Source organism: Actinomycetota bacterium, from assembly GCA_041658625.1.
Classification (GTDB): domain Bacteria; phylum Actinomycetota; class JAHEXW01; order JAHEXW01; family JAHEXW01; genus JBAZZW01.
Genome location: JBAZZW010000001.1, coordinates 744,562 through 802,232 on the forward strand (window position 1 = coordinate 744,562; position 57,671 = coordinate 802,232).

62 protein-coding genes, 1 pseudogene and 2 riboswitches (2 of these 65 only partly in view) are annotated in these 57,671 nt (G+C 52.6%); of the genes and pseudogenes, 53 read left to right on the plus strand and 10 right to left on the minus strand.

The genetic code is table 11. The features are described from left to right. The 3 genes in view from WC891_03770 to WC891_03780 are tightly spaced (each overlapping or abutting the next) and all read left to right on the plus strand, a layout consistent with a single transcriptional unit that may run on beyond the window. Window positions 1-811: the 3' portion of a DUF4349 domain-containing protein gene (locus WC891_03770; protein MFA5867068.1), read on the plus strand. Its footprint begins 77 nt before the window's first position; only the last 811 of its 888 coding nucleotides appear in the window; the start codon falls outside the window, past its left edge; its stop codon occupies window positions 809-811. After that, the gene (locus tag WC891_03775; protein MFA5867069.1) at window positions 812-1,993 is read left to right on the plus strand and encodes a glycosyltransferase; all 1,182 of its coding nucleotides are present in this window, start codon (window positions 812-814) and stop codon (window positions 1,991-1,993) included. After that, window positions 1,986-2,966, plus strand: a complete 981-nt coding sequence (locus WC891_03780; protein MFA5867070.1) for an NAD-dependent epimerase/dehydratase family protein — start codon at window positions 1,986-1,988, stop codon at window positions 2,964-2,966. The genes WC891_03775 and WC891_03780 overlap by 8 nt, the downstream gene beginning before the upstream one ends. Here the strand turns inward: WC891_03780 and WC891_03785 are convergent. From WC891_03785 to WC891_03805, 5 genes are read right to left on the minus strand one after another with little or no spacing between them, the layout of a single operon-like run. Next, complete coding sequence (locus WC891_03785) at window positions 2,935-3,516, minus strand: HAD-IIIA family hydrolase (protein ID MFA5867071.1); 582 nt, start codon at window positions 3,514-3,516, stop codon at window positions 2,935-2,937. The genes WC891_03780 and WC891_03785 overlap by 32 nt on opposite strands. Window positions 3,517-3,531: 15 nt before the next feature. Beyond that, the gene (locus WC891_03790) at window positions 3,532-4,128 is read right to left on the minus strand and encodes a D-sedoheptulose 7-phosphate isomerase (protein ID MFA5867072.1); all 597 of its coding nucleotides are present in this window, start codon (window positions 4,126-4,128) and stop codon (window positions 3,532-3,534) included. After that, on the minus strand, window positions 4,125-5,132 hold the full coding sequence (locus WC891_03795) for a GHMP kinase (protein MFA5867073.1): 1,008 nt from the start codon (window positions 5,130-5,132) through the stop codon (window positions 4,125-4,127). The genes WC891_03790 and WC891_03795 overlap by 4 nt, the downstream gene beginning before the upstream one ends. Next, window positions 5,129-5,845, minus strand: coding sequence for a nucleotidyltransferase family protein (locus WC891_03800; protein ID MFA5867074.1), 717 nt, complete (start codon window positions 5,843-5,845; stop codon window positions 5,129-5,131). Before WC891_03800 ends, WC891_03795 begins: the two co-directional genes overlap by 4 nt. Then, a complete protein-coding gene (locus WC891_03805) occupies window positions 5,827-6,543 on the minus strand; it encodes a hypothetical protein (protein MFA5867075.1) in 717 nt (238 codons plus the stop codon). The genes WC891_03800 and WC891_03805 overlap by 19 nt, the downstream gene beginning before the upstream one ends. 156 nt (window positions 6,544-6,699) lie before the next feature. Between WC891_03805 and WC891_03810 the strand changes: the two genes are divergently transcribed. Both WC891_03810 and WC891_03815 read left to right on the plus strand, forming a co-directional pair. Then, window positions 6,700-7,773: a glycosyltransferase family 4 protein gene (locus tag WC891_03810; GenBank protein MFA5867076.1), complete on the plus strand. Its 1,074-nt coding sequence runs from the start codon at window positions 6,700-6,702 to the stop codon at window positions 7,771-7,773. A gap of 40 nt (window positions 7,774-7,813) precedes the next feature. Continuing rightward, window positions 7,814-8,596, plus strand: a complete 783-nt coding sequence (locus tag WC891_03815) for a class I SAM-dependent methyltransferase (protein MFA5867077.1) — start codon at window positions 7,814-7,816, stop codon at window positions 8,594-8,596. A 30-nt stretch (window positions 8,597-8,626) separates the two neighbouring features. Here WC891_03815 and WC891_03820 read toward each other — a convergent pair whose 3' ends face one another. Next, window positions 8,627-9,985 (minus strand): bifunctional diguanylate cyclase/phosphodiesterase, encoded by a 1,359-nt coding sequence (locus WC891_03820; protein MFA5867078.1) that lies wholly within the window; start codon window positions 9,983-9,985, stop codon window positions 8,627-8,629. A 114-nt stretch (window positions 9,986-10,099) separates the two neighbouring features. Here WC891_03820 and ychF point away from each other — a divergent pair, with 114 nt between their 5' ends. The 30 genes from ychF (at window position 10,100) to WC891_03970 (ending at window position 37,302) form a co-directional block, all read left to right on the plus strand. Then, window positions 10,100-11,191 carry a redox-regulated ATPase YchF gene (gene ychF / locus WC891_03825; GenBank protein MFA5867079.1) on the plus strand — a complete coding sequence of 364 codons (1,092 nt, stop codon included), beginning with the start codon at window positions 10,100-10,102 and terminating at the stop codon, window positions 11,189-11,191. Window positions 11,192-11,605: 414 nt separating this feature from the next. Then, complete coding sequence (rpsF, locus tag WC891_03830; GenBank protein MFA5867080.1) at window positions 11,606-11,893, plus strand: 30S ribosomal protein S6; 288 nt, start codon at window positions 11,606-11,608, stop codon at window positions 11,891-11,893. A gap of 5 nt (window positions 11,894-11,898) precedes the next feature. Then, window positions 11,899-12,306, plus strand: coding sequence for a single-stranded DNA-binding protein (gene ssb / locus WC891_03835; protein ID MFA5867081.1), 408 nt, complete (start codon window positions 11,899-11,901; stop codon window positions 12,304-12,306). Window positions 12,307-12,324: 18 nt separating this feature from the next. After that, on the plus strand, window positions 12,325-12,600 hold the full coding sequence (rpsR, locus tag WC891_03840; protein MFA5867082.1) for a 30S ribosomal protein S18: 276 nt from the start codon (window positions 12,325-12,327) through the stop codon (window positions 12,598-12,600). 6 nt (window positions 12,601-12,606) lie between these two features. Next, window positions 12,607-14,034: an aspartate aminotransferase family protein gene (locus WC891_03845; protein ID MFA5867083.1), complete on the plus strand. Its 1,428-nt coding sequence runs from the start codon at window positions 12,607-12,609 to the stop codon at window positions 14,032-14,034. An 89-nt stretch (window positions 14,035-14,123) separates the two neighbouring features. Continuing rightward, window positions 14,124-14,789, plus strand: a complete 666-nt coding sequence (rplI, locus tag WC891_03850; GenBank protein MFA5867084.1) for a 50S ribosomal protein L9 — start codon at window positions 14,124-14,126, stop codon at window positions 14,787-14,789. A gap of 27 nt (window positions 14,790-14,816) precedes the next feature. Next, on the plus strand, window positions 14,817-16,193 hold the full coding sequence (gene dnaB / locus WC891_03855) for a replicative DNA helicase (GenBank protein ID MFA5867085.1): 1,377 nt from the start codon (window positions 14,817-14,819) through the stop codon (window positions 16,191-16,193). A gap of 24 nt (window positions 16,194-16,217) precedes the next feature. Then, window positions 16,218-17,069 carry an aminotransferase class IV gene (locus tag WC891_03860; GenBank protein ID MFA5867086.1) on the plus strand — a complete coding sequence of 284 codons (852 nt, stop codon included), beginning with the start codon at window positions 16,218-16,220 and terminating at the stop codon, window positions 17,067-17,069. A gap of 85 nt (window positions 17,070-17,154) precedes the next feature. Next, window positions 17,155-17,445: a glutaredoxin family protein gene (locus tag WC891_03865; protein ID MFA5867087.1), complete on the plus strand. Its 291-nt coding sequence runs from the start codon at window positions 17,155-17,157 to the stop codon at window positions 17,443-17,445. Continuing rightward, the gene (locus WC891_03870) at window positions 17,446-17,991 is read left to right on the plus strand and encodes a ferredoxin-thioredoxin reductase catalytic domain-containing protein (GenBank protein MFA5867088.1); all 546 of its coding nucleotides are present in this window, start codon (window positions 17,446-17,448) and stop codon (window positions 17,989-17,991) included. It abuts the gene before it with no gap. Between the two features lie 227 nt (window positions 17,992-18,218). Continuing rightward, window positions 18,219-19,955 (plus strand): pyruvate/oxaloacetate carboxyltransferase, encoded by a 1,737-nt coding sequence (locus WC891_03875; protein MFA5867089.1) that lies wholly within the window; start codon window positions 18,219-18,221, stop codon window positions 19,953-19,955. 1 nt (window position 19,956) lies between these two features. Continuing rightward, on the plus strand, window positions 19,957-21,438 hold the full coding sequence (locus WC891_03880; protein ID MFA5867090.1) for an acetyl-CoA carboxylase biotin carboxylase subunit: 1,482 nt from the start codon (window positions 19,957-19,959) through the stop codon (window positions 21,436-21,438). A gap of 4 nt (window positions 21,439-21,442) precedes the next feature. After that, the gene (locus tag WC891_03885) at window positions 21,443-22,795 is read left to right on the plus strand and encodes an FAD-binding protein (GenBank protein ID MFA5867091.1); all 1,353 of its coding nucleotides are present in this window, start codon (window positions 21,443-21,445) and stop codon (window positions 22,793-22,795) included. A gap of 9 nt (window positions 22,796-22,804) precedes the next feature. Next, window positions 22,805-24,076, plus strand: coding sequence for an adenylosuccinate synthase (locus tag WC891_03890; protein ID MFA5867092.1), 1,272 nt, complete (start codon window positions 22,805-22,807; stop codon window positions 24,074-24,076). A gap of 114 nt (window positions 24,077-24,190) precedes the next feature. Next, window positions 24,191-25,459: a phosphoribosylamine--glycine ligase gene (purD, locus tag WC891_03895; GenBank protein MFA5867093.1), complete on the plus strand. Its 1,269-nt coding sequence runs from the start codon at window positions 24,191-24,193 to the stop codon at window positions 25,457-25,459. Window positions 25,460-25,574: 115 nt separating this feature from the next. Then, the gene (locus tag WC891_03900) at window positions 25,575-25,922 is read left to right on the plus strand and encodes an endonuclease domain-containing protein (GenBank protein ID MFA5867094.1); all 348 of its coding nucleotides are present in this window, start codon (window positions 25,575-25,577) and stop codon (window positions 25,920-25,922) included. A 25-nt stretch (window positions 25,923-25,947) separates the two neighbouring features. Then, window positions 25,948-26,430, plus strand: a complete 483-nt coding sequence (gene purE, locus WC891_03905) for a 5-(carboxyamino)imidazole ribonucleotide mutase (GenBank protein MFA5867095.1) — start codon at window positions 25,948-25,950, stop codon at window positions 26,428-26,430. 3 nt (window positions 26,431-26,433) lie between these two features. Next, entirely contained in the window at window positions 26,434-27,729 is a 1,296-nt protein-coding gene (purB, locus tag WC891_03910) for an adenylosuccinate lyase (protein MFA5867096.1), read from the plus strand. Between the two features lie 121 nt (window positions 27,730-27,850). After that, window positions 27,851-28,198, plus strand: a complete 348-nt coding sequence (locus tag WC891_03915) for an endonuclease domain-containing protein (GenBank protein MFA5867097.1) — start codon at window positions 27,851-27,853, stop codon at window positions 28,196-28,198. A gap of 42 nt (window positions 28,199-28,240) precedes the next feature. Next, the gene (gene purC / locus WC891_03920; GenBank protein MFA5867098.1) at window positions 28,241-28,966 is read left to right on the plus strand and encodes a phosphoribosylaminoimidazolesuccinocarboxamide synthase; all 726 of its coding nucleotides are present in this window, start codon (window positions 28,241-28,243) and stop codon (window positions 28,964-28,966) included. Beyond that, complete coding sequence (purS, locus tag WC891_03925) at window positions 28,963-29,214, plus strand: phosphoribosylformylglycinamidine synthase subunit PurS (GenBank protein ID MFA5867099.1); 252 nt, start codon at window positions 28,963-28,965, stop codon at window positions 29,212-29,214. The genes purC and purS overlap by 4 nt, the downstream gene beginning before the upstream one ends. Next, window positions 29,215-29,910 (plus strand): phosphoribosylformylglycinamidine synthase subunit PurQ, encoded by a 696-nt coding sequence (purQ, locus tag WC891_03930; protein ID MFA5867100.1) that lies wholly within the window; start codon window positions 29,215-29,217, stop codon window positions 29,908-29,910. Between the two features lie 40 nt (window positions 29,911-29,950). Beyond that, complete coding sequence (gene purL / locus WC891_03935; protein ID MFA5867101.1) at window positions 29,951-32,149, plus strand: phosphoribosylformylglycinamidine synthase subunit PurL; 2,199 nt, start codon at window positions 29,951-29,953, stop codon at window positions 32,147-32,149. Continuing rightward, on the plus strand, window positions 32,134-33,579 hold the full coding sequence (purF, locus tag WC891_03940) for an amidophosphoribosyltransferase (GenBank protein ID MFA5867102.1): 1,446 nt from the start codon (window positions 32,134-32,136) through the stop codon (window positions 33,577-33,579). Before purL ends, purF begins: the two co-directional genes overlap by 16 nt. A 299-nt stretch (window positions 33,580-33,878) precedes the next feature. Further along, a complete protein-coding gene (locus WC891_03945; GenBank protein ID MFA5867103.1) occupies window positions 33,879-34,253 on the plus strand; it encodes a hypothetical protein in 375 nt (124 codons plus the stop codon). A 48-nt stretch (window positions 34,254-34,301) separates the two neighbouring features. Then, window positions 34,302-34,440: riboswitch (molybdenum cofactor riboswitch) on the plus strand. Between the two features lie 92 nt (window positions 34,441-34,532). Further along, window positions 34,533-35,399 (plus strand): substrate-binding domain-containing protein, encoded by an 867-nt coding sequence (locus WC891_03950; protein ID MFA5867104.1) that lies wholly within the window; start codon window positions 34,533-34,535, stop codon window positions 35,397-35,399. A gap of 128 nt (window positions 35,400-35,527) precedes the next feature. Further along, a complete protein-coding gene (locus WC891_03955; protein ID MFA5867105.1) occupies window positions 35,528-35,734 on the plus strand; it encodes a TOBE domain-containing protein in 207 nt (68 codons plus the stop codon). A gap of 157 nt (window positions 35,735-35,891) precedes the next feature. After that, window positions 35,892-36,578 carry a molybdopterin-dependent oxidoreductase gene (locus WC891_03960; protein MFA5867106.1) on the plus strand — a complete coding sequence of 229 codons (687 nt, stop codon included), beginning with the start codon at window positions 35,892-35,894 and terminating at the stop codon, window positions 36,576-36,578. A 111-nt stretch (window positions 36,579-36,689) separates the two neighbouring features. Beyond that, a complete protein-coding gene (locus tag WC891_03965; GenBank protein ID MFA5867107.1) occupies window positions 36,690-36,896 on the plus strand; it encodes a type II toxin-antitoxin system VapB family antitoxin in 207 nt (68 codons plus the stop codon). Continuing rightward, window positions 36,883-37,302 (plus strand): PIN domain nuclease, encoded by a 420-nt coding sequence (locus tag WC891_03970; protein ID MFA5867108.1) that lies wholly within the window; start codon window positions 36,883-36,885, stop codon window positions 37,300-37,302. The genes WC891_03965 and WC891_03970 overlap by 14 nt, the downstream gene beginning before the upstream one ends. A gap of 1 nt (window position 37,303) precedes the next feature. Here the strand turns inward: WC891_03970 and WC891_03975 are convergent, their stop codons facing one another. Then, window positions 37,304-37,696, minus strand: coding sequence for a hypothetical protein (locus tag WC891_03975; GenBank protein ID MFA5867109.1), 393 nt, complete (start codon window positions 37,694-37,696; stop codon window positions 37,304-37,306). A 25-nt stretch (window positions 37,697-37,721) separates the two neighbouring features. Next, entirely contained in the window at window positions 37,722-38,153 is a 432-nt protein-coding gene (locus WC891_03980) for a phosphate-starvation-inducible PsiE family protein (protein ID MFA5867110.1), read from the minus strand. A 69-nt stretch (window positions 38,154-38,222) separates the two neighbouring features. Next, window positions 38,223-38,366: riboswitch (adenosylcobalamin (AdoCbl) riboswitch) on the plus strand. Window positions 38,367-38,493: 127 nt separating this feature from the next. On the opposite strand from WC891_03980, the gene WC891_03985 reads away from it, so the two are divergent. The 8 genes from WC891_03985 to WC891_04020 all read left to right on the plus strand — a co-directional run bounded on the left by WC891_03985 (window position 38,494) and on the right by WC891_04020 (window position 45,797). Further along, the gene (locus WC891_03985) at window positions 38,494-39,777 is read left to right on the plus strand and encodes a prenyltransferase/squalene oxidase repeat-containing protein (GenBank protein MFA5867111.1); all 1,284 of its coding nucleotides are present in this window, start codon (window positions 38,494-38,496) and stop codon (window positions 39,775-39,777) included. Next, the gene (locus WC891_03990; GenBank protein ID MFA5867112.1) at window positions 39,774-40,550 is read left to right on the plus strand and encodes a hypothetical protein; all 777 of its coding nucleotides are present in this window, start codon (window positions 39,774-39,776) and stop codon (window positions 40,548-40,550) included. The genes WC891_03985 and WC891_03990 overlap by 4 nt, the downstream gene beginning before the upstream one ends. Window positions 40,551-40,868: 318 nt before the next feature. After that, window positions 40,869-41,276 (plus strand): peptide-methionine (R)-S-oxide reductase MsrB, encoded by a 408-nt coding sequence (gene msrB / locus WC891_03995; protein ID MFA5867113.1) that lies wholly within the window; start codon window positions 40,869-40,871, stop codon window positions 41,274-41,276. A gap of 500 nt (window positions 41,277-41,776) precedes the next feature. Then, window positions 41,777-42,895 (plus strand): Fic family protein, encoded by a 1,119-nt coding sequence (locus WC891_04000; GenBank protein ID MFA5867114.1) that lies wholly within the window; start codon window positions 41,777-41,779, stop codon window positions 42,893-42,895. After that, window positions 42,892-44,304: a PIG-L family deacetylase gene (locus tag WC891_04005; GenBank protein MFA5867115.1), complete on the plus strand. Its 1,413-nt coding sequence runs from the start codon at window positions 42,892-42,894 to the stop codon at window positions 44,302-44,304. The genes WC891_04000 and WC891_04005 overlap by 4 nt, the downstream gene beginning before the upstream one ends. Before the next feature lie 279 nt (window positions 44,305-44,583). Next, window positions 44,584-44,829: an AbrB/MazE/SpoVT family DNA-binding domain-containing protein gene (locus WC891_04010; GenBank protein MFA5867116.1), complete on the plus strand. Its 246-nt coding sequence runs from the start codon at window positions 44,584-44,586 to the stop codon at window positions 44,827-44,829. Next, on the plus strand, window positions 44,826-45,329 hold the full coding sequence (locus WC891_04015; protein ID MFA5867117.1) for a type II toxin-antitoxin system VapC family toxin: 504 nt from the start codon (window positions 44,826-44,828) through the stop codon (window positions 45,327-45,329). Before WC891_04010 ends, WC891_04015 begins: the two co-directional genes overlap by 4 nt. A 159-nt stretch (window positions 45,330-45,488) precedes the next feature. Then, window positions 45,489-45,797, plus strand: coding sequence for an RNA-binding protein (locus WC891_04020; protein ID MFA5867118.1), 309 nt, complete (start codon window positions 45,489-45,491; stop codon window positions 45,795-45,797). A gap of 302 nt (window positions 45,798-46,099) precedes the next feature. Here WC891_04020 and WC891_04025 read toward each other — a convergent pair whose 3' ends face one another. Continuing rightward, complete coding sequence (locus WC891_04025; GenBank protein ID MFA5867119.1) at window positions 46,100-47,245, minus strand: Fic family protein; 1,146 nt, start codon at window positions 47,243-47,245, stop codon at window positions 46,100-46,102. A 329-nt stretch (window positions 47,246-47,574) separates the two neighbouring features. On the opposite strand from WC891_04025, the gene WC891_04030 reads away from it, so the two are divergent. From WC891_04030 to WC891_04075, 10 genes and pseudogenes are all read left to right on the plus strand, one after another. Further along, window positions 47,575-48,105 carry an ORF6N domain-containing protein gene (locus tag WC891_04030; protein MFA5867120.1) on the plus strand — a complete coding sequence of 177 codons (531 nt, stop codon included), beginning with the start codon at window positions 47,575-47,577 and terminating at the stop codon, window positions 48,103-48,105. 626 nt (window positions 48,106-48,731) lie between these two features. Continuing rightward, window positions 48,732-48,878, plus strand: a pseudogene (locus tag WC891_04035) (ORF6N domain-containing protein). Window positions 48,879-49,311: 433 nt separating this feature from the next. Then, entirely contained in the window at window positions 49,312-49,521 is a 210-nt protein-coding gene (locus WC891_04040) for a DUF5678 domain-containing protein (GenBank protein ID MFA5867121.1), read from the plus strand. 164 nt (window positions 49,522-49,685) lie between these two features. Next, window positions 49,686-49,967 (plus strand): hypothetical protein, encoded by a 282-nt coding sequence (locus WC891_04045; protein MFA5867122.1) that lies wholly within the window; start codon window positions 49,686-49,688, stop codon window positions 49,965-49,967. A gap of 294 nt (window positions 49,968-50,261) precedes the next feature. Further along, a complete protein-coding gene (locus WC891_04050; protein MFA5867123.1) occupies window positions 50,262-50,402 on the plus strand; it encodes a hypothetical protein in 141 nt (46 codons plus the stop codon). 299 nt (window positions 50,403-50,701) lie between these two features. Then, a complete protein-coding gene (locus WC891_04055) occupies window positions 50,702-52,813 on the plus strand; it encodes a DEAD/DEAH box helicase family protein (protein MFA5867124.1) in 2,112 nt (703 codons plus the stop codon). Between the two features lie 9 nt (window positions 52,814-52,822). Further along, window positions 52,823-53,020, plus strand: coding sequence for a hypothetical protein (locus WC891_04060; GenBank protein MFA5867125.1), 198 nt, complete (start codon window positions 52,823-52,825; stop codon window positions 53,018-53,020). Further along, the gene (locus WC891_04065) at window positions 53,010-55,007 is read left to right on the plus strand and encodes an AAA family ATPase (protein MFA5867126.1); all 1,998 of its coding nucleotides are present in this window, start codon (window positions 53,010-53,012) and stop codon (window positions 55,005-55,007) included. Before WC891_04060 ends, WC891_04065 begins: the two co-directional genes overlap by 11 nt. 4 nt (window positions 55,008-55,011) lie before the next feature. Continuing rightward, window positions 55,012-55,422 carry a hypothetical protein gene (locus WC891_04070; GenBank protein ID MFA5867127.1) on the plus strand — a complete coding sequence of 137 codons (411 nt, stop codon included), beginning with the start codon at window positions 55,012-55,014 and terminating at the stop codon, window positions 55,420-55,422. Further along, complete coding sequence (locus WC891_04075; protein ID MFA5867128.1) at window positions 55,370-56,755, plus strand: Fe-S oxidoreductase; 1,386 nt, start codon at window positions 55,370-55,372, stop codon at window positions 56,753-56,755. Before WC891_04070 ends, WC891_04075 begins: the two co-directional genes overlap by 53 nt. A gap of 444 nt (window positions 56,756-57,199) precedes the next feature. Here WC891_04075 and WC891_04080 read toward each other — a convergent pair whose 3' ends face one another. Then, window positions 57,200-57,671 carry the 3' portion of a transposase gene (locus WC891_04080; protein MFA5867129.1) on the minus strand. 398 nt of this gene lie beyond the right edge of the window, so 472 of the gene's 870 nt are visible here — the last part of the coding sequence; the start codon falls outside the window, past its right edge — the gene reads right to left on this strand; its stop codon occupies window positions 57,200-57,202.

Below are 57,671 nucleotides of genomic sequence, written 5' to 3' on the forward strand. Positions count from 1 at the left end.
CGTAGCTAATAACAAAGCTAGCACGCCCAGCAAATCGGTTTCGACGGGCGCGGCGACTCAAGAAGCCGCCGTTTCAGCGGCCAAAGACACGGCCGGCCAGACCGGTCAGGGAACGATTCCAAACACGCCGAAGCTTATCAAGACAGCCGACGCGACCATCGAGGTTGGCAAGGGCGAATTCGAGAAGAAGTACGAGGCGGTCAAAAGGATCGCGGGGCAATTCGACGGTCACGTGACTAACGCTAATGCGACTCGCGAGAAAGGCGTTATGACCAGCGGTACGGTGACCATGCGCGTCCCCGCCAAGGAGTTTGACAACGCTATCGCCGCCATCAAGAAAACCGGTACGGTGGATAGTCTCAACATTAAATCCGACGACGTATCCGAGGAATACGTCGACTTGGAAAGCCGCCTTAAGAACTATCAAGCCCAGGAAGCCCAGCTTCTGGCGATCATGGCCAAAGCGCAAACCGTAGACGAGACGCTTAAGGTTCAAGAGCAGCTAACCGCGGTTCAGGGCGAGATCGAAGTTATCAAGGGTCGCATGCAATACCTTGATAACCGCGTGGATTTCTCGACGATAACAGTTACCGTTCAGGAACCGGGTGCGGTCGTACCGCCCAGCGACGAGTGGGGCTTCATGGACGCGCTGCGGACTGCCGGTAAGGCGTTTTTGTGGACCATAAACGGGCTTATTATAATAATCGGCGCCACGCTGCCTATCATAATTCTGATCGCGCTGAGCGTACTCTGCCTCCGCTGGCTGATCCGCCTCAGGCGCCGGAAAAACAACCCGCCGGTCAGCAAATAGGTGAAGGTTGTCATTGTTTGTCCCGGCTGGCCGGGCAAGGTAAATAAGTGGCACGGTATTTTCGTAAAGGAACAAGCTCTTAATCTGGTCGACCAAGGCATGGATGTTTCCGTCGTCACGGCCCGAATCTTCCGCGAAGACCCTGTCTTCGTACAGGAAGGACCCCTTAAAGTCTACCGTTTCAGGTTTCCGACGGAACAAAAGATACTGGCCGAGTACGAATATATCCCGGTTATCAGGATGTGTTTCTATGTCGCGTCCGCCATCCTGAAGGTTTGGCGTGTCGCCCGCCGCGACCGCGTCGATCTCATCCACGCCCATTGGGCGATTCCGACCGGCTTCCCTTCGGTCATAGCGGGGATGCTGGTGCGGCGTCCGGTCGTGTTGACAGCACACGACAAAGACATTTCCACAATGGCGGACGCGAACCGCGCAGTAAGGATGCTGATACATTACACTTTGCGTAGAGTAAGCCGTATTATCGCCGTAACCGAAACCGTCCGGCAAGAGATCATAAAGAGGTTCCCCGACGTTGATACGGACAAGATAGATGTAATCCCGCTGGGCATAGACCACGATCTTTTTATCCCGATGCCGCGCCGGGAAGCGCGCCAAGCGCTGGACTTGCCGCAAGACAAGAAAATATTGCTCTTCGTCGGGGGCTTGTTGGAAATAAAGGGCATCATGGTTTTGATGGAAGCGGCGCCTCATATTTTGCCGAATCATCCTGAGGCCAGGCTGATAATCATCGGCGACGGACCGCTTAGGGGAGAAATAGAAGCCATCATCAAGCAGCACAAGCTAGAAAAACAAATATCGCTATTAGGGCCGAAACCTCATGAGGAGCTGCCGCAATGGATGGCCGCCGCCGACGCGTTTGTTTTACCCCACCTTCCTAGCCAGGGTCTGGGCATGGTCAGCGCCGAAGCTTTGGCGATGCGATTGCCCGTCATCGTTTCGAATGTGGCCGGTTTCCCGGAAGTCATAACGGACGGTTATAATGGTTTGTTGATTGAGACAGGAAGAACGGAGGCGGTTGTCGAGGCGGTGGAAAAGATTCTAACAGACAAGAAGCTGCTCGACGACATGCAAAAAAACGCGAAACTCGACCCGGTCTATGATCTAAAAGTAACTGCGGAAAGAGTAAAAGCGCTATATGGAAAGGTGCTAGGAAGTGGCTAAACAGGACACACAACGCGATTACCGGGACAAGACCGTCATTATCACGGGCGGAGCGGGCTTTATCGGCTCCAACCTGACAGACGCCCTCGTCGGACACGGCGCCAAGGTCACCGTTTTTGACAGTTTCGTCAACGGCAAGATGGAAAACCTTAGCGAATCGTTGGACGGTTGCGAGATTATCACCGGCGACGTTCGCGACGCGGAACTCGTCGCGTCACTCTCAGATCTATCCCCTGACTTTATATTCGATCTGGCGGCGACACCGCTTCTCGTTTCGTTTGAAGACCCGTATTATGACCTAACGGTTAACGCCGGCGGTTTCATCAACATCCTTAGTCTAGCTAGAAAATCAGGCGCCAAAATCGTGCGGGCATCAACGGGCAGCGTTTACGGCAACCCGGAGTACCTGCCAATGGACGAGGCTCATCCGCTTTTGCCTATCTCTCCCTACGCCGTCAGCAAGTTGGCGGGAGAGCATTATGCGAATATCTATAAGGAGACCTATGGTGTCGAGGTCTGTTGTCTGCGGTACTTCAACGTCTATGGGCCCCGTCAAGCGATGACGGAAGAAATGGGTGTCGTCCCGATTTTCATCTCTCGTCTACTCAGCGGCCAGCCGCTTAATATTTATGGCAGCGGCCAACAGAGCCGTGATTTCTTACACGTAAGCGATGTGGTAGCAGGAACCTTGGCTGCCGGCTTATCGACCAACACGCTCGGAAAAGTTTTTAATATCGGTGGTCTTAAGCGCGAGGTCAAGATAATTGAACTTGCTAACATCCTTGGAGAGTTGCTAAACGTAAAGCCAAAAATGGTTTTTCGTGACGCTAAACCAGGAGACATTGCGCGACTAGTCGCCAAAAGCGATTACGCGAACCGGGTTTTCGGCTACCTTGCGCGTGTTGAGCTGGAGGACGGCTTGCGCGAATATATTGAATGGTTTAAGTCGCGCGAAGTTTCCGCTCGTCCGTAATCCAACTAGCGGCCGCCAGCAGATCATCAGCTACATAGTCAGGCCTCTTGTCGGCCGGCAGGCCGGCCAGCTCCTCTAGCCCGTACCCCGTCTTAACAAGAACCGTCCCGCAGCCGGCGTTCTTTCCCGCGATAATGTCGGCGGCCTTGTCTCCGACCGAGAACGAACCGGCCAGATTAAGATCTAAATCCTTGGCGGCCCGCCTTAAGAGCCCCGCTTCGGGCTTGCGGCAATCGCAGACTGTCCCGCGTCCACCGCCGCCGAACTCCGGATGATGAGGGCAATAGTAGTATCCGTCGACGCGCGCCCCGAAGGCCGCGAGTTTTTCGCTTAGAACTTCATGTATCTTGGCAAGCTCTCTTTCATCTATGTAGCCGCGGGCGATGACGGACTGGTTAGTCGCGACGAGAACCTTGAATCCGGCCTTGTTTAACATGACAATGGCTTCGGAAGCGCCGGGGATAAGTTGAACCTGAGAGGGTTTTGTTAGATGCCCGACATCTTCGATTATGGTTCCGTCGCGGTCGAGAAAAACGGCGCGGTTAGTCATTTGGAACGCGGTCGCTCATTTATCGGAACCGAATATCTCTTCCTCAACCAGGTGGCAGACGATATGTCCGACCGTGATGTGCGCTTCCTGGATGCGCGCGGTGTCCGCTGAGGGGACGACAAAACAAATGTCAGCCAGGTCGGTAAGTTCCCGGCCCCCCTCGCCCGTAAGGCAAACGATGCCGGCGTCGTGTTCCTTGGCGGCCACGATGCCCTTGAGGATATTCGGTGAGGCTCCGCTGGTGCTGATGGCGACAACCACGTCTCCGGGCTTGGCCCATAGTTCGACCTGGCGGGCAAAAACGTTCTCAAACCCGGAGTCGTTGCCGATGGCCGTTAGGATGGAGGTGTCGGTCGTCAACGCCACGGCCGGCAAGCCAGCCCTGTCGAACCGGAACCGGTTAACAAACTCGGCCGCGAGGTGCTGGGAATCCGCCGCGCTGCCGCCGTTGCCAAACAACAACACCTTCCCGCCTTCCCGCAACGCCGACGCTATCATGTCGGCGATACCTGCGATGACAGACATTTGGCCGTCAATCATGCTCTGCTGTATCCCGATGCCTTCCTCGAGAATCCTCCGGATGGTCGTTTCCTTGTTTTTTACGTCGCTCATGGCACCCGCCAGGTTTGTAGGCCGCTATGCTCAAAACTGAAATCGATAATCTGTCCGCCCAACGATTCAAGCTTCCGTGCGATCAAGTGTTTCTTGTCAAAAGGACAGTAAATCAACAGATAGCCGCCGCCGCCGGCGCCTAATAGCTTTCCGCCCAACGCGCCTTCCTTGCGAGCGGCGTCGTACAACCCGGCGATCTCATCGTTCGCTATGTCTTTGTCCAGCCTCTGTTTCTCTTCCCACGCTACGTGCAGATATTCGCCGAATTCATCCAAAGAGCCGGTCAAGAGGGCGTTTTTCATGGTAATCGTATGTTCCTTTATCTTATCCAGCGCGTCTACGACGGATGGCTGCCGCTCCACGTAGGCGTCTATCTGGCGGCCAAGGATGCCGGCGGAGCGCCTGGTATGCCCGGTGTAACACAGAAGGAGGCGGTAATTAAGTTCGTTCAACACATCCTGACTGATACGCAAGGGATTGACCACAACCGACGACCCGTTGAACTCGATAAAATTGAACCCGCCGAAGGTCGCCGCGTACTGGTCCTGCATGCCGCCCAGGATTCCCAGGTCCAACCGCTCAATTTCATACGCCAGCTGGGCGATCTCATAGTTGTTCAAACCGAGTTTCTGCCAGTGCTTGAACAAACCGATCAAACACACCATGAGCGTCGAAGACGAACCAAGGCCCGAACCGGGCGGGGCGTCACTATGCAAAAAAAGCTTTAAACCTTCCTTAATACCGAAATGTCTGATGATGGATTTGATGAGATCCAGGTTGCCGTCGTAGATCAGGTCGTCGTGGGTATGATACTTAACGACGACGTCATAATCGAGCGAGGTTATTTCGATGCCCGTATCGGGTCCGGATTGCAGCGTCGCGTAGGCGTATTTGTCGATGGTCGCCGACAGGACCACGCCGCCCTTTTCCGCCGGGTAGGGCGGAACATCCGTGCCGCCGCCGCAGAAACTGATCCTTAGCGGCGCCTTGCTTCTAACGATCATAAGCCTTCCTTCACTAGTTCCTCAAGCGCCTTGGCGTAATCGCCGGGCGTGCCGATGTCGATAAAATATCCATCAGTCTGGTACCCGAAGACCTTTCCGCCGTTTTCTATGATCCGTGGTAAGACCTCTCTCTCGAAAGAAACTTGCTTACCTGCCGGGATAAGGGCCAGAACCTTCGGTTCGATCACGTAGACGCCCCCGTTGATTATAGTATTCCTCGCTCGGCCCGTTCCACATTTCTCGGCAAATCGGGTGATTCTACAGTCGTCGTCCATTTCTATTGTGCCATATCGCGAGCAATCATCCACCCTCGTTAAAGCGACAGTTACGTCGGCTCTTTTTTGTCGATGAAAGGCAAGTATGGCCCGGTAACTCAAGGCCAAATATGTGTCCCCGTTGAGCAGCAGAAAGGTATCGTCGATCAAATTTGCAGCCAGTTTGATCGCCCCGCCGGTTCCCATCGGTTTATCCTCCACAGAATAGCTGATATTGAGCCCTGAACCGACACTATCGCCGAAATACGCGGTGATAGTGTCGCTTAGATACCCGACGCAGAGGATGATATCGGTAAAACCGTCGCGTCGAAGCGACGTCAGAAGATATTCCAGGAACGGCTTGCCGTTAACTGGCGCCATGGTTTTGGAAACGTCGCTTATCGCGGGCCGGAGCCTCGTCCCGAAACCCCCGGCCAGGACTAAGGCTTTGTGGCGCATTCGATCCACGCTCTGCCGATGCCGATTACCAGGGCTTCTTCACCGGGGGCAAGGTCGTCGGCCGGAGCAACGTTGACCTTGTCCCAGTCTGCTTCTTCCCACCGGTTGTCCGCCGAGATTCTTCTCAAATAATATTGCTCTGAAAACTTGAGCGAGCCTTGCGCGATCAATGAGTCAAGGTACTGATTCTGACCGAGCGGCACGGTAACAAACATTTTTCCGTCCGGCGTCAGACACTCCTGCAGGTTCGTGATAGCCCGCAAAAGTTTTGGCGGATCCTTCGGCTCTTCGTCCCAACCGATATGTTCAAAGGTCGAAACGCTGACGATAAGATCGTAAAGCTCCTGAGGTTTGAAATCGGCCGCGTCTTCGTTGATAACCCCGTCGACAAGTTCGTATTTATCCAGGACGTCATGGTCGCAGGAGACATAATATGACAGAACGTTGCCGACCTCGAGAATCCTTTTATTCTTATGTTGTTCGACCACCTCAATAGCGAGAGGGACTTCTACCGCCCTCTCATTTCCCCAGGTCGCGCTGTACATATGGTATAGGTAGCTGTAATCTTTGCCCCTGAAGCGGAAGGTCCTGTTCCTTCGGAAAGTCCGCCAGTAGAACTGAAGAAAAGGGTTGACGATCAGGATGTTCAAGGCCGTTTTAACGGTATTGATAAACCCCGTTTTCCGAATCAGAGCCATGAACCGTCGCCAGGGACGGTTCTTTATATCCGACAAATATTGCTGGTTGTGTGCCAATTTGGCGCCCCTATTGTGTTGTATAATAGGCGTTGCGCGGACTCAAAACAAGTTGAGCCAGCTGCTTATTTGTTAATAAATATTAACATGCGAGGATTATTGAAGACACTTATTGTCACCGGAGACGCTCATAAGGGAATGGCGCACGGCATAAGTCTGCTGGCGAACGCCTTGCTTGAGGAATGCGATGTGGCTGTGCTGACGCCCAAGGGAGCGATTGTCGATTATCTGGACCCAAGGGTGGAAGTGGTCATCTCCGACCAGCCGACCAGCATGTTCAGTTTGAAAGTACTGAAATTCTACCAAGTGGTCAGGTTGGTTAAAAAAGTAAATCCGGATGTCATACACATCCAGTCCGCTCACCCCTGGCCTACCCTGGCGATGCCCTTTCTGCGGCGCTATCCTATCGTGGTAACGATTCACGATCCTGAAATCGACCCGGGCGCCAAGCTGCGCGGCGTTATTCAAAAGAGCTCGGATTATTTGACCAGGATTGCGGATAGGATAATCGTTTTCGGGGAAAATCTTAAGAAAATGCTGGGTGAGCGCAGTGTGGACGAAGCCAAAATCAGGGTCATACCGCATGGAGACTACGCGTTTTTCTGTCAATGGCAAGACGATAGCATCGCCCGGGAAGAGGCGATACTTTTTTTCGGCCGTATAATCGGCCGCAAAGGCTTGGAATATCTGCTGGACGCGGCGCCGCAGATCTTTAAACGGTTCCCCCGGCTGAAGATCATCATCGCGGGCGAAGGCGACATGGAAGCATACAAAGATAAACTTTCGCCGGCGGAAAACTTCGAGGTCTTCAACGATTATATTCCCGACGAGCAGGTCGCGGAGCTTTTTCAACGGTCCAAGCTGGTTGTTCTTCCATATACCCAGGCTTCGCAAAGCGGTATCGTGCATATTGCCTTCGCCTTCGGCGTACCCGTGGTCGCGACCGATTTGGGAAGTATTCCGGAGGTTGTACGGCCGGGAGAGACCGGTCTGTTGGTGCCTCCCCGGGACGCTCCGGCGATCGCCGAAGCCGTCATTGAACTCCTGGAGGACGAGGACAAACGACAAACCATGAGCGTGGAAGCTTTGCGGAAAATGGAGCAGGACTGCTCGTGGGACGACATCGCGAGGAAGACTTTTGATGTTTATAAAGAGATAATGGCTACAGTCTAAGCCGGAAAAAGTTGCGAAAAGGAGCCAGGAATTGGGCAACGTGAAATTGAAATATGATGGTGAGCGACCGGTGTTCGAAAAAGAAGCAGACGGGCTGCACGGTATCTTTACCCGGCATAAGGCCCGGTACAAATTCATCGTCGAACAGTTAACAGCCAACGGCAGTTGGGGCAAAGTGCTTGATACGGGTTGCGGCACAGGCCACGGTTCGCACATCCTGGCAGAAGCCGGCTGTAGCGTTATCGGAGTAGATATTGCACCGGACGCGATCGAGTATGCTCTAAACCATCGGGAACGCGACGACATAGAATTCCTGGTCATGAATTGTGAGAAACTGGATTTTCCGGAAGAGAGTTTCGATGGCGTCGCCTCAGTCGAGGTCCTGGAGCATGTACCCGACTACGAGTCCTATGTAAAAGAGATAAGCCGGGTTCTAAAGAAAGGCGGCCGGTTTGTTTTGACGACGCCGAATGTTGACTACCCCGGTGCGTTCGGCATTACGACCAGTCACTACCACGTCAAGGAATTCACCTACGACGACCTGATGGAAACCTTGCAACCTCATTTTTCCAAAGTCGAGATTTACGGGGAGAGTGTCAGCGATCCCGCGGTGATTAAATGGGAGAAAGATTTTAATAACGTCCGCGGCAAGCTGCCGGGCCGGTTCAAGTTGATCATGCGCAGGGTGATGCCTCAGTTTCTTTCCAGCTTCATCCGTAGACGATTGGTCGGACCGGAGCCCAAGCTGGCCGTAGAGGATGTCGTCTACTCTCCGGAAGACGCCACGCTGAAAATGCAATTCGCGGTGGTCTGCACGAAATAGCCGCTGTGAAAAAAGAAAGAACTAGAGTTTCTACTTAATTTCAGGATATCCGGCGGCGGGCTTGGCAAAAAGATAACCCTGCGCGAAGTTAATGCCGAGTTTCTTCAGAGCGTCCAACTCTTCAGTCGTTTCGACAGCTTCGGCTATGACTTCCGCCCCGGCTTTTTCGGCAAACTTCTTGATGGTTGCGGCGAGTTCCCGTTTTACGTCGTCCTTATCAATATTCCTTACGATATGGCCGTTTATTTTGACATAGTCCGGCCGCGTATGGGCGATTAACTCCAATCCCATGTAATAGCCGCTGCCGGCGTCGTCGACGCAGAGACCTAAACCGTTGTCTTGCACGGCCGTCAACGCCTGTTGGAATGTTGCCGGATCGTAGGTCATGTAGTTCTCGCTGAGGTCGAACATGACGTTCTTTGTTTCAATCCCGTACACGCCCCTCTTTAGTCGCTCGACCATGTTGGGAAAATCCGGGTCGCTAATGGCCAAGGGGTGCAGATTGATGAACATCTTTCCCGGCGGCATGTCCTTGGCTTCCCGCAAGGCTAGTTCCCGGCAGACTCTATCCAACCGGCTCGCCAGGTCGCCTTCGATAGCCAGCTTAAAAAGGTATTCCGGGTGCTCGAGGTCACCCGGTCCGCGGCTTAGCGCTTCGTAGCCGATCACCCGGTTCGCCTTGATGTCAACGATCGGCTGAAACACGACGGTTATCGTCTCGTCCTCCAACGCCGCGCGCAGGAGGTCTATTTCGACTTCTTTCTTATCCATTTCCCGTTCGGCGGCGTGGGACCTTGCGGTTTCCAGCGCTTCGGCGAGGATAAGGTCAACCGGCCGGCCCGGTATGGATTCTATCAGAGCCACGCCCGAAAGTAAGTGAATCTTCCTGTAGATACTCTGATCGACCGTGGAGCGTAGTTTGTCGCGCAGACTCCGCACGAGACGGTTGCGAATGGTCAGCAAATCCTCGTAGGCGATCGTTTGGTTCTTTCGCGGAGGAGACATGATTATCGCGTATTCGTTTCCGTTGCGCATAACCGCCGTAATCGTGTCATCGGCTCTGATCACTTTACCCTTGAAGGTTTGGAGAATGCTCGCGATGTGGTTCATAAGATGCTCGAAAGCGGCGTAGTTCAAAGAGTCCTGAAGCCTCGGGGTTTTTTCCAGCTCAACATGGATCAACCCGACCTGGGTGTGAGAGGCGAGTGTTTTTTCGATTTCCGAGATAACCAGCGAAACCGTCGGCAGTCCCGTTACGCCGTCATGCAAGAGCAGCCGCATCTTATCGTTCTCGACGCTCATAACGCGAACATTAACCCAGTTCATGAGCAGGCTTTTGCTGTTCTCACGGTGTTTCTCAGCGGGTGATTCTTTGGGTGGTTTGGCCAAGATCGTCTCCCTACAATGAATGTAACGCTATATTTTTGGCCTGAAACAAACTAAAAGTCAAACCATTCCGCGAGATATTTATTCTGCTAACATAGAAGTCATGAGGAGAGAAGAATGCAGGTAGGAATCGTAGGACTTCCCAACGCGGGCAAATCAACGCTATTTAACGCTTTGACCAAGGCGGGGGCGCAATCCGCCGCCTATGCCTTTACGACAATAGAACCCAATATCGGCATGGTCGACGTGCCGGATCCTCGCTTGTATAAGATCGCGGAGCTTGAAGGGTCGGCTAAGATCACGCCCGCGTCGGTCAAATTCCTGGATATCGCCGGATTGGTGCGCGGGGCCAGTAAAGGCGAGGGGCTGGGGAACCAGTTTCTGCACAATATCCGGGAAACGGACGCCATCGCGCATATCGTAAGATGTTTTGACGACCAGAATGTATGCCATGTCGAGGGCCGCGTGGCGCCGGGTGAGGATATCGATATCATTAACCTGGAGCTAATGATGGCTGACCTGGCGACGGTCGAGAAGCGTTTGGCGGCGGCGGCGAAAACACTGCGGGCCGGGGATAAAGACGCGGCGCGCGAGGTCGCGACGCTTGAGAAAGCTCGGGACCACCTGGATAAGGGATTGACCTTGCGCAGCCATGATTTTGACGACAAGGAGACGGCTTATCTAAAGTCTCTGAGCCTGCTTACGCTGAAGCCTGTTATTTATGTCGCCAACATCGGCGAGAACGCGATTGGCGAAGATGGCAACCCTTATGTTAAAGAGGTTGAGGAGAAAGCGGCGGAGGAGAAAGCAGTGGTCGTTGTACTGCCCGCCGAGCTTGAAGAAGAGATGAGTCAGTTGGCCGACGAGGAAGCGGCCGAGTTCATGCGGGACATGGGCATCGAGGAATCGCCGCTGGACGCGTTTATTCACGCCTCATATAAGTTGCTGAAGCTGATCACCTTCTTTACGGGCGGCCCTACGGAGGCGCGCGCCTGGACGGTCGTCAAAGGGACCAAGGCGCCCGAGGCCGCCGGGAAGATCCACACCGACATGGAGCGCGGGTTTATCAGGGCGGAGATTGTCAGCTTCGAGGACCTGGAAAAGTTCGGCTCGTTCAACGCCGTCAAAGAAAGCGGAAACCTGCGGCTTGAAGGCAAAGAGTACGTAATCCGCAACGGCGACGTCGTCTACTTCCGCTTCGCCGTCTAGAAGCATAAAATAGACTCGCATGCAGCTCGCGGCCTACCATCGTTAGTGCTTTGGGGTGCTTTGGGGTCAGGCCCCAAAACCAGAGCTTCGATAAGGGGCCTGACCCCATGTTCTGACCCCGTGTTTCAAGTCGCCTCGCCGAGCAAACAATGCTCTCCGCTCGAACAGCGATTTGTCTGCATGCTCGACCTTATTGTTAAAGCATTCCTCTCCCCCGCGGGGAGAGATAGGTGAGGGGGCCATCCATCATTGCGGGGAGCGTGGCGAATCGGCAATCTAATCAGGGTTGTCGCATCGCTCCTTGGGGATGGAAAGGAAAGGTGCCCTTATAGTTGTGTCATTGGGCGACTGTCGTTATAATTAGAAAGTTATTCACCATTACGTTCGCGTCGTAAGACGCAGGAGGTCGTACGTTTGAAGGACTATGAAGCGATGGTCATACTCGATCCGGACATGGAAGACGAGAAGATTGAGGCTTCCGTCAGCAAGATCGAGGGCTTGATCAAGAAGAACGGCGGGGAGATCGAGAAGGTCGACCGCTGGGGCAAACGCAAGCTTGCCTACCCGATTAAGAAACGGCCCATGGGCTACTACGCCGTCCTCTACTTTAAAGGTAAGGAAGACGGCATCAAGGAAATGGATCGCGTCATGCGTATCTCGGACGATGTTATCCGCCACATGATCGTCGCCAAGGAAGTTTAGGTAACATGGCCGACATCAACCGCGTTGTACTAACCGGTCGCTTAACCAGGGACGTTGAACTGAGAACCATACCCAGCGGCACATCCGTCGGGCAGTTCGGCCTGGCGGTAAACCGGCGTCGTAAAAACGACGCCGGGGAATGGGTTGAGGAAGCGAATTTCTTCAACATCGTTGTCTGGGGACGGCAGGGCGAGAATTGCGCCAACTACATTCACAAGGGAAGCCCTGTAGCAGTGGAAGGCCGGTTGCAGAGCCGCAGCTGGGAAACGGAAGACGGACAGAAACGGAGCGTCGTCGAGGTCGTCGCCGATAATGTCCAGTTCCTGGGGTCTCGAGAAGGCGGCGGCGGCGGACAGCAAGACGGCGGATTTAAGGAAATCAATAGCGGCTCAGAAGCCGACGTACCGTTTTAAGTGAAGGAGAAGAAGTTAGTGGCAGACCAGTACGTCAGACGGACCTATAAGAAGTATTGCCAGTTTTGCCGCAAGAAGGTCAACTGTATCGACTATAAAGACCTAGGCACGCTCCAGCGTTATATCTCCGAACGGGGCAAGATCAAACCCCGCCGGACCTCGGGCAACTGCACCCAGCATCAAGCGATGCTGGCCGTCGCGGTCAAACGGGCGCGCGAGATGGCTCTTATCCCCTACACCGTCCAGAAAACCCGCGAGGGTAGGGACAGAGGCAGGGGACGGGACAGGGATTAGTCCGCCATGGCTAAAAAGCCGCGGCAGCCCCTGTTCTCGGTGGACGATGCTCTTAACTTAAGCCGCCGGGAGATCATCGAACTCCACCAATCCTATCTGAACACTACGCTTGTAAGCATGTTCAAGCTTCTAGATTTCGACAAGAAGTTTGTTAAAGCCGAGGGCGTTTTTTTATGGGACGAAGACGGCAAGCGCTACATCGACTTCCTGGCCGGTTACGGTTCTCTTAACGTCGGCCACAACAATCCCGAAATTCTGGCGGCGGTCGATAAGGTAAACAGCCGCCCGAACATCCTGCAGGCTTCCCTGGGCGCGATGCCCGCGGCCTTAGCGCATAATCTGGCGGTCATCAGCCCTGCCGGTCTGAAGCATAGTTTCTTCTGCAACAGCGGCACGGAAGCCGTTGAGGGCGGCCTTAAATTGGCGCGTCTGGTGACCGGGCGGCATAAGGTCGTCAGCGCGGTCGGGGCTTTTCATGGCAAAACTCTAGGTTCACTTTCGGTATCCGGGCGTGAGAAATATAAGAAACTCTTCCGCCCGCTCCTGGAAGGCTGTTATGTGGTCAAGTTTGGTGACGAAGCCGCCTTGGATAGGGCGCTGGACAATAGGGACGTCGCCGCCTTCATCGTCGAACCAATCCAAGGCGAGGCGGGAGTGATTCCGCCGCCGCCGGGCTACCTTAAGAAAGCCGCCGAGATTTGTAAGAAGTATGGCACGTTGTTTATAGTCGACGAGATTCAGACCGGGCTTGGGCGCACCGGCGATATGTTTGCCTGCGACCATGAGCATGTCAAACCGGACATTATGTTGTTGTCCAAGTCCCTGGGAGGCGGCGTCGTACCGATCGGCGCCATTCTGACGACGGCAGCTCACTGGAAAGCGGCCTATGGAACGTTTGACAAGGCTCTTTTACATACATCAACCTTCGGGGGGAACGCGCGAGCCTGTGCCGCCGGCATAGCGGCGGTCAACTATATCATTGATAACGGATTGACTGAGCAAGCTAAGCAGAAGGGCGCGTATCTCCTGAAAAAGCTACAAGCCTTGCAGGCGGATCATCCGATGATAAAGGAAGTCCGCGGGCGCGGGCTGCTGATCGGTCTGGAGTTCAAAGAGCCTTTCAAGGGGTATGTCGACAAATTCACCGGGGGCGCGTTGAACAAGCTCTATCACGAATATTTCGCGAGCCTGGTCGCCAGCCAGCTGGTTCAGAAATACGGTATCGTGACCGCGTTTACGCTTAATAATCCGAACGTTTTAAGGTTCGAGCCGCCGCTAACCATCGAGTACGAGCAATTGGATATCTTGGTTACAGCCCTGGACGATATCTGTGGACGTAACAAGACGCCCGGCCGTATGCTTGTCAGGGCTGGTCAGACGTATGCCAGGCGCGCGGCGTCCCGGCCGAAAAAAACAATAAAATCCGCGAAATAACATCGATTGGCCTTAAAAAAGCTCTTAAAATATTCTCTTAATACGCCTATAATGAAAGTCCCGAAACCCCTTTTTTTGGAGGAGAACGCATGGATGTAATTCTTAAGGAAGATGTAGACAATCTCGGCCAGAAAGGCCAAGTAGTTCACGTTACGCCGGGTTACGCCAGGAATTTCCTGTTCGCTAGGTCGCTGGCCGTTGCCGCGACCGAGGGCAATATTAAAAACCTTCAGCATTTTATGGCCGCGGCGGAGAAAAAACGCGAGGCCGCACGAGAAGAGGCTAAAAAAGTCGCCGATAAGCTGGCCGAACTGGAAATCAAAATCGAAGCGCGGGCGGGCGAGAAGAACCGCCTTTTCGGTTCCGTTACCGGTCAGCAGATAGCCGACGCCATCAATCAAGCGATGGATCTTAAGCTGGACAAGAAGAAGGTCGCCGCGGGAAGCGGGATAAAACTGCTCGGCAAGCATAAGGTCATGGTTACGGTCTACCCAGGCGTTACCGTCGAGAAAGAGATCGAGGTCGTTGCGTCGGCGAGCAGCGATCCCTCCGAGGCTGTCGAGAAGGAAGAGAAACCGGCGAAGAAAGCCAGAGCCGCCAAAAAAGCGCCGCAGTCGGCGTCCCGAGCTGAGTCGAGGGACCTCCCAGAAGAGAAGGTCGAAGTAGCGCCTGAAGAGGCTCCGACCGAAATTATAGAAGAGTCGCAGGAAACCACCGACGTTTCCATCGAAGAGTCGGCGGCCGACGCGGAATAAAATATTACGACAAGGTAGGTAATAAACATGGCCACCAAAGAACCGTCTTTCGAGCGCGTCCCGCCGCATAATCTTGAAGCGGAGGAGTCATTGCTCGGAGCCATGTTGCTGTCCCCCGACGCGATTGCCGAAGCCCAGGAGATAATCGAGTCCGCGGATTTCTACCGTGAAGCGAACCGCAAAATCTACGACGCCATCCGAGAGCTTTATGTCAGCGGCGAGCCCGTCGACGCGATAACCCTGGCAGAAATCCTTAGAAAGAAAAGCTGGCTGGAAGAGATTGGTGGCAAAGCGTACATCCACACCCTGCTGAACGTCGTCCCGACGGCCAGCAACGCGGCTCATTACGCAAAAATCGTGGCGGATAACGCGACGCTGCGCCGCTTGATTTTGGCCGCCGGTGAGATCTCGGCGATGGGATACTCAGTGCCGGAGGACATCCGCCAGGTGATTGACGAGTCGGAGAACTTGATTTTCAAGGTTGCTCATGACAGATCAACGGGCGAGTACCAGATGATCGGCGACCTTTTACAGGATGCCTATGAGCATCTGGAAGAGCTATCCGCATCAAAAAGCCATGTAACCGGGTTGGAGACGGGTTTCTACGAGTTGGATCACAAAACCCGCGGTCTGCAGCCGTCCGACTTTATCGTCGTGGCGGGGCGTCCCTCGATGGGCAAGACATCCTTGGCGTTATCGATTGCTGAACACGTGGCTCTAAACGTTAAGAAACCGGTCGCCATCTTCAGCCTGGAGATGAGCAAGGAGCAGTTGGTTCAGAGGATGATCTGCTCCGAGGCGCGCGTCGACGCGACGCATCTGCAGACCGGCAACTTGAAAGAAGACGACTGGATCCGGGTAAACGCCGGCTTGAGCAGGTTGAGCGAGGCGCCGATTATCATTGACGACTCGGCCAACATCAATATGTTGGGCATCCGCAGCAAAGCGCGCCGGATGGATAGCAAAAACAAGCTGGGATTGATCATCGTAGATTACCTGCAGCTGATGCAGGGCCACAGCCGAACCGACAACCGTCAGCAAGAAGTGGCCGATATCTCCCGGGCGATGAAGATTCTCGGACGCGAAATGCATGTTCCGGTTATAGCCATCTCGCAGCTATCGCGAAAACTCGAGGACCGGCCGAATAAACGGCCTCAGTTGTCCGATCTCCGCGAATCCGGCGCCATCGAGCAGGACGCCGACCTGGTCATGTTCATCTACCGGGACGAGATGTACAATGAACACTCAGACGAAAAGGGCACGGCGGAGATTATCATCGGCAAGCACCGTCACGGTCCGACCGGCAAGGTCAAACTGGCCTTTCTCGAGCAATTCACAAAATTCTCCAATCTGGACACCAGGCATAGCGACACGCCGGCTAAGGAATACAGCGACCGGTACTGATTCTTTGGAAGAGAAAGGGACACTATGGGCGATGTCTCCTATGTAAACGGCCAGCTTGTTTCCCAGGACGAAGCCACGGTTTCCGTTACCGATCGGGGTTTCCTGTTCGGCGACGGCCTCTATGAGATCGTCCGCGTCTACGGCGGTTATCCTTTCCAGCTGAACGCGCACCTGCAGCGTCTCGGCTGGGGCGCCCGGAAAATCGGGTTCGACCTGGGCCTGTCGCTCGACACGTTAAGACAGGCCTGCCAGGACACCCTGGAAGCCAACGCGTATAAGGAAGCCGTGTTGCGCGTTGTGGTTACCCGCGGCTCGCTGGCCGATATGTACCGGCTGTCGGTGACCGCCAAGCCGACGGTTACCGTCACCTGCGACGAATTCCAAGGCTATCCCCTTAGTCTTTATGATCGCGGCGTCGAAACGATAACGGTTACCGACGGAAGAAGCGACTTGGCGATGGTGCAAACCCTGAACTGCCTGCCGAACCTGATGGCCCGTAAAGAAGCCGAACAGAAAAAGGCCTTCGAGGCTTTGCTGGTTACCAAGAAAGGCTTTGTCATGAGCGGTTCCTCAACCAACGTGTTTGCCGTCCTGGATGGCATGCTTCTAACGCCGCCGGTCGGCGACCGCGTGCCGCCCGGCATCACCAGGGAAGCGGTCTTGAGCGCCGCCGGAAAAGAAAGTATAAACGTCAAAGAGGACGCTATCATGAACGAGGAAATCCACGACGCCGAAGAGTTCTTCCTGACCGGCACCTTGTGTGAAGTCGTGCCGGTCGTCTCGATAGACGGCCAACCAGTCGGCGACGGAAACCCCGGCCACCAAACACGGCGCCTCATGAAAGCCTACAAGCTAATGACCCGAAGGGCATATTAATAAAACAAAACGACTGGTGGCGGTCACTACAACGCTACGTAGCGCTGTAGTGGGTCTGAACTGCCGAGATACGAGGAGGTTGTTCTTGACTTATAAAGACAGCGCTCAAAGCGTCGACGGCAAAATCGACAAAGGGCTTTTTTTGTTTACGCTTAGCACGTGCATTTGGTGCCGCAAGACTAAAGCGCTTCTGCAAGAACTGGGCGTGGCTTATAAATATGTCGACCTCGATTTGTTGGATGGCGACGACCGAAAAGAAGCGACGGAAGAGCTACGCAGGTACAATCCTCATACCTCATTTCCGACTGTTCTTGTGGACGGAGGCTCCACCGTGATCCTGGGATTCAACGAAACCAAGCTAAGGGAGCTGGTCTAGGTGGACCTTGATCAGCTGTTCGCCAAACTTACCGCTTATCAAAGGCGAGGCTATTACCTAAATCCCGACGTTGAATTCACCAGAGCCCTACTGGAAAGCCTGCTGGTCAACGAGGAGCGATATGGCTACCAGGCTTGTCCGTGCCGCCTGGCCGCGAACAACCGCGCCGAAGACCTGGACATCATTTGCCCGTGCGACTACCGGGACGCCGATACCACCGAATACGGCGCGTGCTTCTGCGGGCTGTATGTCTCCAAAAAGATCTACACGGAAAAGGGCGCCATCCAGTCAATCCCTGAACGGCGCCCACCCAAGGACGTCAGGGACAAAATCAGGGCCGGACAACTAGCCAAGGAGAAAAACATAATGACAGACAAAAATAAACCGGCAGACAGCCCAGCCGGCGCCTCCGGCGCCGAATGTTGCGATCTGGATTACCCTGTCTGGCGCTGCGACGTCTGCGGCTACATCTGCGCCCGCGACGACGCGCCGGACATCTGCCCCATCTGTGGTGTCACTAAAGACCGCTTCCACATTTTTATGTAGGTTATGTCACTCCAGCACACCAAATCGCTGGAGTGGTTATCCACAGACCTATCTTGCTATTAACATAGATTCTTTGCTGCTGTTTTTGTCGCTTGGGTCACTCCAGCACTCCAAAGCGCTGGAGTGGTTTTCCACAGCCTGTTTGGTTGTGAAAACAACCACTATGGTGTAAATTATTAGTGCTATCAGTAGTTTTCCCGTCAAACAGTAGGGGGTAAAAGTCGCCTATGGCCAAGAAAGTAGGCATCACCGAGACGATATTCAGGGACGCCCACCAATCGCTGGCGGCCACGCGCATGCGGACCGCCGACATGCTTCCTATCTGCGAAAAAGTCGACGGAATTGGTTACTTCTCGGTTGACGCCTGGGGCGGCGCCACGTTTGACACGATGATCAGGTTCTTAAACGAGGACCCGTGGGCCCGCTTGCGCGACCTAAAAGCCAAGCTGCCGAACACCCAAGTGCAGATGTTGCTGCGCGGCCAGAACCTGGTCGGTTACCATAATTATCCCGATGACGTAGCCATAGAATTTATCCGTTTAACAGCCAAGAACGGATTGGACCTTTTCCGGGTTTTTGACGCGCTAAACGATATTCGGAACATCGACCTGCCGCTGCGTGAGGCCAAGAAAACCGGCAAGCATGTCCAGGGCTGCATCTGCTACACGACCAGCCCGGTGCACACCATCGAGAAATTTGTCGAATTCGCCGAAGAGCTGGCCGAGCGTGAGTGCGACAGTATCTGCATCAAGGACATGGCCGGTTTGATATCGCCGCAGGCGTGCTATGACCTGGTCAAAGGCATCAAGGCGAAGCTTAATCTGCCGGTCTGTGTGCACTCGCACTGCACCAGCGGGATGGCGCCAATCGCCTATTGGGCGGGCATCGAAGCCGGCGCCGATATCATCGATACAGCTATTTCTCCCTGGGGCTGGGGCAGCTCTCAACCTCCGACGGAACCGATGGTCGCGAGCCTGCAAGGCAGCCCGTACGACTCGGGACTCGATCTAGACCAGCTGGTCGATGTCGGCTTTTACTTTCTTGGCGTCCGTCAGAAGTACGAGGGCATCATCAGCCCGATCGCCGAGCGGCCGGACGTCAGCGTGCTGCTGCATCAAATTCCCGGCGGCATGTTATCCAACCTGCATTCCCAGTTGAAAGAACAGAACGCGCTCGACCGCTACCAGGAAGTTTTGGAGGAGCTGCCGCGCGTCCGCAAAGAGCTTGGCTATCCGCCACTGGTCACACCGTCCAGCCAGGTCGTCGGGACGCAAGCGGTTTTCAACGTCCTAATGGGCAAGCGGTATGGCAAGGTCAGCCAGGAGGTCAAGGACTACTGTCTGGGCCTCTATGGCCGCCCCCCGGCGCCAATAGATCCGGAAATATTAAAGAAAGTCATCGGCAAAGAACAGCCGATTTCCGTCCGTCCGGCCGATTTGCTGGCGCCGGCTTTGGGGAAACTCAAGCAAGAAGCCGACGAGATCGGCTTGACTGATACGGAAGAAGACCTGATGACTTACGCGCTCTTCCCCAACGTCGCGCCCCGTTTCCTAAAGGGCGAGGTCAAGGAGGAACCGCTGGCTCCGCCGAAGAAAGCCGAGGTCAAGGCGGGCTCGGCCGTCAGGGAGATTCCGACCGAGTTCCAGGTGGACGTCGACGGCGAGGAGTTCCGCGTGACCGTCAATCCGCTGGGGCTGGGCGTGGTCATGGACGCGCCGGTTAAAGAAGGCGCCCGCCCCAAGGAGATTCCGCCGGGCGGCATCGTCGCTCCGCTTCAAGGTCTTGTCCTGGAGGTTAAGGTCAACGAGGGCGATAAGGTCAAGAAGGACGACATCCTCGTCGTCCTGGAAGCCATGAAAATGCAGACCGAGGTTCACGCCGACAAGGTCGGCAAGGTCGGCAAGGTATATACTTTCAAAGGCGAGACGGTCGTCAACGGCGACCTCCTCCTCGTGGTGGAATAACATGCTAAAGAAAGTACTCGTCGCCAACCGGGGCGAGATCGCGATCCGCGTCATGCGCGCCTGCCGGGAACTCAATATCGAATCCGTTGCCGTTTACTCCGACGTCGACAAGAACGCTCTTTTCGCCAAATATGCTGATGAGGCTTACGAGATCGGCGAAGGCCCGCCTCATAAAAGCTACCTGAATATGGACAAGATTATAGCTGTGGCTAAAGCCACCGGCTGCGACGGTCTTCACCCCGGGTACGGGTTTCTGGCCGAGAATGCTAAGTTTGCTCAAGCTTGCGCCGACAATGGAATCGCTTTTATCGGCCCGTCGCCCGACGCGATTGAAAAAATGGGCGATAAGATCGTCGCCCGGCGTTTGATGAAACAGGCCGGCGTGCCGGTCGTACCGGGCAGCATCGACGAGGTCACCGAGATAAAAGAGGCCAAGAAGATTGCCGACAAGATCGGTTACCCGGTCATCATCAAAGCGGCTGGCGGCGGCGGCGGCATAGGCATGCGCGTCGTTCGGGGCGAAAAAGAACTGGAACCGGCGCTGGAGATCACCCGGAATATGGCCAACTCCGCTTTCGGCAACCCGAGTATCTTCATTGAAAAATACCTGGAGCACCCCAGGCACATCGAGATCCAGATTCTGGCCGACGCCCACGGCAACACGGTTTATCTGGGCGAGCGCGAGTGCAGTATCCAGCGGCGCCACCAGAAGATCATCGAGGAATCGCCGTCTCCGGTAATGACGCCGGAGCTTCGCAAAGCCATGGGCGAGGTCGCGGTTAAGGCGGCCCAGGCCATCAACTATGTCAATGCAGGCACCATTGAATTTATGTTCAGCCAGGGCAATTACTACTTTCTGGAAATGAACACCCGCGTCCAGGTCGAGCATCCGATTACCGAGATGGTCACCGATATAGACATTGTCAAAGAACAGATCAGAATCGCCGGCGGTTTGCCGCTGGACTTTACCCAGGACTACGTCAAAATGAACGGCTGGGCGATCGAGTGCCGCATCAACGCCGAGGACCCGCTGAATAATTTCGCGCCTATGTCCGGCAAGATCCGCGGTTACCGCTCGCCGGGCGGTGTGGGCGTCCGCGTCGACTCCGGCGTCCATTCCCAATACGTGATTCCGCCTTTCTACGACAGTATGATTTCCAAGCTGGTCGTACACGGGCGCGACCGGGACGAAGCCATCCAGCGGATGAAACGTGCTCTATACGAATACATCATCCTTGGCGTCACGACCAACATCCCGTTCCACAAAGCGGTTATGGATGACCCCGTCTTCATCAAGGGCGAGTTGTCCACCCATTATATTGAGGAGCAGGAGCACCTGGCCGAAGCGATGCGACACGTTATCGAGGACACGCAGTCTCTCCAGGAGAAACTGACCGAGATTTTCAAAGACGACCGCAAGTCGGCGGCGGTTACCGCCGCGGTCAGCGCCTATCTGGCGAACCTGACGGCGGTCGACGAATAAAAATATGAAAAAAATCTACGACGTTGTCATCATAGGAGCCGGCCCAGCCGGCGTCTTCGCCGCGGTCGAACTGACCAAGGACCTACCCAAAGCCAAATCACCCTCCATCCTTCTGGTCGAGCAGGGCCAGGACATAAGTTGCCGCAAACGCGACTCGCTAATGGCGGGATGGGGCGGTTCGGGCGCCTATTCCGACGGCAAACTGATTCTATCGACCGAGGTCGGAGGCTGGCTATCCGAGTATATGCCGCATAAAGAGCTGACCGCCTTGATCGATTACGTGGACGGGCTTTATACGGAATTCGGGGGGGCGGCCGAGCGATACGGCGACAAACCGGCCAAGACCGCGCCGATCAAACGCGCCGCGACGATGGCGGAGCTCACGTTGTTGCCGGTCGTGGTCCGGCATCTTGGCACCGACATCTGCCTGACGGTTCTTAAAAACCTAAGGAAGTATCTGGATAAGAAAATCGACGTGATAACCGACATCGCGGTCGAGGAAATCTTACTGAAAGACCATCAGGCAACCGGCGTAAGACTGGCGGACGGCCGGGAGATTCACGCCGGCACCGTCATCGCCGCTCCAGGGAGGGCGGGCGCCAAATGGTTGGCCGCCGAGGCCGCGCGGCTGGGCCTAACGGTAGGCATCAATCCCGTCGACCTGGGCGTCCGGGTGGAGGTCCCCGCGCCGGTCATGGAGCCTTTAACAAACGACCTCTACGAAGCCAAACTTCTGTACCGCAGCAAGCAGTTCGAGGACATGGTCAGGACGTTCTGCGTAAATCCTTACGGTGAGGTTACAACCGAGCGTTACCAGGGCAACATCATCACCGTCAACGGACACAGCTATGCCGACCGCAGGACGGCCAACACAAATTTCGCCCTGCTGGTCAGCACAACGTTCACGACGCCGTTCAAGGAACCGATCGCCTATGGCGAGTATATCGCGCGTCTGGCGAACCTTCTGGGCGAGGGGATTATCGTGCAGAGGCTGGGCGACCTGATGCGCGGCCGGCGTTCGACCGCCGATCGGATAGCCCGCAGTACGGTCCGTCCGACGCTGCCATCGGCCACGCCGGGCGACCTCAGTTTCGTCCTTCCGTACCGTTACATTTCTGATATACTGGAAATGCTCGCTGCTATGGACAAAATCGCGCCCGGGGTCAATTCCCGCAATACCCTTTTGTACGGCGTTGAAGTTAAGTTTTATTCGCAGCGTCTGAAGCTGGACGGCGGCATGCGGACCGAGGTCAAGAACCTCTACGCCATCGGCGACGGGGCGGGTATTACCAGGGGCTTGATTCAGGCCTCCGCGGCCGGAGTCATAGCCGCGCGAGCTATCACCGGGAACACATAAGGAGACGATTTGCCGGGAACTATTCTTCTCGGATCGCAATGGGGCGACGAAGGTAAAGGTAAGATTTGCGACCTTCTCACCAAAGATATGGACATGGTCGTCCGCTTCCAAGGCGGCGATAATGCCGGCCATACTGTCGAGGTCGGGGACATTAAGCTTAAACTCCACCACATACCGTCGGGGATTCTGTACCCCAAGGTAATTTGCGTAATCGGCGACGGCGCTTTGATCAACCCGAGCGTGCTTTTAGACGAGATGAAATACCTGGAAGACCAGGGCATAAGCTGCAAGAATCTTTTCATCAGTTCCAACGCGCACCTGATTATGCCCTACCATCTGGTTCTCGACCGGGAAGGCGAGATCCGTTTGGGTTCCTCGAAAATAGGCACGACGCGTAAGGGTATCGGCCCGGCCTACGCCGACAAGACGACGCGAATCGGCATCCGGGTTCAAGATCTCTTAGACCCCAGCATTCTGGAGAAGAAGATCCAGGCGGCGCTGGAAGAGAAGAACCTCATGCTGACCAAGGTTTATAACGTCCAGCCGATGAGCGCCGACGAAATCATAAAAGAGTACGCCGGCTATACCAAACAGCTGAAATCTCATATCATCGACGGCTATCTGGCGATCAACGACGCCTTAGACGACTGCAAGAATGTGCTTTTTGAAGGGGCGCAGGGCACGCTGCTGGATATCGATCACGGCACTTACCCTTATGTCACCTCATCATCGACGGTCGCGGGCGGCGCGTGCGCCGGCGCGGGCGTCGGTCCGCTAAAGATAGACGACGTCATCGGCGTCGTTAAGGCTTATGTGACCAGAGTCGGGTCGGGTCCTTTCCCGACCGAAGATGTAAACGAGGACGGCAGCAGGATGCGCGAGCGCGGCGCCGAATACGGCACAACAACCGGCCGGCCCCGCCGTTGCGGCTGGTTCGACGGCGTCCTCCTGAATTACTCCATTCGTTTAAACGGCTTTAACAGTCTGGCGATGACAAAGCTGGACGTCTTGTCGGAATTCGAAAGCATAAAAATCTGCACCCGCTATGAAGCTGAAGGCAAAACATACACAGCGTTTCCGCCGCATCAGAGTATTATCCACAAGGCTGTCCCGGTCTATGAGGAAATGCCAGGCTGGAAAACGGATATCGGCGGCGCTAGGTCGATTGAGGAGTTGCCGGACACCTGCCGGGCCTATATCAGCCGGTTGCAGGAAATCGCCGGTATTCCTTTCTCGATGATTTCCGTCGGCCCGCAACGGGACCAGACGATTTTCGTATAACCTGATTTGGGGTTGATATGGGGTCAGGCCTGGGGTCAGGCCCCAAAACCAGAGTGTCGGAAAGGGGCCTGACCCCAGGCCTGACCCCGTGATCAGAAGGGTGGTCGGATTGCTATGCGAGTAATGGTAGTCGGCGGCGGCGGCCGGGAACACGCGCTTGTCTGGAAAATCAGCCGTAACTCAAGCATCAGTAAGATTTACGCCGTACCCGGTAACGCCGGCGTTTGCGGCATGGCCCATTGTCCATCTATTGATATAACCGACAACGCGGCGCTGGCCAGGTTCGCCGAGGATGAACAGGTCGATTTGACCGTTGTCGGCCCGGAAGCGCCTCTGACAAACGGAATCGTCGACGAGTTCGTCGCCCACGGCTTACGGGTGTTCGGCCCGAACAAAGAAGCCGCGCAGATGGAAGGCAGTAAGAAATTCGCCAAGTCCATCATGAAGAAAGCCGGCATTGTCACGGCGGCGTCGGATACGTTTACCGATTGCAATAAAGCGCTCGCCTATCTGGAAGAGGTGGGGGCGCCCATCGTCGTTAAAGCCGACGGCCTGGCGGCCGGCAAGGGCGTAACTGTCTGCGAGAACATTAAAACCGCGCAGGCGGCCGTGAAGGAATGCCTAATCGATAAGCGCTTCGGTGACGCCGGAGAGACGGTCATGATCGAGGAGTACCTACAAGGCCCCGAACTGACCGTGATGGCGTTGACCGATGGCGAAACGGTGTTGCCGATGCTGCCGGCGCAAGACCACAAACCGGCCTTCGACGGAGACGCCGGCCCGAATACCGGGGGCATGGGCGCCTATTCGCCGGTGCCGAAGGTGTCCCAGAAGACGCTCGACTGGATTGAAGACAACGTTTTGAAAAAGACCGTCGCGGCGCTCCGAGGCGAAGGGGTGGATTACAAAGGCGTTCTCTACGCCGGGTTGATCCTGACCGACGACGGTCCGAAAGTCCTGGAGTTCAACGCCCGATTCGGCGATCCGGAAGCCCAAGTAGTTTTGCCTTTGCTTGAGTCCGATCTGGTCGAGATAATGCTGGCTTTAACCGAGGGCAACCTGAAGGAATACAAACTTAACTGGTCGAAAAAGATATGCGTTTCAGTTGTCATGGCCAGCGGCGGTTATCCCGGCGATTATCCGACCGGCAAGGAGATAACCGGACTCACTAACCTGGGCGACATCGGAGGTTTGTTGGTCTTTCACGCCGGCACCAAACTAGTCGACGGCAAGACGGTGACCGCAGGCGGCCGCGTCTTGAACATAACCGGAATGGGGAAAGACGTCCACGAGGCGCGGGACAAGGCCTACGCCGCCATCGAACGCATCAAATTCGACGGCGCTTTTTACAGAACCGATATTGCTCTAAAAGCTATTCAATAATGACTCCCCAATAGGGGAGCTTTCTAGAGACTTCCTCACCGTGACCGGTTCGGGAGTCAGACAAAAGACTCCCTCTCCCTTAAGGGGAAAGGGTTGGGGTGAGGGTGCAAATTCCTTGACAACTAAACAACACAAGACCAGTCAAGCCAAACGTCTGCGAGACAATCAGACCGACGCGGAAATAAAAGTCTGGACGCATCTTCGTGACAAACGGCTCGATGACATGAAGTTTCGCCGGCAACAGCCTATCGGGCCATATATAGTAGACTTTGCGTGTTTAGACAAAAAGCTTATTGTTGAGATAGACGGCGGGCAACACAATCAAGAAACGGTTGACACGGAACGAGATAAATGGCTAACCGAACAGGGCTATTTAATATTGAGGTTCTGGAACAACGATGTATTCCAGAACACCAACGGGGTATTAGAGACGATAAGGGAGGCAGACGCCACCCTCCCCTAAGTCCCCTCCCCTCAAGGGAGGGGGATTGAAAGTTTTGGAGGTCAAGTTGTCAGAGACACTAGTTGGCATTGTGATGGGCAGCAAGTCGGATATGCCCGTTATGGAGACGGCGAAAGAGGTCCTTGACGAGTTGGGAGTCGCCAGCGAAGTTAAGGTCATGTCCGCCCACCGTCAGCCGGAAATGGTTCGTGAATACGCTTCGGCGGCTGAGAAGCGCGGACTTCTGGCTATTATTTGCGGCGCCGGTATGGCGGCGCACCTGGCCGGAGCCGTCGCCGCGGGCACAACCTTACCGGTCATCGGCGTCCCCATCAAAACGGGCGCCCTGGACGGTATGGACGCCCTGTTATCAACAGTCATGATGCCGACCGGCGTCCCGGTGGCGACCGTCGCCATCGACGGCGCCAAGAACGCGGCTTACCTGGCGGCGGAAATCGTCGCCAATAACCGTCCGGAGATCCGGGAGAATCTGAAAGCGATGCGAGAGAAACAAGCGGGAGGCGTATAGGCTATGATCGACCGTTACTGTCTACCCGAAATGAAGGCGGTCTGGAGCGAGGAGAACAAGTACCGCAAATGGCTTGACGTGGAGATCGCCGCCTGCGAAGCCCACGCCGAGCTGGGTGTAATCCCCCGCGACGCGCTGGCGGCTATTAAGAAGAACGCGGACTTCGACGTGCCGAGGATTCTGGACATAGAAGACGAGGTCCAGCACGACGTTATCGCCTTCCTGACCTGCGTCAACGAATATGTCGGTTCGGCCGGCAAGTATATCCACTACGGTATGACAAGTTCCGACGTGGTCGATACCGGGCTGTCGCTGACGATGCGCGAGGCCATGGACATAATCATCCAGAAAGCCGCGGCCTTCTCCGCGTTATTGCGGAAACAGGCTGAAAAATATAAGAACACCATCATGATCGGCCGTACCCACGGCGTCCACGCCGAGCCGATAACCTTCGGACTGAAGCTTCTTATCTGGCATAACGAGATGGAGCGGAACTTGGATCGCTTGCGGGCGGCGCGTGAAGACATAAACGTCGGCATGATTTCAGGTGCCGTCGGCACCTACGCCAATATCGACCCGCGTGTCGAGCAAATGGTCTGCAAGAAATTGGGACTTACACCTGAAGCTGCTTCCAACCAGGTGATTCAACGCGACCGGCACGCGGAGTACATGGTGGCACTGGCCCTTACCGCCTCCAGCTTGGATAAATTCGCGACGGAGATTCGCGCTCTGCAGAAAACGGAAGTACGCGAGGTCGAAGAGCCGTTCGGCAAAGGCCAGAAAGGCAGCTCGGCCATGCCGCATAAGAAGAACCCGGTCATCTGCGAGCGCGTCTGTGGTTTGGCGCGGTTGGTGCGGACCAATTCCTTGGCGGCCATGGATAACGTGGCGCTGTGGCACGAGCGGGATATCTCGCACAGTTCGGTCGAGCGTGTAATCGTTCCCGACAGCACGCTGGCCTTAGACTATATGCTGGAAAAATTCACCTTCGTCATCAGGGAACTGGCCGTATACCCGGAGAACATGCAAAATAATCTGGGCGCGACGCGAGGCTTGATTTTCTCCCAGCGTGTGCTGCTGGCCTTGATCGCCAAGGGTGTGTTGCGCGAGGACGCTTACCGGATCGTACAAAGGAACGCCATGGCGGTTTGGTCCGGCGATGACGATTTCAAAGCGTTTCTTATGAAAGACCAAGACGTTACCGACGTCTTGAAACCGGAAGAACTGGAACCGTTGTTCGACGCCGGCTACTATGTCCGCCACGTCGACGAGATCTTTAATAGAAAAGTGACGCGGTAGATATTAGTTAGAACCTAGACCGTGAGATTATTACGACTCCCTCGCCGTGACCGGTTCGGGAGTCAGATAAAAGACTCCCTCTCTCTTGAGGGGAGAGGGTTGGGGTGAGGGTGCAAATTCCTTGACAACCAAGCAACACAAGACTAGTCAAGCCAAACGTCTCCGTGACAACCAAGCAGACGCGGAAACAAAAGTCTGGACGCACCTTCGTGACAAACGGCTTGACGGTCTGAAGTTTCGCAGGCAACAGCCTATCGGGCCATATATAGTAGACTTTGCCTGTCTTGATAAAAGGCTCATTATTGAAATAGATGGCGGGCAACACAATCAAGAATCGGTTGACTTGGAGCGGGACAAATGGTTAACCGAACAGGGCTATTTAATATTGAGGTTCTGGAACAACGATGTGTTCCAGAACACCAACGGGGTATTAGAAACGATTAGGGAGGCAAGCGCCACCCTCCCCTAAGTCCCCTCCCCTCAAGGGAGGGGGAATGATTAAGGAGCATGAATGCAAGTTCAGGACGTTAAACAGGGCGAAATGATATATGAAGGCAAAGCGAAGATCGTTTACGCGACGGACAATCCGGCGCTCCTGATACAGCACTTCAAGGACAGCGCGACGGCCTTCGACGGCAAGAAAAAAGGCGAGATCAAGGATAAGGGCGTAGCTAACGCCGCGATTTCGACAAAGCTGTTCAGGATGCTGGAAGAAGAGGGCGTCGCGACGCATTTTGAGGGTATGTTGAACGATCGCGACATGTTGATCGACAACCTAGACATGATCAAGCTGGAGGCTATAACCAGGAATATCGCCGCCGGCAGCCTGGCCAAACGGCTTGGATACGAGGAAGGCACGCCGTTGAAGAAACCCGTCGTCGAGTTTTATTACAAGCGCGACGACCTGGGCGACCCCATCATCACCTGCCAGCACGTCATGGAGCTGGGCTTGATCGACGAGCCCGGATTCAAATATATCCGGGACCTGTCGTTCAGAATCAACGACATTTTGACCGGGTATTTCGACAGCATCGGACTAAAGCTGATCGACATGAAGATGGAATTCGGCTACGACCAGGAAGGCAACATCGTGTTGGGCGACGAGATCAGTCCGGACACCTGCCGCTTCTGGGACAAAGAGACGAATGAGAAATTGGACAAGGACCGTTTCCGCCGCGATCTTGGCGGCGTCGAAGAGGCCTACGAAGAGGTATTAAGGAGAGTAACAGGCTCATGACAATCGCGAAAGTGTACGTGACGCTGAAGGAAGGAATTCTGGACCCGCAAGGCCAGATCATCGGCAAGGCCCTCAAGACACAAGGGTACGATAATGTGTCCGAGGTCAAAGTCGGCAAGTTCATCGAGATGCGGCTGGAGGGCGGGGACGGGCCGGCGCTTAAGAAACAGATAGACAAGATTTCCCACGAGCTTTTATCCAACCCCGTGATCGAAAGTTATACCTTCGATATCTTGGAGGAAGCGTAAATGCCGGCTAAGTTCGGCGTCGTCGTTTTTCCGGGTAGCAACTGCGATACGGATTGCTATTACGCCGCGGGGCTCGTCGGCGGTCAGACTTCATACATCTGGCACCAGGATAAAGACGTCTCCAAGTATGACTGCGTAATCCTGCCGGGAGGGTTTTCGTACGGCGATTATCTGCGTACGGGAGCCGTCGCCAAATTCAGCCCCGTCATGGACGCCATTCTTGATTACGCGGATAAAGGCGGCCATGTTATCGGTATCTGCAACGGTTTTCAGATTCTGCTGGAAGCGGGCTTGTTGCCTGGCGCGATGCTCCGAAACAGGGATCTCAAATTCATCTGCCGGTATGTGACGCTATCGGTCGGCAATAGCGACACCGCTTTTACCAACAAAGCCTTAAGCGGCGAGGTCATTAGGATGCCGATCGCCCACAACGAGGGCAACTATTACGCCGACGTGGCCACGCTGGCCGAGATGAACGCGAACGGCCAGATCGTCTTGCGCTACTGTGACAGCCACGGCGAAGCGACGGCCGAGGCCAACCCCAACGGCAGCCTGGAGAACATCGCCGGCATCGTCAACAAACAAGGCAACGTGTTCGGCCTGATGCCGCACCCGGAACGCGCGATTGAAGACATCCTGGGCAGCCACGACGGCCAACTGATATTCAAAAGCGTCATTTCGGCGGTGAGCAAATAGCCATGAGCCATGAGCCTTGAGCAGAAAAGGAAAAGAATAAGTGCCTGAACTATATAAAGAGTTAGGATTAACCACCGAAGAATACGACAAGATCAAAAAGATTCTCGGGCGGGAGCCGACCGTGGTCGAACTGTCCATGTACTCGGTCATGTGGAGCGAGCACTGCAGCTACAAGAGCTCCAAGCCCGTATTGAAGATGTTCCCGACCAAGGGTCCCAGAATCCTGCAGGGACCGGGCGAGAACGCCGGCATCATCGACATCGGCGACGGCCTGGCCATTGCCATGAAGATCGAAAGCCACAACCACCCGTCGGCCATCGAGCCCTACCAGGGCGCTGCCACCGGCGTCGGCGGCATCCTGCGCGACATTTTCACCATGGGTGCGCGGCCGATCGCGCTGCTGGACCCGCTATATTTTGGGGAGCTCACCAACGACCGCACCAAGTATCTTTTCGAGGAGGTCGTGGCGGGCATCGCCGGTTACGGCAACTGCACCGGCGTGCCGACGGTGGCGGGCAGTGTGAATTTTGAGGAATGCTACGAGGGCAATCCGCTGGTCAATGTCATGGCCGTCGGTCTGATGCGCCGCGACAAAATTACTAAGGGTATTGCTTCCGGCGAGGGCAACGTCGTCATCGTCTTTGGCAACAAGACCGGCCGGGATGGCATCGGCGGCGTTAGCGTCTTGGCCAGTCAGGAGTTCACCGAGGAATCGGCGGCCAAGCGGCCTAGCGTCCAGGTCGGCGACCCGTTTACGGAGAAACTTCTAATTGAAGCCTCACTGGAACTAATAGATAACAAGTTGGTCGTCGGGTTACAGGATTTCGGCGGCGCCGGTTTGACCTGCGCCACCAGCGAAACGGCTTCCCGCGCCAGTACCGGTATGGAGATCGACGTCCGCCTGGTCGAACAGCGGGAACCGAACATGGAAGCATTTGAGATCATGGTTAGCGAAAGCCAGGAGCGGATGTTGGCCATTTGTACTCCTGAGAATAAGGATAAGGTTCTGGCGATTTGCCGCAGATGGGGACTGGACGCCGGTGTGATCGGCCACGTGACCGGCGACGGACAACTCCGCGTCAAAGACAACGGCGAGGTCGTTGGGGACATGCCGGCGCGCTCGCTGGCGGACGAGGCGATCCAGTACGATCGCCCAGTCAAAAAGCCCGAGTATCTGGCCAAGGTTCAGGCCTTTGACGCCCGCAGCGTGAAGCATCCGGCTGATATCGCCAAGACGTTGTTGCAGCTTATCCAATCGCCCAATTTGTGCAGCCGGCACTGGGTTTACGAGCAGTATGACCATATGGTCCAGACCAACACGGCGGTTTTGCCCGGCGGCGACGCTGCCGTTATCCGTTTGAAGGGCACAAACAAAGGCATCGCGCTAACCGTCGACGGAAACGGCCGTTATTGTTATCTCGACCCCTACGTCGGAGCGGAGATCGCGGTCGCTGAAGCGGCGCGCAACGTCGTGGCCGCGGGCGCGAAACCGCTGGCCGTCACCGATTGCTTAAACTTCGGCAACCCGGAGAAGCCGGAGAACTTCTGGCAGTTCCGCGAGGCCGTCATAGGGATGTCGGAGGCCTGCGCGAAGCTGGAGACGCCCGTTGTGGGCGGCAATGTCAGTTTCTATAACGAATGGCAAAAAGGCGCCATTTTCCCGACGCCGGTTGTCGGGATGCTGGGATTGATCGAGGACATCGATAAACGTATGACGGCCGGATTCAAAAAGGAAGGCCACGTCATCGCAATAATCGGCGAAACCCTGCCCGAACTGGGCGGCAGTGAATATCTTAAAGTCATCCACAAGAAAGTCGCCGGCCGGCCGCCGGCGCTGAACCTGGCCAAGGAACTTAGCTTGCACAAAGCGGTTTTAGAAGCAATCAAACTCGGTTTGATTAAGAGCGCGCATGACCTCTCCGAAGGCGGTTTGGGATTCGCTTTGGCCGAATGTTGTATGCTCGGCGGCGTCGGCGCGTCCATCAACGCGGGCAAGGGCAAGATCCACCATCTGGAAATGAACGAGTGGTTGTGGAGTGAAACCCAGTCCCGGATGCTGGTTTCACTGCCTGAAAAGTCCATGTTTCTGCTGGACAGAGTAGCCCACACCAACCGGGTGCCGGTTATGTACATCGGCCGCGTCGGTGGCAATGACCTGGTCATTGATGATATACTGGACATACCGGTCGAAGAGATGAACCAAGCCTGGCGAGGTTCGCTAAATTGCCTGATGAGTTAGACATAAGCACGGACACCGTCCACGACGAGTGCGGCGTCTTCGGTATTTTCGCCCCCGGAGAGTCGGTCGCCAAGCTTACGTACTACGGTTTATACGCCCTCCAGCACCGCGGCCAGGAAAGCGCCGGTATCGCCGTATCCGATGGGGAAAACACCATGGTCTTCAAGGACATGGGTCTGGTCAGCCAGGTATTTACCGAACGCGACTTAAACACCTTGCAGGGCTATATCGCCATCGGCCACGTCCGCTATTCCACGACCGGCACGTCCAACTGGGAGAACTCTCAACCCATCCATAAGGCGTCGGACCATTTTTCTGTGTCGCTGGCCCACAACGGCAACCTGATCAACACGCATGAGTTGCGTAGCCGGTTGCAGAAAAAGGGTGTTGAATTCCAGTCCACCTCTGATTCCGAGGTCATCGCGGAGCTGATCATCCAGGCGAACAAGAAGACCGTCGAGGCGTCCGTCCGCTCCGCGGTCAAACGGGTCCGAGGCGCTTATTCGCTGGTTATCATGACCGACAACAAGCTTATCGGCGTGCGCGACATGTTCGGCATCCGTCCGCTCGCGCTGGGCCAGTTGCACGGCAACTATATTTTAAGCAGCGAGACCTGCGGCTTGGATGTTGTCGGCGCGGAGTTTCTGCGCGAGGTTCTACCGGGCGAGATGGTGGTCATCGACGATAAGGGCTTGAAGTCGTACCGGATATTCAAAGAACCGGTGCCCAGCCTATGTATTTTTGAATATGTCTATCTGGCCAGGCCGGACAGCAATCTGTACGGGCATAACGTAGCCGGAGTCCGTAAGAATATGGGACGCGAGCTTGCCAAGGAAGCCCCGGTCGAAGCGGATCTCGTCATCCCGGTGCCGGACTCGGGCAACGCCGCCGCCCAGGGCTACGCGGAACAAAGCGGCATCCCCTACGGTGAAGGTTTCGTCAAGAACCGCTATATCGGCCGGACGTTCATCCAGCCGTCGCAAACCATCCGCCAGCAGGGCATCCGCCTGAAGCTAAATCCGCTCAAAGAGGTCATCGAAGGCAAGCGGCTGGTCGTGGTGGACGATTCGATCGTCCGCGGCAACACCTCGAAGAAAATCATCCAGGTCTTGCGGAAAGCTGGGGCCAAAGAGATCCACATGCGCGTCAGCAGCCCGAAGATTGAGTGGCCTTGCTTTTACGGCATCGACACCGCCGAACGAAAGGATCTGATCGCCGCCAACTTGTCAGTCGCTCAGATCCGAGACTTTCTAAACGCCGACTCGCTTAAGTACATCAGCCACGCCGGGCTGGTCCGGGCCGTCGGAGGACTGAAATCGGAATTCTGCATGGCCTGCTTCGACGGCAAATATCCCATCCCCATCCCGCAACGCGTCAAGGTTACTAAGTTCTCCCTGGAAAAAGGCAAGAAAGCCGAAACCCTGTTTTAAAAAGTGACTCGCATGCAGCTCGCGGCCTACCATCGTTAGGGCTTTGGGGTCAGGCCCTTTCTTCTTATGCGATAGGGCCTGACCCCGTGTTTCAAGTCGCAACGCCTTCGCGAACAATGCTCTCCGCTCGAACAGCGATTTGCCTACATGCTCGATCAATATTATCTCCTCGCCCCTACGGGGAGAGGGCAGGGTGAGGGTGCTATTACTTAGGACACATTCCCGGGAATGTGTCCGGGAGGACTTCATTTCTGCATTTGCACAAATACGGAATTTGCGCAAATGACTATACTGTTTCTATGGGACCATATGTGCACCGCGACCTGACTATTAAGTGGGCGATCGAGGCCGGTTTCTCGCCGGAAGAGGCCGAACTGATCGGGCAGGCTGACCTCGATTTGGACAAGAAGCGATGGGTCAAACCCTGGGTACATTTCAGACTGTTCGGCGCCGGTCTTATCGGAAGTGTTTTAGCCTGGCGCGCCCGCCGCCGCCGCGACCTTAAGCTGCTTGGCTACACCTTACACGCCGCCCAGGATGCCATTGGCCACGGTTGGATTCTGCCTTTCAGGCATGAACCGGCGCTTGACGATTGGGCGACAACTGCTGAGGATATCCGGCACCGCATCCAAACGGCGACGCTCGAAATATTAAACCGGTACAAAACTTCGTAAGCATTGTTACTATTGACAGGCTTGTCGGGTTCTGATATTTTGTAAGCAATTGAATATACTCTCCGACCCCGATTCATCCCACGCGGATGATTGGGGCGACGAGCGCCAAAGTACTCTGGCGCTCAAAGGGTGTAGGAAGCAATTCCTGCGCCTCCCGTATTTGGAAAGGAGACGGATTGTGCCTCTAGGTTGGCGCATACCTGTTGTCTTTTCATACGGTATGCGCTTTTTTATATCAGTGAATCGCATGTCGGATGATTAGCTTAAGGAGGAAGATTTTTGGGTAGATCAAGAACAAGAATTATTGCGGCAACCGTCGCGCTCAGCTTGATTTTGTCAATCGGGCTGTTCGGATGTACCAAGACAGTGACCAAGACCGAAACAAAGCCAGCTGCGACTAACCTGATTTTGGCGACTACGACCAGCACCGCCGACACGGGGCTTCTCGACTATCTGTTACCGATGTTCGAGAAGAAGTACAACGTGAAGGTCAAACCGATTGCGGTCGGTACCGGTGAGGCCATTGCTATGGGCCAGCGGGGTGAAGCCGATGTCTTGCTTGTCCACTCAAGAACGAATGAAGATAAATTCATGGCTGAAGGATATGGCTCGATCCGCAAGGACGTAATGTACAACGATTTCGTCCTCATCGGTCCCAAGAGCGACCCGGCAAAGGCCAAAGGTCAGGGTCCCGCTAAGGCATTCGCGGCTATTGCTGCTGCGCAAGCCAATTTCGTCAGCAGAGGGGATAACTCCGGGACGCATAACAAGGAAAAATCTATCTGGACCAAAGCAGCCGTAACGCCGGCCGGCGCCTGGTACATCGTTACCGGCCAGGGCATGGGCGAGAGCACCAAGATCGCCGAGGAGAAGCAGGCCTATATCTTGATCGACCGGGGCACGTACCTGGCGCTCAAGAAAACGCTGACGCTGGAAATCATAGTTGAGGGGCAGAAAGAGCTCTTCAATCCCTACGGCGTTATTGTTGTAAACAAGGCCAAGTTCTCGAAAGTGAACGAAGTCGACGCCAAGAAATTCGTTGACTGGATTACCTCAGCCGATGTTCAGAAACTGATCGGCGAGTTCGGTGTAAAGAAATACGGCCAGGCATTGTTCACGCCTAGCGCCGCCACAGGCAATCCGTAAGATTTACTCTGAATAAAGGGCCAGGATTCGTGGAATGCGAGTCCTGGCCCTTTTGGCCCTCTCTTTTTTTGATGCCCAAGAAAGATAGCGGTACAGTCAAGAGAGACAACTTCGGAAAAGGGGTTCGCATGCAACTGAGCGCGAGGAACCAGTTCCAAGGGAAAGTAGTTGACGTAAAGACTGGGGCAATCATGGGGGAAGTAACAATCGAGGTTAACGGCCCGATAACAGTGGTCGCGGAGATCACAAAGGCCTCGACCGAACGGCTGGGATTGGCGGCAGGCGATGACGTCACTGCCATCATCAAAGCCACTGAGATTTTGGTCGGCAAGTAGTAAGCCACCGCAGAGTATTGCATCACAGAGCCTTCTTCCTGAAAGAGAGGGGGCTATTCTGCCGGGCAATCCCTAAACCTAAGAAATTCCAAGAAAGGCCGCCCGTCAAACGGGCGGCCTTTCTATTTAAAGACTCCACCGGCGGTATAATATTGTTATGGATACTAGATGGAAATACTGGGCAATCTTATTTCTTCTTCTGCTTGCCGCAGGAATTGTAGCTGGCTGCGCAACAGGCGGGACCAATCCATCTTCCGATATAACCAAGTTAGCTAAAAAAGAAGTCCGCGAGTACAAAGGCCAGCGGCTCTCGTCAATCACCGATTTCAGGGAAAACTCCATCAAAGGTCCCCAGATCGTCGAACAGGCGTCGTACCGTCTGCGTGTGGACGGCCTTGTCAACAAACCCAAAACCTACACCTATAGCGATGTTATCGACAAGCACAAGAAATATTCGAAGGTCCTGACGCTGTCTTGTGTTGAAGGCTGGGATGTAACCATCCTATGGGAAGGCATCCTTGTGCGCGACCTCTTGAAGGAAGCCGGCGTTAAATCAAACGCGAAGATTGTCATCTTCCACGCGCGTGATGGTTATACAACCTCGTTCCCTGTGAGCTATCTGACGAAGAACGATATCCTCATGGCCTACAAAATGAACGGCGTCACCCTGCCGGCCGAGCGCGGCTTCCCGTTTGAACTTGTCGCCGAGCAGAAGTGGGGCTACAAGTGGATCAAGTGGATTGAGCGCATCGAGCTCTCCGACAACCTGAACTACAAAGGTTACTGGGAGAGCCGCGGCTATAGCAATACCGGCGACAAAGACAAAGCCTTCTTCGGCAACTAAAGCAAAATAGTTTGCCTCGCGGCGTACCATCGTTTCCCCGCCTCCATAATACACACAAACCACTAGATAAATACACCATAGTTTGCTATATTAGGTGTAGAGGTGAGCGAAATGAGAACTAATATTGTTTTGGACGACGACCTAGTAAAAGAGGCGTTTAGACTTACAGACGCTAAGACAAAGCGGGAACTTGTTGACATGGCGTTACAGGAGCTTGTGGCGCGGCGGAAACAAAAGAACATCTTAAGATGGGCCGGAAAAATTAATTGGGAAGGCGATCTTGACGAGATGAGGAGAGACCGATTTGATTTTAGTTGACACATCGGTGTGGATTGATTTCGTAAGGGGCACGAACACTGTAGCGGCGGCTGCCCTCCATACCCTGGTAGCAGACGGAACGCCGATTTGTATTGCGGATATCAATGTTAACGAATTCATGCGGGGCGTTGTCGATGATAACGATTATTACGGTTTTCTTGAGGATATCTTGCGATTTCCCGTTCTCTCACCACAGGGTCTTGAAACCCATCTGGCCGCCGCTCAAATATATAGGGATTGCCGGCGGCAGGGTAAAACGATTAGAAATAGCGGCGACTGCTTAATTGCGGCGATTGCGATAGAAAACGATAAAACAGTTCTGCACAATGATGCCGACTTTGATCAGATTGCCTCTGTTGTTAAAGATCTCCGAATCGTTAAGCCCGAGGGCCTGATAGCCGGTTAATCTAATCTTCGATGATTTCCTTTTCTTTCCCGGTCCACCGGGCGTCGAGCAGGAATAAAACCCCGATTGAGCAGATGAAAAGCACGATTGGGCTTATGGTCAATAGAAGCTGAATGAATTGCGCCGTCCCCGATCTGGCCATCGGACTTGTCAGCAGCATCAAGGCCAGAAGTCCCAGCGCCAAACCTATATATAACCACCCGCCCATCTTCGGCCGCGTATGCGCAAGAATGGCCAAAGTGACGGCAATGGCCGCGAGAATGGCGTGCGCGACTCCCGACTGCCAGCCAAAGGCCGGGTCGAAGCCCTCCAGGATAAAAACCGATAGCATACCGGCGAGGAGAATGGCCAGGGTGCGGGCCACATAGTGGATAACTTTGGCAAGGGCTTTCATGCTTTTATGGTACTACCACTTGGCCTCATGTGGGCTTCTCCCGAGTCAAATAGTGCGCGGCGGCGACGACCGCCAGCAGGGCCGCCAGCGACAACGCCCCATATAATCCATCGCTCTTGAACTCGTACAGGACGATCTTCCGGCCAACAGCGACAAAAGCCGCCTCAATGACGGTGGGCATAACACGTTCGCCGGTAATATACGCGAGGGTAATCCGGAATAGCTCGATGATGATAAAGACGATCAGGGCGATGTCTAGGAGCTTGATTAGTCTGTCATGGTCGAAGACAAAGCCTTCACCGAAGCTTGCGACCAGCGAGACAACTAGATAAGCGACGCCCAGGATGATAAGTATCAGCATGATGCCGGCGATAAGGACCTCGGCGACGACAACCGCGTCCTCGATAAACCGTGTATAGCGTTCCGCCCATCCCTGTAATCTAGCATGTCCTGTCATGGCACTAGTATAACCGAAAGAGAATCATCTAGCGTTGACACCGGGCGTTGCCTGTAGTACAAAGGAACAAACCGAATATACTGTCCGGCGCAGGGAAGCCCGTGAAAATCGGGCACGGTCGCGCCACTGTGAACAGGAATGATATTCCTAAAGTCAGACACCAAACCGGACAAGCCGTAATCAGCTGATCTTCGCGGATTAAAGAGGCTGTTTTTTGCTTTTTGAATCCCCCGTCGAGACGCTGGGGGATTTTTTGATTGGGAGTGATGGAAGTGATGGTAGAGATGGGAGTGACATGATGAGGCGCTTGTTATTGTTTTTGGCAATAGTTGCTCTTTTGTTGGCGCAGTCCGTAGGTATAGCCGGGGGAGTTACGGTTACGCCGGCCGTGGACAACGCTTTGACCAATTTAGCCGGTCAGCAGCAGGCTGACGGCAGTTTCATCGGCTTCGACGGGACCATCAACGCGACGATCGGAGTCGTCTTGGCTGTCTCGGCGGCCGATCGCGACCCGCGTCTAATGAAGGCCGGCGGTTCGTCGCCTCTGGATTACTTGGCCACGCAAACGGCGTTGTTGGGCGACCCGTCGACCGCGTCGGCCAACACCGCCAAAATCGCCCAATTAATATTAGCCCTGACCAGCATCGGAGAGGACCCTCATTCCTTCGGCGGTGTCGACTGGATCACTCTGCTCAACTCAACCTATGATCCGGTGGCCGGCAAGTACGGTTCGTTCTACATTCATCATCCCTGGGCGATTCTTGCCCTGGCGTCCGCCGGCGAGTCGCTGCCGGCCGAGGCAGTCACCTACCTTACATCCAGCCAGGAAGATAGTGGCGCCTTCGCATTCAACGGCAAGGGTACCGGCGGCGACACCAATGCGACGGCACTTTGTCTCCAGGCTTTGGCCGCGGTCGGACAATCGTCGTCCTCGGCGGGCGTCCAGAACGCCATTGCCTATCTGCATACGCAACAGAATACGGACGGTGGCTTTCCCTGGGCCAACCCATCCGCCTGGGGAACCGATTCCGACTCTTGTTCAACGTCCTGGGTGATTCAAGGATTGGTCTCCGCGGGCGAAGATCCGGCCGGGTCCGCCTGGACGACCGGCGGGAATACACCCTTTACCTTCCTCTCAGGAATGCAGAATCCGAGCGGCGCCTTCGGATTGATGAAGAGCTGGTCGGCAGATGACTTAATGAGCACTTACCAGGCCGTGCCGGCGCTCCTTAGCCGTCCGTTTCCATTCTATGCTGACCTGAGCGGCGATGCCCCGGCGGCTCAGCCGGGTCCTGGCAGTCCGGGAACATCGCCGTCGTCCTCATCCGACGCCGCTTCCGTTCAGTCTACCGGTTCGTCTCCGCAAGGCAGATCGTCAGGTTCCGGCAAGGCGAGCGCATCAGGGGCAGGAACCGGCGCTTCCACAATAACCGGACAAAATACGGCGTTGAACTCCACTTCTTCCGGCGACGGCAACGGTAAAGGCAATATAGCGGCAGGAGCCAAAGGAGTCAGCGACACTTTAAAGAAGCTTCTCTACGGTGTCTTTGGATTCCTCGGCGGATCGGCCGCGTTTCTGGCTATCGCTTTTATTACCCGAAAGATAGGATTGAACAGGTCATGAACAGACTCGGATTGAAAACAATATTAGTGGCCGGCCTGCTGTGGCTGGCCGCAGGCCCGGCCGCGCTGGCCACGAACTACGCCGGATTGGTTGTCATGCACGGCGACGGCTCTGTAGCCGTCCGCTGCGTCGGCTTTGAAGGGGACAGCATCTCGGCCATAGGGCTCCTACAGGAATCTGGCTTGTCCACCGACCTGAGCAACTCGGCGCTGGGTACTGTCGTTTACGGCATTGACGGGGAAGGTTCGGCCGACGACTGGAACAGCGGTCAGTACTTCTGGTCATACTGGCACGGAAGCGGCGGCGGTTGGTCATATTCGCAGACCGGCGCCGGCGGCTACCGGGTTCACCCGGGCGACGTTGAGGGGTGGCAATGGATGTCGCAGAACGGCAGCAGGAGCTGCGGCCTGCCTTCCATGACCTTCGATGATATTTACAGGTCGGTTTACGGCGACCCCCAGCCAACCACTGTGCCGACGGGAGCGGACACCGCCGCTTCGGCCAACGGCCAAGCTAACGGAGGCGGAACGACCGGCAATAGCGCGACCGGCAATAATAATGCCGCCAACGGGGCCGGTGTCTCCACGAATGGCGGCGCCGGAACCGGCTCGGCTAAAAAACAGACTGGGGCGAAGCAAAACGCCACCGGAACCGCCAAGAAACCGGATTCCGGCGACGGCACGGCCAACTATGCGTTTTTTGGCTTCATCGTCGGCGGATTGGCAACAATGGCGGCTTATCAGGGGATTAGTAAGAAAAGACAAGAAAAATAAAGTGACTCGCAGGCAGCCTGCCTGCTGCAGGCAGGCTCGCGGCCTACCATCATTAGGGCTTTGGGGTCAGGCCCTTTCTTCTTATGCGATAGGGCCTGACCCCGTGTTTCAAGTCGCAACGCTTTCGCGAACAATGCTTTCCGCTCGACAAGCGATTCGTCCGCATGCTCGACCCTAATATTCTTCGACCAAGCGTAGTGCGTGGAGAAGTTCCCTCTCCCCGTCGGGGAGAGGATTTAGGTGAGGGGGCCAATGTTATTTTTTCAAAATATTGTAATAAATGTTTCATTCTCTGAATTTTCGTTTTATACTACCTATATGGATACGTTGAAGGACCGCGAGAAGAAAGATCAAGAATTAAAGAAGCGGTTGACCGCGGAGCAGTACCGTGTTACGCAGGAGAAGGTCACCGAACCGCCTTACTCCAATAAGTACTGGGACTGTAACGACGGGGGTGTTTACCAGTGCATTTGCTGTGGCGCTGAACTGTTTGATTCGGAAGCCAAGTACGATTCAGGCTGCGGCTGGCCGAGCTTTACCCACCCGGTTGAAGGCGCGCCCATCGAAGAGAGCACAGACACCTCCCTTGGCACGGTACGGACGGAAGTCACCTGCGGAAACTGCGGCGCGCACCTCGGGCATGTTTTTCCTGAAGAAGATAAGCCCAGCGGCTTCCGTTACTGCATCAACTCAGCCTCACTGAACCTCGAACAGAGAGATAAATAGACTCGCATGCAGCTCGCGGCCTACCATCGTTAGTGCTTTGGGGTCAGGCCCTTTCTTCTTATGCGATAGGGCCTGACCCCGTGTTTCAAGTCGCAACGCCTTCGCGAACAATGCTCTCCGCTCGATCGACGATTTGCCTGCATACTCGACCCTAATATTCTTCGACCAAGCGTAGTGCGTGGAGAAGTTCCCTCTCCCCCGCGGCCTGTGAGCCAAGTTCTTTGGCGTAGGAGAGGTTCGGTGAGGGGGCTATCTCTCCATAGAGAAGAGAGAAAAATGACCCCTTTGTTTGAATGCCCCCACCCACACCTCAGTCTAGACTCACACAAAATAGCGCTCGACCTCTTTATGATAAACAAACGTTGGAAATATCCTTGGAATGAAAACACCACTAATGGATTAGACGTAAGAATATATGCTATACTAACAGCATAAAGGCGTAAGCATAGTAAATATAGGCGTTGGAAGAACAATTGGAAACGGAATTGGAAGAAGGGCGTGTGTCGAAAAATAATAATTGGGATGTCAGGTTTGAAATAAAGTTGAACCTTAAGTCTCTCGAGGCCAGATTGGCGGCCATAGACGGGATGACTGAGACTTTAGAAGACCTGCCGCTGCCACCGGTTGCCCGGGCAAGGATGGAACGTCTAAACATAATCAGGGCTGTGCGCGGCACAACGGGCATCGAAGGCAACCGGATGACGGAGGATGAGGTCGCGTCGATTGTCGATGGTTCCGGGGTGGCTTCGCAAAATGTTGATGAGCAGGAAAACATTAACGCCAGGGACGCGATGCGGTTTCTTAAGGAACAGAAGACGACTAAGACGCCCAAGGTTGATGAAATATTCATCAAAAAGGCTCACGCTATCACGACCCGGAATATCCGCAACGACCTGAACATTCCCGGAGAATACCGAAGGGACTTCGTCTACGCGGGCATCTATGAGTTTCCCGACCCCAAGGCTGTTCCTGGACTGATGAAAGAATTCACGGCCTTTATCAACTCAAAGGATTGCGTCACCCTTCATCCCATCGTGAGGGCGGTTCTAGGCCACTTCTATTTTGTGAGCGTGCACCCTTTCGGAGACGGTAACGGCCGTGTTGCCAGGGCGGTCGAAGCGTTTCTGTTATATCATGGCGGATATGCCGCGGCCGGTTTTTATTCCCTCGCAAACTTTTATTACAAGAACAGAAAGGCATATATCAATGCGCTTGAAGACGCCAGATTAAAGTACGACGGTGATTTGACTAAGTTCGTTGAGTTCGCCTTAGACGGCTTCCTTATTGACCTTGCGGACTTGAACGCGCAAGGAGTCCCCTATCTGAAAGTAATAAAATACTCCCAGTACGTTGATGCGCTTGTGGACTTAGGGGAGATCAGCCAGCGTCTGGCCGCCGTCTTGAAGGCGATTGCCAACACCGAAGAGGGGATAACGCCCCGAGAGTTCGTCGCCGCGATTCCGGATTGGGCGAAAAAGCTGTATCGCGGAAAAGGCGAGTGGACCTTGCGTGGCGACTTAACTTTAATACGCCAAAGCGGTTTAATCAAAGAAACAGATGGTCGGATATACCCCAATCTAAGCGTTATTGAAACGCAAACCCAAAGGAGGCTTTCTTGAATAAAACGCGGCGGATTCTAATAATAGCGGCGGCAGTTGTCGGAATCCTTCTAATCGCCGGAGGGGTGCTGGCCAAGGTCCTTGTTTACGACCGGACGGTAGACGCGCCGACCGCGGCTGTGGCGATATCCGCCGACGATAGAGTCATGATCATCGCACCTCACCCCGACGACGAAACGCTGGGACCGGGGCTTTTGGCCAAACAGGCCGTCAAGATCGGAGCCAAGGTCAAAGTGGTCATTGTTACGGAAGGCGACGCCGGGACGAACGCCGCGAAAGCGGAAAGCCTGAAGCTTAACCTGTCGCCGGCCGACTATCTTGAGCTGGGAAAAACCAGACATTTGGAGAGTCTGGCCGCTATGAAAGGCCTGGGCGTAACCGACCTGGTCTTTATGGGATTCGGCGACGGCAGCACGAATTCCCTGTGGCGCGCCAATTGGGACGACAATAATCCCCGTCTGGCCATGAACGGTAAAACCGCCGTGCCATACGATTTTGCTTATTGTTTCGGCGAACTGTATTCGGGCAACAGCCTGGCCAAGAACCTTTCCGCCGTGGTAACCGACTTCAATCCGACAGTTATTTTCTACCCTACGCCCGAAGACCTGCATCACGATCATTGGGCGGTCAACGCTTTCACCCAATATGTTCTAGCCGAGAACAACATGAAACCTCGGGAGTACACCTATCTGGTCCATCGCGGGATCCTCTGGCCCAGCCCGCCGCTCTACCGGCCGCAAAATGCTTTGCAGCCGCCCTCCGGTTTGGCTGAGATTGACGCCTCGTGGATCCGGTATAAGGTCGATGAGGCCGCGGCGGCGGATAAGCTTACGGCGGTCAACAAATATAGGAGTCAGACAAGGGTAAACGGCGTCTGGCTCAGGTCTTTCATCAGAACAAACGAACTCTTCGCGCTTTATCCGAGCCAAAAAACATCGCAAGCTTCAACGGTTCCGTCGTTCGAAGAGGGCAAGAAACTGCCCGGCCTCGTCATAAACGATTACGAGTCGTTCGCGTTGTCTCAGCAGCTCGGCGGCAAAGGCGACATCAGCCGGTTCGCGTTCGCCTACGACAAGGATTTCGCCTTCGTGGCCGTGGAGTTTAAGAAACCGCAGGCCGCGGATGTCGTAACGATGATGAACATGAGGTTCTTCACCTCGTTAGGTGTGAACCGGTTGGACGTCAAGGTGTTGAACGGAGAAGCCAAGGCGGTGAAGGCGGCCGAGAACTCGGTAATGCCGATGGTTGAGCTGGTCAAGAACACCTCGGTGGTTGTCATCAAGGTCCCGGTAGCGGTTATGGGCGGGGCGAAGACGATGATGCTCAATGTGGATACGTTTAGGGACAATGAGAGTGAAGATAACTGGCTGGACCGCACAGTCTGGCGCCGGATAGAACTCTCAAACTAGTGCGCGCGGGTCCTGTCATCGTTAGTGCTTTGGGGTCAGGACTCTCGCATAAGAAGAAAGTCCTGACCCCGGTTCGTATACGGCGAGCGAACCATGCTCTCCGCTCGTTCTGTGACTTCCCTGCATGCTCGATCTTAAATATTCTTCGACTGAGCCCTTCGACTTCGCTCAGTCTAAACTCGCGGAAGCTGGCGCTCGAATTCTTAGGGCAGTCTTGTTTGCGGTAACTAGCCTTACGATGTATAATAAGGTAAGGTATATCACAAGGAGGTAAGGCTGATGTTTACAGCGGTGGCGACAATATCATCAAAACGCCAGATAACAGTCCCCAAGAAACTATGGGAAGACTTAAAAGTTAAGACAGGAGACAAGTTGATCTTCACAAAACGGGGTGACGAAATAGTCGTAAAATCCGTGAAAGGAACACCGGAAGAGATGATCAAGTATCTGGGACGGGATCTTAAAAAGGGTGCGGATGTAATGGCGATCCATTACGAGTTTGAGGTGGACGACGAATACAGATGATTTGTCTCGACGCCTGCATACTTGGCCATGTACTTGTTCCTGAAAACAGCCGCGTAGCGGCAGCGGAAAAGGCAGCTTCACGAAAGCTCATCGACAGGATTATAAAAGGACAAACCAAGGGCTGTTCACCGACAATCATGATTTCAGAGACTAAGTGGCTTATTTCGCGTTATGTTAACGCGACGATGCCGGCCGAGGTTCTTTCCCGCGCAGACGAGGTGGAGGAACTCCTGCCGCAGGTACTGGGGACGTATTTCAGGTTTATAGACGTCGATTTCGCTATCGCGGCGCTGGCGGCCGATTTTCGCGTGGAACACTATTCAAAGAAGAATGCGTTCTCTTATAATGACGGCTTATATCTGGCAACCGCGTCGATAACCGGCTGCGAGGCACTGGTCACTACAGACAAACACCTGCTGGCGACCCAGGAGGTTCCGGTCTTTACGCCATCCGCTCTCCTCGCCAAAAACAAAATCCCAGCAGACAAAACCGCCATCTGACCTTATTTCCATGAATCAGTGTTATACTTAAGCAGTAGGTTTTTTGATTGAGCTATTGGTTACCACTTCTAGGATTTTCCTTCGTCCTTTAAACCCCTGGTTCCTTTGACGAGCCTCCGCCTTCAACCGAAGGCAATGATTGTGAGGGGAGGAGAGAATATGGGAACCAGACTCTATGTAGGAAATCTATCCTACGACACCACATCCGATCAGCTCAAAGAGCTGTTCGCAACCAGTGGCGTAGTCGCGTCAGCGGACGTGGTTATGGATCGTCAGACCGGCCGCAGCAAGGGCTTCGCGTTCATTGAAATGGGCAGCGAAGAAGCGGCGACAACGGCTATCACGGCGATGAACGAGAAAGAGCTCGACGGTCGTAAGCTCAACGTGAACGAGGCTAAGCCTCGCGAAGAGCGCACATCCGGCGGCGGCAGCTACGGAAGCGGCAATTACAGCAGCAAACGCTTCTAGCATCTGCTGATTTTGTAGAACACAAACAGCCCCGAGGCGAGATTCACTCCCCCGGGGCTGTTTCTATTTTCTAAAGAGACGAGCATACTGCTCGCGTATTCTACATAGTGCGGACAAACCCGCCCCAATATTCTTCGACCAATCTCGAGCTTGTCGAGAGGGCGTGGAGAAGTCCCCCTCCCCTGCGCGTTAGCGCTCTTCCCTAGCCGCCGGTCTTTCTTCCCTTTCACGTAGTGATCTCCCCCGACAAAGAAGGAAAAAGAACCCCTCGGATTGATTGTTCCCACCCAATTAGCTGGGTACTAACCAAACAATTCTAAAAGCGCATCATATGAATAACGTCTATTTCGGCGGGCACCTGTCGTCTCCCGCACGATACCGATCTTTTCCAGCTTATCGATGATTTTGGTCGCCGCCTGCTTGCTGATATGAAGTTTATCTACTACGTCCGGCACGGTAATTATCGGCCTCGCCAACAAGTTGTCCAATATCTCAAACGCGTAAACGCTTTCGATGCCCGCAGCCCTAATTTTTTCACGGTCAGTCTTTTGCAGTTGAATGACACGTTTCGCTGTATCGGCGGCTTGCCCGGCTGTCTCCGCGACCCCTCGTAAGAAGAATGCCACCCACTGCTCATAGTCATCTCGTACACGGACAGCCGTAAGCCGGTCATAGTACTCCTGCTGGTTATCGTTAAGAAAAGCGCTTAGATATAGCATTGGCTCGCTTAAGACTCCGCTCCAACACAGAAAAAAGGTGACCAACAGCCTGCCCACGCGGCCGTTTCCGTCCAGGAACGGATGGATAGCCTCAAATTGGTAGTGGATGAGCGCGCATTTAACCAGTATAGGCAGGGCAATGTCCGCGTGGATGAACTTCTCCAGATCGCCCATCATTTGGACAATATCCGTAGCCGGCGGCGGCACGTATGCTGCTTCCCGTAAGCTGGCTCCGACCGACCCGATCCAGTTCTGCGTTTTCCTAAATTCGCCGGGGATTTTATTTTGCCCCCTGACTCCGGTCATAAGTATCTTATGAATCTCACGTAACAAACGCGAGGATAGGGGCAGCTTTTCTAATCGCTTTATTCCATGCCCCAGCGCTGCCAGATAGTTCATTACTTCTTTGGTGTCCGAGTTCTTTCTGCTTGCCCTAGCCCCGGCCTCATAATCAAGAACATCGGCTAGACTTGATTGAGTACCCTCGATTTGCGAACTCAAGACCGCTTCTTTTTTCTCATACATCAAGATGAATAAGTCCGGATTCGGTAAGACGTAGGAGATACCGTCTAATCTGGCGAGCGCCATATCAGCATTAGATAACAGGACAAGTGATTCGTCATCTAAATGAAGTGATGGATCCGGGGGCAAGGGTGCGGGAATGAACGCCTTGTACCCGGCTGGTTGTTGAATGAGTCTTCCGCTCCGCCCGTTCATATTATCCTCCATAGTCAAGCGCTAGTGACTAAGACGCGGCCCTTTAATGACATGGTCAACTTATATTGACTATGATAGCAACGTTAAGAGATATAGTCAACGTTGGTTGACTATAGTAAGACAACAGACTCGCAAGTCGTGTAGATCCTACAATAGTGCGGGCAACCCCGCCCCAATAATTTCCCTCCCTTGGAATCTCGCCAATTATTCTTCGAGCGAGGAGCTTCAGCGACTAGTCGAGAAGCGAGGGTGCCGCTTGCCAACTCTTCCCATTGACATACGAACATGTGTTTGGTAGTGTTGTGGCATAATAGAAACATTGGAGAATACGGGACGCTTTAATGAATAAAGAAATCACATCAGTCGAACTAAAGAGCATTGCGGGTATGGTTCATTTTATCCGCGACCAACGTGTTATGTTGAGCATGGATTTAGCAGAACTCTACGGCGTCGAAACTAAAGTCTTAATGCAAGCGGTCAAAAGAAATATTGACCGATTCCCACCCGATTTTATGTTTCAACTGAATGATGAAGAATATTCAATCTTGAAGTCACAATTTGTGACTTCAAGTTGGGGAGGGGCTCGGCGAGCGAACCCATATGCATTCACTGAGCAAGGCATAGCGATGCTTTCTGGCATATTGAACAGCCCACGTGCCGTTGCTGTAAATATTGCGATAATGCGCGCTTTTGTTCAAATGCGAAGAGTGCTTGAACAAAACGCTGAGCTTCTCAGCAAGATTGATGATCTGGAGCATAAGTACTCAGACCACGATGAGAAAATCCATGTGATATTTGCTGCAATCCGAGAGCTTATGACTCCTCCGGAGACGCCCAGACGTCCGATTGGATTTGGCGAAAACGCGCAATAGCGCGGACAATCCCGCCCCCATATTTCCCTCCTATGAATTCCTTCTACAAATATTCTTCGAGCGAGCGTAGCGAGTGGAGAAGTTCCCTCTCCCCCGCGGGCCTGCCTGCCGGTAGGCAGGGAACTGACACGCTACTTTCTTTACCAACTAATTCACGTGCGTGGTGGATCAAGAACCAAGAACAGAAACAAAAACAGGAACAAAATCCCCTCAGATTGATTGTCCCCACCCACCCAATTGATTGGCGACCCCGGTCACGTTCATTACCGTTGAAAAACGTAGTACTTGAGCTTGACAAATATAGGCAATGACATCGTAACGTAATTGTTGTTAAACAATAATGACATTACGAGGATATATGATTGTCCCCACCCACCCCTATTAAGAGACTCGCCGAATAAAATGCTCGAATTCTCATAAGACAAGGTCACAGTTTTAAGGTCACAATTTGTGACCTTAAAACTGTGAACAGCAGAGAAAGTCATGATTGAGGTACCAATTTGGCACCTCAAAGACTGTGAACTGCGAGAAGAAAAGGTGGTCGCAAAATGCGACCACGTATAAACTCACATGCCGCTAGCAGAAACAGAAACCAAACCCTAGGCAGCCAGAGAACTCAGACGAAAATCGTCATCCTAAGGAGGCGCGCAGGCGTTGACACAAAAGTCCTTATGCAGGCGGTCAGGCGCAACATAGAAAGGTTCCCGAATGATTTCATGTTCCAGCTTACTGAGCAGGAGATTAAAGATTTAAGATCACAAATTGTGACTTTAAATCTTGCTACAACGAGATGATCAAACCCATACGCGTTTACAGAGCAGGGTGTCGCAACCGAAGCAGAAACCAAAACCAGAAGCAGGCAGAGAAGCGTCATCCCGAGCGACCCCACAAATGCTGCGAGGGAACTGACACGCCACCCACTATCCAGGAAGAATCGTGTATGGTGGATCAGACCACGACGAAAAGATCCAAGTGATATTCGCGGCAATCCGCGAACTAATGACTCCGCCGGAACCATCCAGGCCACCGATTGGATTTGGTGATTAATGAATAACGTAGGGGAGAATGAAAAAGGCGGGGAGAAAAGGGAGAATGTTTGAAGATGGGGAGAAAGAAGAAAGAAGGGAGAAAGTTTGCGGCCTGGCCAATTGAGGCATAGAATGATAATTGGAAGACTAGATAGAATGACGATTAAGGACATAGCAAATGACTAAGAGCGAAGTTGCAGAACTCAGAAAGCTTGATAGAAAGATTCTCAAAGAATTCCGCGGTAAATGGGTCGCGAGAGACGGATTAAAGATTGTGGCCGTCGCCGACTCTCTGCAAGACGTGCTCAAGACCGCGCGCGCCAAGGGTGTCAAGAAACCTATAGTCAGGCAAGTTCCCGAAGAAACGCGCCGCTACTCGTTCTACTAATGCCCGTTCAGCCACAGGACAAGCCGTTCATCAGACAGTCTTATCGTCCGCTCTTCGGACCGACGCTTGTTCCGACGATTACTCTGTCTTTACGCCTTTCCCGCCGGCCCTCCAAGATCATCACTGTCGACTGTCTGTTGGATTCAGGCGCGGACCAATCAATTATGAGTTTTGAAATCGCCGAAGCATTGGGTTTGCGGCGAAACCAAGCCTCAGTAGAACGCGGTGAGGGATTCGGTGGCCAGTTCAGGATGATGACTTTTCAGGGAGAAGACTTCATTGGTTCTGTGTCTGATGACGGATCGGAACATCGCTTTGGTATGAGTCCAAGATTTCATGAACCGGGGATGAAGTCGATGCAGGTCCTAGGCCGTTTGGATTTCTTTAAGGCTTTCTCGCATATCGAAATCCACGAGCGCGGGAAGTATCTAGATTTATATCCATAAACATATATTTTTCCTCCCTCGACCTCCAATCCGCTTCTCCATGGTTCTTGTTCTTTCACCCTGCCGTTAATCATTTCTCCCTAGTTGCCAATCTTCTTCTCCCCGACCCCCGACTTGTCTCCCTGTCTCCAGATCATTCTCCCCTGAATCTCTGATTCTTCTCCCCATCCACTAAGTTCTTTCTCCCTAACCCCCGAAACATTCTCCCTTGTTTAACGACTGGCGCAAGCGGATGCTACTTATAGTCCGTGGTAATATATTCCTCTTTTCCATGATTATGTGGGCGGAGGGGATATGCCAAATTACACGGATGAACAGAAACAAGAGGCAGACAGAGAAACGTCACCCTGGGGCGAAGGCAGCCAGAGAATCGTCATCCCGAGTGACCCCGCAGATGCTGCGAGGGAACTCAGACGGAGCTTTCACTCCAGCTAAAATCGTGCCCTGAAGATCAAACATGAATCCAGGAAGAATCTTGCGTGGTGGAGCAGAAACAAGAACATCAAATGATTCGTGTTTGGTGGATCGGAAACAAGAACCAGTAGGTTGAAAGGCAAGACTTGACGCCTTTAATAGAAGTAATTCGGCGACGCAATAAAGACAGAATGAACTTTTCTTGTTAGTATTTGCATTAATACGGCGCGTGTCTTGGTTTGATCAAATATATGTTTGATCAATTTAGACAAAGAAGACAAGTTGGCTAAAGCTTGTTAGTTTAAGAATATTGGAGTTGCATGAGTCTTCGAGATATTGAGTTTAAGCCTTCATACTCGTCTGATTCAGATGATATTCTCAATGAGTTTTATATTCCCGCGCTTCAAGAATCAGTTCTATATAGAAGATTGGCCGGCTACTATTCCTCGACAAGTCTAGCTATTGCGGCAAAAGGAATTCTCGGGCTTCTTAAGAGTGGCGGGTCAATGCAGATGGTGATCTCTGCAGAGCTAAATCAGCAGGATATGGATGCAATACGATCGGCTACGGAGACGCCAGAACAAATATTTGCACAAGTAATTATTGATGACCTAAATAATCTTAAAGACTTACTAGTGTATGAACATATAAAGGCACTTGGGTGGCTTCTCGCAAATAATAGACTCGAAATAAAAGTCGCTGTACCCCGCGCCGATGGCATTTTTCATCCAAAAATAGGTGTTTTCAACGACCGGCAAGACAATATAGTAACTTTTAGCGGCTCAATAAATGAGAGTGCCATGGGCTGGAAAGGGAATGATGAGTTTTTTAAATCGTTTGTAAGTTGGAAACCAGAGGATTCATCAAGACTTCATGCAGACATTGATGAGTTTAATAAGTACTGGAACAACACAGCAAAGCGAAGTCAAATTGTTGATGCTCCAATTGCCTTAAGGAACAAGATTGTTTCTTTGGCGCCATCTAGTTCAAACGCCAAAGACCTTGAAGTCCTATACAAATCACTCCAAGAAGAAGAACATATAGATTTACAAAAAGATGAGGAAAAACCGCCAATAAAACTTCGTGATTATCAGAAAGATGCAGTGCTTAGTTGGCAAAATAACAAGAATATTGGAATATTTGAAATGGCTACTGGAACAGGAAAGACACGGGCCGCCTTAGCTTGCATGGATAGCTTGATCCGAAAAGACAAGACACAGAATTTATTCATTGTTGTATGTCCATCGAATCAACTAATCGTCCAATGGATTGACCAGGTAGATGAATTGGTCGCGATTGACGGACCTGTAATTATTGCAGATAGCACAAATCCAAAATGGAAAGATGATGTAGCTGATAGGCTTGTCGACTTCAACCAAACGCGATATAGAAATATCTTGATTGTGACAACATACAGTACTTTCTCATCAAGCCGATTCCACAAAATGGTTCAAGAGGCTAGTGGAGAATCAGTCTTCCTAATTGCAGATGAAGTCCATAATCTAGGGGCTCCAAAGTTTAAAAAGGGAATCGACGAGTATTATAAGAAAAGGCTCGGCTTAAGCGCAACACCTAAGCGCTGGTTCGACGATACTGGCACAAGTGAGATTTATGATTACTTTGGCGGCGAAGTCTTTTCCTTTAGCTTGGGCGATGCTGTTACACAGATAAATCCAGAAACCGAAAGAACATATCTTACCCCATATAGATATTTCCCTTCTTTCATATATCTAACAGACCAAGAGACTAGCGAATACCTAGAGCTGTCAAAAACGATTGCTCGACTTCAGGGCATTAAATCAGATTCAGGGGACGAGCAAGTAACCTCAATTGAAAGATTGCTCTTCAAAAGAGCCAATATAATAAAAAACGCGGTTAACAAACTCCAAGCGCTCGATGAAATAATCAGAAATATCAATCCAGATCTTACAGGCACCCTTATTTATGTAAGTCCCCAACAGATTCAAGAGGTAATGCAGATGCTTGGCGCCTCATCGATTCGTGCGCAAAGATTCACGATGGAGAAAGGCACAAAGAAAGAGAAAAAGTATGGTGGCAAATCAGAAAGAAGCTATCTTTTGGAAAACTTCTCGAAAGGTAAATTTCAGGTCTTGGTTGCTATGAAATGCTTAGATGAGGGAGTTGATATTGCCGAAGCAAGAACTGCAATCTTTCTATCAAGCTCAGGTAACCCAAGAGAATACATTCAAAGAATAGGAAGAGTACTAAGAAGGTGCTCGGGAAAAGAAAGCGCATCTATTTATGACATTATTGCTTTGCCCAAGAAAGGGCAAGTACCAAAAGAAATGAAAGATATTGAAGAAAAGATGATTAGGAGAGAGCTGAAAAGGTATATTGAAATTGCGAGGACCGCACTAAACAACGGCGAGGCAATTGCGGCAATTTCAAAGATATATGAACAGTATAAGTAGGGGGCGTTCGTGGATAATGAAGGTATGTACGAAAAGATAATTAATGAATTGCAGAAGCAATGCAAAGACGAGCCAGAGATTGGATTCCTGCTGATCAAATTGCTTGCAGAAGAAGCTGACCGTCCGAGAACGGCGCAGTGGAAAGCCTCATATGAGAAATTAATTAGGAGCACCAGGGATCGATTGGAAAAAGCCAATGAGAATTGAAAAACTAATAATGAAGAATTATCGTCAATACAGAGATGAAATATTGCACTTTAGGAGCACTTCAGAGTGCGATCTTACTGTGTTTATTGGACGAAATGGCACTGGAAAATCTAATATTCTTAATGCCATCAACTGGTGTCTTTATAAAGAAGAGCCTCATTTGAATGATGAGTCAGTAAGTATGCCTCCAGTAACAATGGACAGTGTACTGCAGAGCCCAGATGGATCTGAGCACAGTGTATCTGTTGAGCTTTATATCGATTCTGGTGAAGGAGGGAAAATAGTTTTTAATCGGACGGCAAGGTATAAAGTCTTTAAAGAAACAGCGATGGCAAAAATTGAAATGGGTGAGCTATATAGATACGTTTCAACCTATATGGACCTAGAAGTCCAGCATATAAAGAAGAACGGCGAGACTGACTATTTTAGCGAAGATGAAGACGTAGAGTTTTTTATTGATACATTTATCCCAAAGAATATTCGTGGGTTTTTTATTTTTGATGGGGAACGGCTAAGTTCGTATTTTAAAGTAGCCGTTCAGAAAAATATTAGAAGCGCCATTCTTAGCCTATCAAGAATCGAAGTTTTAGAAACAATAAAAGATCGCCTTGGAACAATATTAACAGAATACAACCGTGAAGCTGGAAGGTATAGCCCTGAGCTTGAGGAGATAGAAAAACAGCTTAATCAAGCTATAGAAAGAGAAAATGAAGCATCAAATATGCTTAATGAAGCGCAGGTTCAAATTGACAGCGCAAAAACTCAAATCGAAGAACACAAGGGCGAAATTGAAGGTTGTCCTGATGCTATGAAACTTAATACTGAGCGGGATGAGTTGAAGGATAAAGTGCAATTAACAAATAAGAGGCGTGAGAAAAACCATATTGAATATCTAAACAGTCTATTTGAGTTAGGGAAAACAGCAAATTCAAAAGCAGCGCTTACTAGCCTATTAGATATAATCAACAAGAAAATACAGAACCACGAGTTGCCACCGCCGATTGAAAATAGAAATCTTGAACAATCGCTAAAAGATGGTAAATGTGTTTTATGTGGGGTAGCAATATCTAAAGAAACAGAAAATCACATTAAGGAGACAATGAAGCAAATTTCGACATCTTCCTTTGCTGCAAGGCGACTAAGCGAATTAGAAAATCCGCTTCACAGGGTATTAGAAAAAGAGCGTGCTCTAAAAATTAATATCGCTAGTGCAATTGAAAAGATTCAGGACTGCGATAAACAGATCCAAAAAGCACAGACAAGAATCGAAGAAATTGACCATACACTATTAGGCCATAATAAAGATTCCATCAGAGAACACCAAGAACAAATCCTGATCCTAGAGGATGTCTATATGACAAACTTGATAGCACTGGGCACATGGAAAACAAGGCGAGACGAAATTCGAAAAGGAATACCAGACATAAAAAGAAGACGAGACGATGAAATGGAGAAACGGAAGGACATAGAAGAACTAAAAGGTCGTATCTGCGTATGCGAAACTGCTTTTGCTAAAGCTAGTGATGCAAGAGAAAGTATTTTATCCAAGACAAGGGAATACGTAGAAGAAGAAACCAACAAAGCGTTCTCGAAACTTATGTGGAAGAAAAAGACCTATAAACGAATAAAGATAAAAGAAGACTACTCGCTGAGTGTAATCCATGTTTCAGGACAAGAATGGTTTCCACACATGAGTGCAGCCGAAAGACAACTTCTCGTTCTTTCTTTTACGATTGCTCTCCATACGCTTGCAGGATTTGACTCACCACTCATTATTGATACGCCGGTAGCAAGAGTTGACGACGAAAACCGGGAAAACTTTGCGGAAGCTTTTGCTAAGATTTCTCAAGCAAAGCAAGTCGTTCTAATCTTGAGCCCCACAGAGTGGTCTTCAGAGATCTCTGGTGTTCTCGATAGGTATGTTGGAGGCAAATATAGGTTAGATCTAAATGAGGAAGAAACCGAAACACGCGTTAAGGAGGCATAGGACAATGACAATGATTACAAGCCCAGATAGGCTCAATATAGATAAAACTGACCGCCGACTCTACGAGCAGCTTGACAAAGAGCCGGTATTGCTGGGGAAAACCCGAGGACGAAAAGATCAGTTTCTTCTCGCTATGTCTATCGGTTATAAAAGCGGGATGAGATTGCCCATAAAGTCTAAGGAAGGTTTCGTACTTACGAAAGACCTTAATGCGGAGGACTATGCGTTAATATTTGCAGTAGCTGCAAGTGACAGTAAAAATATTGACATAATTGCCGACGACGTAGAAGTTGTTTCCATCGCGGAAGAATATGCACATGCAGGAATTAAGACATTGATTGAAAAATTAAAAGAAGTTGGTTTTGGTAGTTTTGAAAAGCAATTCGAGAAGGAGATATTTAATATCCTCGGCTAGATCGCATTTTACCCGAAAAACAATAAGAATTCTGCTCGTAGAGCCATCTTTTCCGATTCCTGCGAAAAGCAAGAATCATAAGAACTTTCTTCCGGTTGGCTTACTTAAGATTGCTTCTTATCAAAGAACTCTAGGCAACGAAGCGCAACTTTACAGGGGCGTCCCTATTGGTTTTTTTGAGACAAGTCGTCTTGTGGCGTTTAAACCTGATGAGATTTGGATTACGTCTCTTTTTACTTATTGGTCTCCCTATGTGAAAGAAACCGTCGAGTTCTATAAAGACCTATTTCCGAACGCAAAGATTACTGTTGGAGGTATCTATGCGTCACTAAGGCCAATTGAAGAGGTAAAACAATACACCGGTTGTGATGAAGTATTTCAAGGTGTGATGGGAGCAGCCGAGAGTCATGAGCCCGCTTATGACTTGCTGGAATACAAAAATGGCAGCCCAATTGATTACCAGATTTTACACGCTTCTAGGGGTTGCATAAGAAACTGCGAGTTTTGTGGGACTTGGAAGATTGAGCCAGAATACAAGCCAAAGAAATCAATAGTTGATGAGATCTTTCCCGGAATCAGAAAACTGGTTTTCTACGACAACAACCTTCTTGCTAATCCCCATATTGAAGATATTCTCAAAGAGCTTGCGGAATTAAAAAGGACTCATCGAATTCTATGGTGCGAAAGCCAGTCTGGCTTCGATGGAAGAATCTTGAAAGAGAAACCACATCTGGCAAGAATGCTGAAGAAGGCCGGATTTCAAAATCCCCGTATTGCCTGGGACTGGGGTTATAAACAGCACGAGAGTATAAAAAAACAAATTGACATACTACTCGATGCTGGTTATAAGTCGAACCAGATATATGTTTTCGTAATATATAACTGGGACACGGTGTTCGAAGAAATGGAACAAAAGCGAATTAAAAGTTTCGAATGGAAGGTTCAAATTGCCGACTGTCGCTATCGACCCCTAGATCAGATGTATGACCACTATAAAGGGAGCACCAAGGGCCAAACGAACAAGGACTATTACATTCACGAATCAGCTGGTTGGACGGACGCGTTAGTTAAACAGTATCGGCGCAATATACGCGAACAAAACATCTGCGTCCGTTATGGGTTTGACCTGTATTCAAGAGCGTTTGAGCACAAAACTCAAGGTCAGAGTGTTCGTCGTCAGATGAAGCTATTGCCTACGCTAGACGAAAAAAAGGACTTTATGGAATCTCGCGGATACGATTTTTGGGTTCCAGATAAAATTAGGTACCCCGTTGATGACTCGATTCAATCTGACCAAATCTCACTTGCTGTTAGTGAAAAGGTCAGGGCGTAAATCATATGTTTAGAGTATGTATACAAAACAACCAGCTCGTTTATGAGCTATACGGCCTAACCGACGAAGCAATAACGGGGTCAAGTCTTTACTTTTAACATTCTCTTAAAACCTGGTTTCTAGGTCTCGTCTTCTAAAAGTCAAGTCTGTTTTTAGTCATTTGATTCTGCTAGTCTGGCGACATGGTAAGAGCACTGCGCATCGAATACCCCGGGGCTGTCTATCACGTAATGAGCCGCGGTAACGAAAGAAAAGCAATTGTCCGATCAAAAGAGGACCGAGAACGGTTCACTGAAGTCTTAAGAGAAGGCGCGAGTCGATTCAACATCCTGATCCACGCCTATTCAAAGTCAAAGGGGTCAGGTCGTGCTATGTAACCTTTTAAGTTGGTGAAGTTGATGCACTACCAACTTATGAATCTGAACAGGCACGGCAACCTTGCAATTACCCTTCATTGAGATATTTTTCTGTTTCTGAGATCACTCGGCTTAAATAGGCGCGGTGAAGACCTAGATGGTTTGCGACTTCTCGCTGCTTGTATCCGAAATCGTAGATTGCGCTATGTGCCTTTAGGTTTCTATCTGATATTGACAATCCGGCCGGGAGCAAGGCCGAAAGTGGGGGCCGGTCAGCGTATCTGTGTGATCGAGCGAGTTCTTTTATCTCGTCTGCTTCCCAAAAGACGTTTGAGAGCTTATCGATGAAGGTGTCGCTCCCTAAGACACAGCCACCGCGGATATTCTCGAACGGCTTGTCGGAGCCGGCCTCAGGGGTCAAGACGAATTCCTGGTACCGCTTTTTGGCCAGCCTCTTCTTGCCCGCGAACTGGGAGAGGACCCAATCAGTCGCGAGAAAACCGCCATCGTTATCTGACAGGCCGGCAATCGCGCGGTAGCTACTCCATCTGTAATCGGCC

What these genes read in the sequence shown, in the direction of transcription:
- WC891_03785 (MFA5867071.1), bottom strand. Translation starts at nt 3,516, where the DNA reads ATGACTAACCGCGCCGTTTTTCTCGACCGCGACGGAACCATAATCGAA.
- WC891_03790 (MFA5867072.1), bottom strand. Translation starts at nt 4,128, where the DNA reads ATGAGCGACGTAAAAAACAAGGAAACGACCATCCGGAGGATTCTCGAG.
- WC891_03795 (MFA5867073.1), bottom strand. Translation starts at nt 5,132, where the DNA reads ATGATCGTTAGAAGCAAGGCGCCGCTAAGGATCAGTTTCTGCGGCGGC.
- WC891_03800 (MFA5867074.1), bottom strand. Translation starts at nt 5,845, where the DNA reads ATGCGCCACAAAGCCTTAGTCCTGGCCGGGGGTTTCGGGACGAGGCTC.
- WC891_03805 (MFA5867075.1), bottom strand. Translation starts at nt 6,543, where the DNA reads ATGGCTCTGATTCGGAAAACGGGGTTTATCAATACCGTTAAAACGGCC.
- ychF (MFA5867079.1), top strand. Translation starts at nt 10,100, where the DNA reads ATGCAGGTAGGAATCGTAGGACTTCCCAACGCGGGCAAATCAACGCTA.
- ssb (MFA5867081.1), top strand. Translation starts at nt 11,899, where the DNA reads ATGGCCGACATCAACCGCGTTGTACTAACCGGTCGCTTAACCAGGGAC.
- WC891_03845 (MFA5867083.1), top strand. Translation starts at nt 12,607, where the DNA reads ATGGCTAAAAAGCCGCGGCAGCCCCTGTTCTCGGTGGACGATGCTCTT.
- rplI (MFA5867084.1), top strand. Translation starts at nt 14,124, where the DNA reads ATGGATGTAATTCTTAAGGAAGATGTAGACAATCTCGGCCAGAAAGGC.
- dnaB (MFA5867085.1), top strand. Translation starts at nt 14,817, where the DNA reads ATGGCCACCAAAGAACCGTCTTTCGAGCGCGTCCCGCCGCATAATCTT.
- WC891_03860 (MFA5867086.1), top strand. Translation starts at nt 16,218, where the DNA reads ATGGGCGATGTCTCCTATGTAAACGGCCAGCTTGTTTCCCAGGACGAA.
- WC891_03875 (MFA5867089.1), top strand. Translation starts at nt 18,219, where the DNA reads ATGGCCAAGAAAGTAGGCATCACCGAGACGATATTCAGGGACGCCCAC.
- WC891_03880 (MFA5867090.1), top strand. Translation starts at nt 19,957, where the DNA reads ATGCTAAAGAAAGTACTCGTCGCCAACCGGGGCGAGATCGCGATCCGC.
- WC891_03885 (MFA5867091.1), top strand. Translation starts at nt 21,443, where the DNA reads ATGAAAAAAATCTACGACGTTGTCATCATAGGAGCCGGCCCAGCCGGC.
- purD (MFA5867093.1), top strand. Translation starts at nt 24,191, where the DNA reads ATGCGAGTAATGGTAGTCGGCGGCGGCGGCCGGGAACACGCGCTTGTC.
- purB (MFA5867096.1), top strand. Translation starts at nt 26,434, where the DNA reads ATGATCGACCGTTACTGTCTACCCGAAATGAAGGCGGTCTGGAGCGAG.
- purC (MFA5867098.1), top strand. Translation starts at nt 28,241, where the DNA reads ATGCAAGTTCAGGACGTTAAACAGGGCGAAATGATATATGAAGGCAAA.
- purS (MFA5867099.1), top strand. Translation starts at nt 28,963, where the DNA reads ATGACAATCGCGAAAGTGTACGTGACGCTGAAGGAAGGAATTCTGGAC.
- purQ (MFA5867100.1), top strand. Translation starts at nt 29,215, where the DNA reads ATGCCGGCTAAGTTCGGCGTCGTCGTTTTTCCGGGTAGCAACTGCGAT.
- WC891_03945 (MFA5867103.1), top strand. Translation starts at nt 33,879, where the DNA reads ATGGGACCATATGTGCACCGCGACCTGACTATTAAGTGGGCGATCGAG.
- WC891_03955 (MFA5867105.1), top strand. Translation starts at nt 35,528, where the DNA reads ATGCAACTGAGCGCGAGGAACCAGTTCCAAGGGAAAGTAGTTGACGTA.
- WC891_03960 (MFA5867106.1), top strand. Translation starts at nt 35,892, where the DNA reads ATGGATACTAGATGGAAATACTGGGCAATCTTATTTCTTCTTCTGCTT.
- WC891_03965 (MFA5867107.1), top strand. Translation starts at nt 36,690, where the DNA reads ATGAGAACTAATATTGTTTTGGACGACGACCTAGTAAAAGAGGCGTTT.
- WC891_03975 (MFA5867109.1), bottom strand. Translation starts at nt 37,696, where the DNA reads ATGAAAGCCCTTGCCAAAGTTATCCACTATGTGGCCCGCACCCTGGCC.
- WC891_03980 (MFA5867110.1), bottom strand. Translation starts at nt 38,153, where the DNA reads ATGACAGGACATGCTAGATTACAGGGATGGGCGGAACGCTATACACGG.
- WC891_03990 (MFA5867112.1), top strand. Translation starts at nt 39,774, where the DNA reads ATGAACAGACTCGGATTGAAAACAATATTAGTGGCCGGCCTGCTGTGG.
- msrB (MFA5867113.1), top strand. Translation starts at nt 40,869, where the DNA reads ATGGATACGTTGAAGGACCGCGAGAAGAAAGATCAAGAATTAAAGAAG.
- WC891_04010 (MFA5867116.1), top strand. Translation starts at nt 44,584, where the DNA reads ATGTTTACAGCGGTGGCGACAATATCATCAAAACGCCAGATAACAGTC.
- WC891_04015 (MFA5867117.1), top strand. Translation starts at nt 44,826, where the DNA reads ATGATTTGTCTCGACGCCTGCATACTTGGCCATGTACTTGTTCCTGAA.
- WC891_04020 (MFA5867118.1), top strand. Translation starts at nt 45,489, where the DNA reads ATGGGAACCAGACTCTATGTAGGAAATCTATCCTACGACACCACATCC.
- WC891_04025 (MFA5867119.1), bottom strand. Translation starts at nt 47,245, where the DNA reads ATGGAGGATAATATGAACGGGCGGAGCGGAAGACTCATTCAACAACCA.
- WC891_04030 (MFA5867120.1), top strand. Translation starts at nt 47,575, where the DNA reads ATGAATAAAGAAATCACATCAGTCGAACTAAAGAGCATTGCGGGTATG.
- WC891_04040 (MFA5867121.1), top strand. Translation starts at nt 49,312, where the DNA reads ATGACTAAGAGCGAAGTTGCAGAACTCAGAAAGCTTGATAGAAAGATT.
- WC891_04045 (MFA5867122.1), top strand. Translation starts at nt 49,686, where the DNA reads ATGAGTTTTGAAATCGCCGAAGCATTGGGTTTGCGGCGAAACCAAGCC.
- WC891_04050 (MFA5867123.1), top strand. Translation starts at nt 50,262, where the DNA reads ATGCCAAATTACACGGATGAACAGAAACAAGAGGCAGACAGAGAAACG.
- WC891_04055 (MFA5867124.1), top strand. Translation starts at nt 50,702, where the DNA reads ATGAGTCTTCGAGATATTGAGTTTAAGCCTTCATACTCGTCTGATTCA.
- WC891_04065 (MFA5867126.1), top strand. Translation starts at nt 53,010, where the DNA reads ATGAGAATTGAAAAACTAATAATGAAGAATTATCGTCAATACAGAGAT.
- WC891_04070 (MFA5867127.1), top strand. Translation starts at nt 55,012, where the DNA reads ATGACAATGATTACAAGCCCAGATAGGCTCAATATAGATAAAACTGAC.